Below are 57481 nucleotides of genomic sequence, written 5' to 3'. Positions count from 1 at the left end.
CGATCGTGCGAAACGAAAAACCCGGCGCTGGGCCGGGTCAGTGGGATGGAAGCAAGCTGAAATTGCCGTTGTGACACTTCACTAAAGCAACTTTCCTTGATGTCTGATCTTGTGCTCAAGCACCTCAGTGATCGTCTTGTCAGTCTTTACTGCGCCACCGGAGCTAATCGTTTGTTGCGTCTTCAGCCGGACCACGAGCTCGTCACCATTGCCGAACCGCTCCTCACCAGTTTTCACGCGGGCGATGAATTCCTTGTCCTCGATCAATGCGTTGAAGGTGGATTGGCCATCTGAGAACTTCCATTTGTTCCCATCCCTGAACGTTGGCGCCTCAATGATTAGGGCCATCACGTTCTCGAACTCGTAGGTGGGGTTGCTGGTCGTTTGCGTGTGGAAGTAGTCGGCTTCACTCGAATCAGCGCTTGTGACTTCCCTTCCGCGCGAATCTTCCAACGAAACGCGATTCACTCCGTCACTGGAAAGCGCCGTACCTACGAATCGTTCGACCGCGTCACCTGCCTTCTCATTGCTGATGATGTTGATCACGCAATCCTTAAAAACTCGCACTTCTCCAGTTGAATTCGTAACAGCAATCGACTCGTTGTCGACTCGAATTGCCTCCTTTGGCTCTTTGCCCTTCAGAAATTTCCAAGCCTCGAATGCAGATTTGAGGATTTGCAAGTAATCCTTCGGCGACACGGGGCCTGAGAATAGCGTGCTAAGGAAGCTTCCCATATCCAAAAGGAAGCTCACCTTGAATGAACTGTGCTCGAATGCTCTGACCTCGGTGCGGAGCTTTACATCTGGCCCACGGCGATTGTCAACGTAGTTGTCACGTCACCTCACGCAACCTGCTTTAGTTCTGCTGGCTCAATCCGTTCCGGATTGAGCCAGACTTCGTCTGCCAAACTCCAGTTCCGTGTCGGCCCGGACCAACGCTTGGGCGTTCTGGCCTTAGCCTCAGCATAGACTGCTTCACGGTGCGCCAGCACCGCCGCGGCTACGCCACCGTGGCGCTGCGCCGGTGTCACGAATTTCAGCCCACTATGCTTGTGCTCGTGGTTGTACCAACGCACAAATCGCTGCGTCCATGCACGCGCCTCGTCCACGCTGCCGAATGCTTGGCGCGGGTAGTCCGGCCGATACTTGCAGGTCCGGAACAGCGACTCGGCGTAGGGGTTGTCATTGCTCACGCGCGGCCGGCTGAACGAAGCGACCACCCCCAGGTTTTCCAGGGTGGCGAGCATCGTCGCGCCCTTCATTGGACTGCCGTTATCCGAGTGCAGAACCAGAGGACGTCCAGCCAGACCTTCGGCCAAACTGGCTCGCCGCATGAGCAACGCCGCCAACTCCGCCGACTCCGCCCGATGCACTTCATGACCGACGATCTTGCGGCTGAACACGTCCAGCATCATGTACCAGTAGTAATACTGGCCCTTGATTGCTGCCGGCATCCAGGTAATGTCCCAGCTCCACACCTGATTGGGTCCGGTGGCGCAATGGCTGGTCACCACCCGCGCCGAGGGCTTGCGCGCACGACCGCGGTGATGCTGCTGCGACGCGCTACGCAAGACACGATAGAAGCTCGACTCCGAGGCCACGTACTGGCCGCGGTCCGCCAGCGTCGGTACGATCTGGCTGGGCGGCAAACTGGCAAACTCCACGCTGTTGGCCACCGCAAGAATCTGCTGGCGTTCCGCCTTGCTTAGCTTGTTGGCTGGCGCTGGCCGCACAGTGGTGGTGCGAGCATCTGCGACCACCTCGTCGCCTTCTCGAACCCAGCGCTGGAAGGTGCGCAAGCTCAGACCCAACTCGTCGCAAGCCTGTGCCAGTCGGCAGCCAGAGCGTTCTGCCTCACGAATCAACGATATACACAATCGGCGATCTGGGACGTTGATCAGTCGTCCTCTTTTTCTCCCCAAATCGCCTGGGCTTTTTTTCTCAGGATGAGCAATGCGGCCGCCTCCGCCAGCGCCTTCTCCTTTCGCTGTAATTCCTTCTCAAGCTGCTGGATGCGCTTCTTGTCACCCTTGGACTGAAGTCGTTGTTCTCGCGCCTGTTCACCGGCGTTGGCATTGGCCGAGCGACAGGCCTCCCGCCAGGCAGCGATCTGCTCCGCGTAAAGACCCTTGCGGCGGCAATACTCCGCCAATTCCGCTTCATTGAGCGGCGCGGTTTCCAGTACCACCGCAAACTTGTCCTCCGAGGACCACGCCTCGGGGTTCTTTCCATCTCCCGGCACCGGGACTCCTTGCGCTTTCATCTGTCGACGCCAAGCATACAACGTCTGCTCCGCAACTCCCGTCTCCCTTGCCAACGCCGACACCAACGCGTTCTCGGGGGGCATCATGCGACGCAACAGCGCTTCCTTTCTCTCTGCTGAATAGGCTCTCATTCACTCTGACTCTACCGCCCCCAGACTGGGTCAATCGAAATCAGGTGACACGACAACAATTCTGACGCCGGGGGCCCATAGCATTCCTGCGCGGCCGCCTGCAAGAAGTCCGAGAAGGCAATGATGTTTGCTGCCGTCTCATAGGCGTCCATTCGGCCTGTATCGACTGCAGGGCCGTTGTACTTGAGATTTAGAGCATTTTTCATGCGCATGATTCTACATCCGCATTGCCCAAAAAAGGAAACAGAGCGCACGACGGCGACCTATGCTTGGCGGGCTAGCATGGGTCTCGTTCGATTATCGGGCTTGGCGTCTCCAACGTTTTCCACGCACGCCCCACGTGAGTCCAACCCGCGCCTCACATCAACGCTGGCGCTTACGCGTGTTTGATAGGTATCGCAACATTCAGCGTTGACACCCTGCCCGTCCCGTCCCAAGTCAGCGGCTCGGCATAGCGGGAGCAGTCTGCCGTTGGCGGGTCAAAGCACCGCCACCGAGTCGCGGAAATCTGCTTAGCTTCTCTTCAGTGTGGGTTTTGAAAGGCCCGACTCTGTATACCGTGCCCACGCTCTATCACCATGCCAGGGATACTCGCATCCAATCGGCATCGTGCATTGGTACAACTTGTTGAGGTGTTTGTGTTCGGGCCTGTCAGTTTTTTTGTGTGCAGGGCAGTTAAAGGCTCATCGTCATTTCGACCGGTGAGCCAGCATTATCTCAACGATGTGGATGGGTGAAGCGCTCCTCGTAGAGGATTGCAAACTGGTTCATGGCAGCCTTCCAGTCATGCGTTGAACTGCCCCACTTCCCGGTGATGTTGCGCAGGGCCAGCCACAGCAGCTTGGTCGCCGCTTCATCGCTGGGGAAGTGACCCCGCGTCTTGATGATCTTGCGCAGTTGGGCGTTGACGCTCTCGATCGCGTTGGTCGTGTAGATGATCTTGCGGATCGCCGGCGGGAACGTAAAGAACGGGATCACCTGGTCCCACGCGCGACGCCAGGACGCGGCGATCGGGGTGTACCGCTTGCCCCATTCCCCTTGCTCGAAGGCCGCCAGCTCGGCCAGCGCAGCCTCCACGGTGGGCGCGGTGTACACGGGCTTGAGCGCCGCAGCCACGGCCCGGCGCTCCTTCCAACTGGCGTATTCCAAACTGTTCCGGATCAGATGCACGATGCAGGTCTGCAGCGTGGTGTTCGGGAACACCGCGGCCAGGGCCTGTTCCATGCCCTTAAGACCATCGGTCACCGCGATCAGTATGTCCTGGGTGCCACGGGTCTTCAGGTCGTTGAACACCTTCATCCAGAACTTGGCACCTTCGGTGGTCTCGATCCACAGGCCCAGGATGTCGCGCGTGCCGTCCGGCAGCACGCCCAAGGCCAGGTAGACGGCCTTGTTGCGCACCACGCCGTCCTCACGCATCTTGACCCGCAGCGCGTCGAAGAACACGACCGGATACATCACCTCAAGCGGGCGGGCCTGCCAGGCAGTGACTTCGTCCATCACTGCATCGGTCACCGAGCTGATGAACTCGGGCGAGACCTCGGTGCCGTACTGTTCGGCCAGAAACGCCTGGATCTCGCGCACGGTCATGCCACGGGCGTACATGGCGATGATCTTGTCGTCGAACCCGGTGAAGCGCCGTTCGTGCTTGGGAATCAGGATCGGATCGAAGCTGCCATCGCGGTCGCGCGGGATGTCCACCCTCAGCGGGCCATCCTCGGTCAGGACGGTCTTGGCGCTCTTGCCGTTGCGCTGGTTGGCCGTGCCGGCCGGGCGCTCCGCGCCCGGCTGGTAGCCCAGGTGATGGCCGAGCTCGGCGCCCAAGGCGCGCTCGATCAGGGCCTTCTTGAACGCCATCGAGGCGTCCTGAACCGCCTCGGCGGTCATGGGGCCCTTCACGAAATGGGCGATCAGGTCCTCGGGAATGGCCGGCAGCTCACGGTCTGCGGCTTGGCTGGTTTTCGTCTTGCGTGGCATACATGCTCCTTATCGACATGTTATGCCCTAAACACAAAATTTCTGACAGGTCCTTGTGTTCCCTCTCAGAAACGTGAGCAACCTTCATCGTCTCGTCCACAATTTTCCGGACTTGAGCTATCGCTTCTGGCAATTTACGTGCCGTAACATGATTGAATAGGGCCCACATGATGCATGCAATTGGAATGGCATGCTCAAGGTGGTATCCCTTTCCCCCATCGAAAGCTTCGCCTCCGTCCCGCGTCGACGGAATTTCGCCATACTTGCCTGTCGCCAGCATTCGCCGGTGATAGGAGCGTAAGAGAAAACTTACCACCAATTGACAATCGTTTTGAGTCCCTCTCCACTCATCGCCATCTTTTCCAAGATTCCACAGAATGATTGTGTTGGCAATATGGCCCAACATGCCATCAAAGGTCAAACCTTGATAAACCTTCTCGTACTTGATTTCAATGCTCATTGGTCACCCCCGCTCACATGTCATCCGGGTCTCGATAGCGCGCCAGTCAAACGAAAAAAACTCCACGTTCTGTCCCGCATTGACTGTTCGCTTTAGCCATGAAGGCATCTCGCCGTACCCGTCCCAGCTGAGCCCCTCGGCATTGCGGTAGCAGACAGCCGGCGGAGGCGGTGTCGGCTCGAAGCACCTTGCGCATCTAGCTCTTCCATCGTCGGCCCATAGTCGGCCATCTGATCCTGGATCCAGCGGATCGCCGCCGCCCGCTCAGTGTTCGCGGTCATCACTGCTATTGGTACTGTCGTTACCGTCGTTGCCGTCATTCGGGTCGAGAGACACCTGTCGGCGCGCCCTACTCTTGCTTTTGTGGGTTCTGTGCCTCGTTCACCGCTGGCGACTGACCGCGGACCTTACCCCGCCACCTGCCCCCACCGTCCCGCTCGTGCAGCGCCACGCGCATTTCTGCCAGCAGCTGACGCGCGAGCGCCGCCTCGGCCTCGGCGCGCCGCTGCGCCGCCGCCAGCTCGGTACCCGCCTCCAGCTCGAGCATTTGCCGGCGTTGCGCCTGCTCGGCGGCCGCGAGCCGATCCGTGAGTGCGGTAGCCTGGGCTTCGAGCCGCGCACGCGTCTCCGCCTGAGGGATGGCCGAATCGCACATGCCGAAGTCGTGTGAGGAGGTGAGAACTACTGCCGCTGGACGAGCGCTAAACCGCAAAAGGCCGATTTCGCTGATCTTCTGCGACGCGATCTCATTCGAGATCGTCCAGGTCATAATCCCCATTTTTCATGTAAGCGACCGGTTCTCCATCCTGGCGCTCAAAATAGACGAGCGGCTCTTGGGAATACTGGACACCCGAGGTCCTTGAGAACTCGATGCTCCCGGAAACGTAGTCAACGCCGAATCTCGCCACCATCTCATCGTTTTCGAATTCAGAACGGCTGAACAGCACCAGATTCATGCCGCCTTGATTCTGGGCCGACGTAAATTTGATGCCATCGTATTTCTCTGGATGAACATTCGCCAGATACTCAGCCATAGCCTGGGTAATCAGGTAGTCTGCTTCGTGTCCCGGCACAATAGGCTGCGAAATCATGCGATGCAGCCGTCGAAGGAAAGCGTGCTTGAGCACCTCTTCCTCGTAGTCCGGCTGAAAATAGCTCAACGCGCCCGCAGCTACCGTTTCGAGTCGCGCCATATCCAGCACCTTCAATCGTCTCACCGGGGTCATTTTGATGACAGCAAGGTCACTCCCTATAGCTGGGCGAAGCTCCGCGCGGGCCGTATCCGGATCTAATGCGGTGTAGAGGACCACAACCCCTTCGGCATTCATTCTCCCCGCCTTCGCCATTTCCGCGGGCGGCGGGCCGACATGCTTCATCGGGTCGGCAGATGCATCCTTCATCATGGCCCTCGACGCACATACACGCGAGCGGTAGACCGCCGTATCCGTCGACAAAGAGACCGTCACCGGCTGCTTTGTTCCTTCCGCATAGGCGTACATCGTGCCGACCCCCGCGAACAGACGATCAAACAATAGGCGCACCGATGGGCTGAAGAACCGTTGACCGTGTTTGATCTCCTGAGTGGCGACTTCCCAAAATAACGCCATCTCGTGGGGTCGCATTCTGCGCGGAACGTAGGATGCAGTGCTATCCCACAAGACCTCATCCCCGTCTGGCGGCCAGGCGTCGTCGAGGTCGCAGATGGCCCTCACAAGTTCTTCCTGGAACACGAAATCTTGTTCTGTTACCTGTTGAATGATTGCGTCCAAGGATTCGCCATCCTGCTCATACCACTCACTATCGTCCTCACCGAAGTGCTTAATATCGCCTCCCTGAACAAAGTACTCGCGCAGGACGGGTTCAATGACTGCAGCTAAGGCTTCAACTGTGACGGCCTTTCGAGATCGTTGCCCGCACTCGGAGCATGTCAGCTGCTGGAAGTATTCCTCCAGTGCCTTCGCAAGGTGGGAATCTTCAATGCATTTGCGGCAAATTACAGAACTCATGAGAAGTCCAAGGGGAAGAGCCGGGCAACGAGCGGGGGGGCGGCGGCGGACCGGACGCGCCCGCCAACCTGTCGTTCAGTACAAGAGATCGATTAGGAAACGCTCGGGCTTTTTGCCAATCCACGCGGGAGCCCTACCGCGCCCCGACCAGGTCTGGCCCGTCTTGGGGTTGCGGTACCTCGGAGGCTGCGCGGCCTTCGTCTTGGTCGGAACAGCGCGGGCAGCGGGCTCAACACTGGGCTTGCCCGCAATGTCCTCAATGCTGAGGTCGTACTCCTGCATCAACTGCCGAATCTCCTCCACGACCTTTGGTACTTCCGTGGCTCGCAACTGCTCAAGTTGCGCATTGACAGATGCCAGTTGAGCGAGCAGTGAGGATTGGGACGCGCTTTGGGTTGCGGTAGGCGTTTTTTGCTCTTGTCGCGGCTTTCGGGTTTGCGGCTTCTGAGTCGGCGCTTCCGGGGCAGCCTCCACTCCAGGCAGTGTTATCTGCTTCGGCCCGCGCTTCCGGGTTGGGGTCTCTTGAGTCGTGACTTCCGGAGCGGCAACTTCGGCTAGGGTTTTCGGCTTCCGACCGCGCTTCGGGGCCCGTGTCTCTTCCGGCGCAGCTTCCGGAGCGGCAGTTTCGGTGAGCGCTTTCGGCTTCCGACCGCGCTTCGGGGCCCGCGTCTCTTCAGGCGCAGCTTCCGGAGCTGGGGCGTAAAGCGGTGCTACCGGGGCGGCCGATTCGGTCAGTTCGTCCTGGGCGGCAGCTTCCATCGGTTCGTCCGTGGCCAGGACTTCAACCGGAGCTTCGGCCACGGCGTCTGTGGTCGCTTCCGAGGGCATGGATTCCATGGGCGCTTGCGGCGCGTCGGATTCAGGCAACGCTGCCGAGGCGGCAGCTTCCCTCGATTCTCCCGGTGCCACGTCTTCCGTTGAAGCGTCCGGGGCTGCGTAAGACCGCCGGCGCCGATATGACACGGTCGCCGTCGGGCCGCTATCCCGGCTTGTCGACCAGAAGTCCAAGCGTTGGGCCTGAGTGTCAACGCTGCCACTACCGACGCCTGCACCACTGGCTTCACCCATGGCGGGATCCGCGTCGCGCATCGCCTCAGCGATGGGAAGCTCCATCTGACCAGGTCCGTTCGTCGCATTGCTCGCGACACGGGGTTCGACCTCTTGCTCTGGGGCCAATTTGTTCTCCTTCATCGAAGCCACTGCACGTGCAGACGCTTCCTAATCCCATGGACGGTGAGACCTTGTCTCTTGCGTGTCGTTCGCTTCTCGCCTGCGCCCAGCCTTCCTGACGAATTCTCGCCGATGCGAAAGGCCCAGTCCCGGGAAGCCGCGCTCCTGGTGGAGCCGGCGGCCGGGGTCGCGCGGTGGATCGCTTCATTTGCACCGGTCCTGCTCTCGTGCAACAGCTTGGCCCTCGTCACATCCGCCATTGGACAGAGGGCTGAATGCATCGGTGGACCTATCCAACCCGGTAAAACTCCTTGCTCTGCCCCGCATTGACCGCCCGCCGCAGCCAGTCGGGCATCTCGCCCTGCCCGTCCCAGCTCTGGCCCGCCGCGTTGCGGTAGCAGACCACGGGCGCTGGCGCGGGTGGGGGTGGGGGCGGCGGTGGCGGAGGAGGTGGCGGATCGAAGCACCCCGCCGCGGCCAGCTCCTCCATGTTCAGCCCGTAGTCGGCCATCTCGGCCTGGATCCAGCGGATCGCCGCCGCCCGCTCAGTCTTTGCTGTCATCGTGTTCGTTGTAGCTGCTATCGCTGCTGTCGCCGCCCTCTTCCGGGCGCGGGGCGCTCGCCCCCTGGACTTTGGCTGGCGGTTCGCTTGGTGTGTCGCTTGATGTGTCGCCGGCGGAAGGGGCCGGGCCGCCGGCCTTGCGCCGCCGTCGCTCAACGCTACCCCCCTCCCCCCGTTCGCGCGGCGCCAGCCGCAATTCTGCCAGCAGCTGGCGCGCCAGCGCCGCTTCGGCTTCGGCGCGCTCGGCCCGGCGCTGCGCCGCGGCCAGTGCCGCCTGCACCGTGGCCAGGTCGTCGGCCGCTTTCCGCGCCGCGGCGTCGGCAGCCGCAAGCCGCGTGGTGAGCTGCTCGGTGAGGGCCGCGACCTGGGTTTCGAGCCGGGCGCGGGCCTCGGCCTGCGCCACCGCCGCGTCGCGGGCTTCGGCGCGCGCCGCCGCCAGTTCGCCGCGCAACGCTTCGACCAACCGCTCGCTCTGCTGGCGCGCAGTGCGCTCCGCATCCAGTTCGCGCAAGGCGCGGCGCTCGCTGGCCTCGGCCCGTTCCTGCGCGATGACGACCTGGTCGCGGGCACGCTCCAGCTCCGTCGAGAATTGGGTACGCAGCTCCGCCAGCTGCCGGCGCGCCGCCTCGAGTTCCGCCCGCCCCGCCTCCAGCCGCGCCTGCGTGGCGGCGTGGGCCTGGCGCTCGGCGGCCAACGCCGTTTCGCCCGCCTCGATGGCCTGCCGCGCGGTGTCCAGCTGCGCGACCAGCGCCGCGGCTGCCTCCCGTGCGCGCGCGGTCTCGGCGTGCGCGGCATCGCGCTCGGCCTCGGCCGCGCTGGCGGCGGCGCGCGCCTCGGCGCGCAGCGTGGCCAGCTCGCCGGTGGCGGCCTCGTTGGCCGCCTGCCAGATGGTCTGCACCGCCCCGGCGGCGATGTCCTTCAACGCCTCCGGTAGGTCGGGATGGTCGATGGTGACGCGGGTGCGCCCGCGCAACTCCTGCCAGAACGCCTGCAGCACCTCGGCGGGCGTGCCCATGCTGCCCTTGCGCACCAGCTGATAGAGCTTGTTGGCGGTGGGCGTGATGCCGTAGCGGAAGAACAGCAGGCCGCAGACCTCGCGGTACAGCGCGCGGGTCTCGGGGAAACGGCCGCGCAGCGCGGCAATGTCGCCGGCGAGAGCGGCAGACCGCTCGAAGTCGGGCGCGGCATCGGTCAACTCAAGATCGGCGGTGGCCATCGGGGTAAAAGTGTCGTTGGATAAATAAATATTACTACGTAATACGCTAATTATCAAACTATCGGCGCATAACTTTAGACATAAGTCCGCTTATGTCTAGTAAATTCACCGGACTTCATCGGCAAACGGGGATCCGACCCTTCGACTGAAATTTGCTAGCATTGCATTCAATGCAAGCAAGGGGGATGGTGATGGCGACGCTGACCATTCGAAACGTGGATGACGAGTTGAAGGCCCGGCTGCGCATCGAAGCCGCCCAGCACGGCCACTCCATGGAGGAGGAGGTGCGCGAGATCTTGCGGCGCGCGCTCAGCAAGCCGCCTGCGCGCGGCGGCCTGGGCAGCCGGCTGCGCCAGCGCTTTGCCACGTTGGCCGATCCCGGATTGGAACTGCCCGCACGGGTCGAACGACCACGGTGCCCGGAGTTGCCGGAATGATCGTCTCGACACCAATGTCTTGTCGGACTTGATGCGGGCCGAGGCGGACCCAGCCGTCATCGACTGGCTCGACCGACAGGCACCAGAGTCCCTTTCCATTACTGCCGTGACCGTGGCTGAACTGCTGTACGGCATTGCTCGTCTGTCCGACGGACGCCGCAAGTCCAGGTTACGGGAAGCCGCGCTACAGATGCTCGACGAGGAATTCGCTGGCCGGGTGCTGCCCTTCGACGAGGAGGCCGCCGTGCACTACGCGGCTCTCGTCTCCCAGCGCGACCGAGCGGGGCGTCCGATCAGCATGGCCGACGCGCAAATTGCCGCCATCTGTCGGCACCACGCCGCCACCTTGGCCACGCGCAACCGCAAGGACTTTGAAGGGGTCGGCGTTGTGCTGGCCAATCCTTGGGGGGACTGATGCGGGTGGCGGGAAGCCGTCGGCAAGGGCAACAAGCCTCGCCTGGTGACCACCGACGAACTGGTCCGCTACCGGCGGAATCGGCCATGACGAGACGTTCACATCACGCCAGTGGATTACCGGTCACCCGTCTGGTGCGGACCATCAATTCCACGAATGGATTCTCGCTGCTTGGAACTTGGCCGCGGTCGAAGAATCATCAAAACACGCCTCCGCGTTTTCTCCCGAGGCAGATGAGTTCAAGTGCCCAGTGCGGCCATGTACGGGCTAACCGCTATGCGCCCTCGCCGGCCTTCGGCAAGCAAACGGAGTCTTCGTAGAGGCCTCCATTGCACTATTTAGCAGGTGGTCGGCGCGAACGCCAGCTAGCTGTTGAAGCAGGGCCAGCCGTGCTGATCAACGTATTCACGTTGGACAAGGCCGACGAACAAGCCTTGTTGGATGCATGGCAAGACGATGCCGAGTTCATGAAGCGGCAGCCCGGGTTCATCTCGACCCAACTGCACCGCGCGATCGGCGACAGCGCGACTTTTCTGAACTACGCAGTTTGGGAGTCGACCGCGCACTTTCGGGCTGCCTTCACACATCCGGAATTCCAGGCAAGGGTCTCGCACTATCCGGCCTCAGTCGTCGCGATGCCGCACCTGTTCCAAAAGATCGCCGTGCCAGGCATTTGCGTCGCCTGATACGAACCGAAGCTGGTCGCTGGAGGAGAGCACCATGACCAAGATCGCCCATCCGGTCGCCGGCGTAATCGCACTGTTCACGATCGCGACATTCTGGCTATCGACCGCCCTCACGGAGATGTTCGCGTCGCGGGCGACCGTCGTCGTGGTCAAGATGGCAATCCCGTGGGGCTTCTTGCTGCTGGTACCGGCCTTGGCAGCAGCGGGCGGTTCGGGCTTCGCCCTATCGAAAGGGCGATTGGGCCGGCTTGTGAATGCGAAGAAGCGGCGCATGCCTTTCATCGCTGCCAACGGACTTCTTATCCTGATTCCGTCTGCGATGTTCCTGGCTTCAAGGGCGAGAGCCAACGAATTTGATGCCGCCTTCTACGCTGTCCAGGTGCTGGAACTGGTCGCTGGACTTGTGAACATCACGCTGCTCAGCTTGAATTTGCGGGACGGACTCAAGCTGAAGGGGAGGCTGCGCTTGTTACTGCCGGAGCAAAGCCGTCCCCAATAACTTGCTTTGTTGCCGGTGACGTCGCCCGTTGGGTCCCGCAATTCGCCGGGATGCTGATGGCCTGCGTCAGGAAACGGACAAGATCCGAGTCACTGTCGTCTGCCCGGGTGTTGTCGAATCCGAATTGGCGAACTCGATCACCGATGACAATGCGCGCGCAGCCATGCAAACATTCCGCCGAATCGCCATTAAGCCTGAGGCGATTGCCCGGGCCATCGCGTACGCGGTGGAACAGCTTGCCGATGTCGACGTCAGCGAGATCATCGTGCGCCCCACGGCCAGCCCGTACTGAAGCCGATCCGCATGACGCGTGCCGGTACGGCACTGGAGCAACACCGGTGGAGAAGCTCGATCCGGCCGTTGGCAAGACCAAACGCTATCCACACCCGGGCGTGAGTCGGCAAAACGCTGACATCAGCAACGTGCCCTTCAGGACTAGTGGCGCGGACAGTCGCGGTCGACTACGCTCGCGATCATCGAGGCAGTCGCACCCGACAATGTCCAACCGAGATGCCCGTGGCCGGTGTTGTAAAACACGCGTGCATGCCGGCCACGGCCGACGCGCGGCATCATGTCAGGCATCATCGGGCGCAAGCCAGCCCACGGCACCACACGCGAAGTACCGATAGCGAAGTTACGGCGTGTCCAGGCGATCAAGGGTTCGATGCGGTCGGCGCGAATGTCGCGGTTGTAACCGTTAAATTCGGCCGTGCCGGCCACACGGAAACGCCCCGCTCCCAGGCGGCTTGTCACGATCTTCGCGCTCTCATCCAGCAGGCTGACCCACGGCGCACCTTGCACACTGGCTTCGTCGTCCAAATGCACGGTGATCGAATAGCCCTTGACCGGATACACATTGATGCGATCCCCCACCATTTGCGCGATATGGCGGCTCCCGACACCGGCGCAGACAACCAGCGCGTCGGCGACGAGTTCCGTCCCAACGTCAGCGCGCGTGGTCGAGAGCTTATCGTCCAGTGTTGTCTGCAACAGGAGGCGAACGCCTTGTTCGGTCATCTCGACGGCCTGCACGTCCACCCCATGCAGGAAGCACACATCGTATTTATGACAGGCCTGCGCGAGGCCGCGCGTGAACTTGTGAATATCGCCGGTGGCGTCTGACGCGGTGAAGTAGCCGCCGTAGTACTGGCCTTGCAGCGTTGGTTCGATCGTCTTGATTTCCTCCGGACTCACAGCATGACGCTCAAGTCCTCCGGCAACGAGGAGAGTGTTGGTCCTGCCTGCGGCCGCAAAGCTCGCTTTGTCGTGATAGATGTGCAGGATGCCGCGATGCTGCAGGTCAAAGTCGATCTGCTCACGCTCTGCCATCTCGAACAGATACTTGCGTGCCTCGATGGCCAACCGAGTGGTCTCGATCGTGTTGCGGCGGTAGCGGGGGATGCTCGCGACGAATTCTCCGAGCCACGAGTATTTATGCCACGATGGCTTGGGATTGAGCAACAGCGGGGCATCTTTCTGCAGCATCCATTTGATACCTTTGAGCAGCGTGCCAGAGCTGTTCCAGACTTCGGCATTGCTGGCGGAAAGCTGGCCACCATTGGCGAACGACGTTTCCATCGCCGGATACAATTGGCGGTCGACGACCGTGACCTGGTAGCCAAGTCTCGAGAGCGTATAAGCGGTAGTGACGCCGGAAATACCGGCGCCGACGATAACAATATGCGTCATGGCAGTCCCTGTGAAGTAAATTCGTGACCGGACGATCCGGCCGTTCACCCCATCTGTCTCGGGACCTGAGAGCTTAGGCGCCAACGGTGCCGGCGCCATCCCCTTCGGTGGGCATGCCTGGCATGCCACTCTCCAGATTTGCAGTAGACGTCACAGTCCTTTTGCCTGAGAGTTTCCGGGGTGGTTGCTCCGTCGGCGCTGGGCACGTGTCCTGCCCAGTCTCTCCTGCGTCGTATCGTGGCCATCAACAACTAATGGCCACTTTTGCGTGCTGCTTGTTCAGCATATCCGATTGGTGTCGGTCATGACTCCTGGTTTTTGACAAGTAATCTCACGCTCCTTGTATCGGTCGACACCACGTTGAAAGCTGTATCTGTCCATACTTCACCAACATGCCGACCGATCAGATCTAAGGCCGTAAATTATCGATTGGCCTTAGCCAGCTGTATCGAGCGTTTCCGTACTTCGCAATGCTTAGTGCGAAATGGCTGCTGCTGCGTTGGCGCCGGTTTCTCGCTGGGCCACCATTCTTGTCCAGATCGATTGAGCACGCGGATCCGGGAAGAGTACCGAAAAGAGGAACACCAACATGAAGCCAAATGGAACGGTGACGAGCGCCGGATTACGCAAGGGGAATAGGGGCACCTCGAGCCCAATCAAGCTTGTCCGACGATCGCGGAGCGCATCGATGGTCGATTGTGCGCTCGCGATGGCGGCGCGCGCCTTTGATAGTTCAGCCCCAAGCTCATCACGGCCGGCTCCGGTCGATGCCGCCATCTTTACCGTCAGGTTCTCGATCTTCCTGGCGGCGGTGGCTTGCGTTCGTTCAGCCTGCGCTCTCTCGAGCAAGGGATACTGCATATTGGGCGACACCAGCACAAGCAGGACTGCTGCAAGTGTCCCCCCGACGACGCCGACGCAAACACCGACAGTGCTACACCGACGCCAGTACAGGGTAAGCAACAACGCTGGGAGATTGGCGGAAGCCGCAACGGCATACGCCAGACTTGAAAGATGCGCAACGTTCTGGCCCTTTGCCTGAATGCTCAGAACAATTGCCACGACACCAACGATTGCGGCGGCGGCCTTGGCTGCGATCACTTGCTCTCGTTCGGATACCTCACCACGACGGATTGCCCCGACGTAGATGTCATGGGCAAGGGCGGAGGCTGCGGCAAGCGTAAGCCCTGCCACCACGGCGACAATCGTTGCAAAGGCGACAGCCGCCACCCACCCGAGGAAGAGATTGCCAGCGAATGAGTTTGCCCCACCCCCAAGGAACTGAGCTAGCAGAGGTGCTGCGAGCGTGCCCCCTTTATCTGCGGCAAGGATTGTGCTGGGTCCGACATAGTAGGCGGCAGAAAAGCCAATCACGATAATCATGAGATGGCAGACGCCAATCCACAACATGGCCCACAAGACAGAAGAGCGCGCAGTCCTGGCATCCTTCACCGTGAAGAATCGCATCAGGATGTGAGGCAAGGCGGCCGTCCCAAGCGTAAGCGCCAAGCCCAGCGATACCTGTTCGACAGGGTTCTTCAAATAGAGGCCAGGCTCGAAGAACTTCCGCGCCAGCGAGGTCCCGTCCACTGCATCATTCTGATTCTGGAAAACCGCAGTCAAATGGTGGGCAACTTTTTGACTCGAAAGAACTTCATTGAAAAGAGAATTGACGTCGAACCCGAATGGATAGAGCGCAAGAATCACAATCAACGCGCAAGAAAACAGAAGCAGAATCGCCTTGATGATCTGTACATACGTCGTCGCCCTCATCCCGCCAAACAAGACGTAGACCAGCATCAGCAGCCCAACCATCACGACGGAGGCCTCATACTGGAATCCGACCAGCGCCTTGATGAGGGTTGCGCCGCCTACTATCTGCGGAATCAGGTAGAAGATCGCCACCACGATACTTGATAGCGCCGCGACAATCTTGGAAGCGCGGTAATTGTTGCGATAGGCAAGGACATCACCCAGTGTATAGCGGCCGAGATTCCGACATGGCTCCGCAATCAACAGCAGTACGGGAATGAACGCAACGAAGAAACCGATCAAATACAGGATGCCATCGTAGCCATATAGGGAAATCAACCCGGAGACGCCCAGGAAGGCGGCGGCCGAGAGATAGTCTCCCGCAATGGCCAGGCCATTCGCCCGGCCGGAGATTCCCCCACCCGTATAGAAATCGCGGGCGCTGGCATTCCGACGTGCCGCATACCAGGTTGCGATAAGCGTTAAACCGATGACCAACGCAAATGTGGCGAAGGTAAGGCCGCGAAACCTTGGCTCAATCAGTTCAGATGCAGCGCGGACTGAATTTGGCAAGATCGTAAAAATCGCCATCACGATCCCAAATTTTAAAGTGGGCGATTTCAGAAAATTTCTCATTTCTTGCTCCCTGCGGCGGTATCCTTACCGGATCCTTCGATCAGCTTGTCGAATTTACGCATTCTCCAAACGTAGATGGCAGCAATGAGGCCAGCGACCGGATACTGGGAAATGGCCAATATCATGCCGACGTTAACCGCCCCTACGATTCGTATCGAGAGCACGTCGCTCCAATAGGCCGCACCTAGCAAAAGTGCAAAATAGTAAATCGCGAAGGCAAGCAGCAATACAACAATCGTAAAACTGCGTCCACGAGATACGACGACGAACTCTCTAGATTCCGTCAACCATTCGCAATCGATCGGTCCATCTGCTACTTGTTGATATGACATTTCATTGTTCCCTTTTTCTTTCCCAAGCCTCGATGATCCGCGCATAGATATTTACGGCAGCGATAATCGAACTCACGTTGCAATACTCGTCCGTCTTGTGCGCCATGGATGGTTCGCCGGGACCGAGAATCACGGTGGGGACGGCCCCAAAAATTTCCCTGAGGACGGGACCATCCGTAAAGAATGAGACTGCGCGTCCGCCGTTTTGAGAGCCGGTGATCTGACTGACCATTCTGCTGACGTGTGCGATCCACGGACTCCTCATCTCCTGTCGCAGAGCGGGCACGTCGAGCTTCGCTCTAAGCGCTACACGGTCGCCAAGGTAAGCGCCGAGTTCGTCGAGCAACTTGTCATGCGGCATCCCGCAAACCGTCCGTACATCGACCTCAAACAAGGCTTGGTCAGGCACCGAATTGACATTGAGACCGCCGGAGATCGTCCCTACGTTGAGCGTCGGGTGGCCAAGGAGGTCATCTTCCGGAGCATGGAAGTTGAATAGTCGAAGCTTGTGTATGGCATCGACAGCGTGATAAATCGCGTTGTCCCCGCGCTCCGGCATAGCGCCATGGGCCGTAATACCCTGCGCCTGGGCCCGAATCCACAAAGCCCCCTTGTGGCCGATCACGACCTCGTTGGCAGTTGGCTCACCCACCACCATGGCACCAACATTGAAAGCCGGCTGCGTAAGGGTCCGTAGAGCCTTGGCACCTTCACACCCCGTCTCCTCGCCGGCGGTCAAGACCAGGATAACCGCGGCATGCTGTCCGTTCGTTTCGCGATGCCGGAGTAAGGCGGCAATGAACGCCGCGATACCAGCCTTCATGTCTGACGACCCGCGACCATACAGCCTGTCGCCCTGAATCTCACCGGAAAGTGGCGACAGACTCCATGGCGCAGATCCAAACGGCACCGTGTCGAGATGCCCCGTGAAACACAGCTTTGGCCCTTCATTGGCTGAGCCAGTCCACGCCACCAGACTTTCTCTTCCGTCAGCTAGCGTATGGAACGTCGTCTGCAACCCTGCTTCCGCCAATAGTGCGCCGATCAGGCGAGCGAGCGCGCTTTCATTGCCGGGCGGATTCACAGTGTCGACCTTGACGAACTGCTGCGTGAGCGAAATGGCTAGCGATTCGGCAGACGCAATATCAATAAGTGGTGTGGACGGCATCATGCTCAAAGAATGGTTAGGCTAGATCCAAGGCTCGCTCAGCATATTGGCGGGCGCTCGCCAAGCGTTGCTCGGTGATTTGAGATGCTCGCGCACGGACGGTGCTCAGAATGTCGCTGGGCGCGGTCGCCGGGGACCCTGCGTCAAAGGGGGGTTGCGGGTCGTAGGCCATATAAAGTTGGAGTTCTTTCGCTAACCGCTCTCCACGGAGCAGTGAAGCCAAGACCAGGGAACCATCGATGCCCGATGTAACGCCACCCGCGCTGACATAGTTGCCGTCGATGACGACCCGTTCCTCGCTTGGCACGGCGCCATAGAGGGGCAGCACTTCCATCGCTGTCCAGTGCGTGGTCGCCCTGCGCCCATGCAACAAGCCAGCCGCGCCACAGAGCAGAGCGCCAGTACACACCGAGTAAACATATAGGGCGTGTTCAGCTTGCTGGCGGATAAAGGCGAGGACAGTCTCATCCGCCGCCGCTTCCTCCTGGCCATAGCCTCCCGGCACGAGCAGGACGTCAAGTTGCGGAGCCTCATCGAAGGAAGTATCTGCAACGAGCTGCATGCCTCGCATATCGCGAACAATTTCCTTGTTCTTCCACAGCGTGTGGAACGTGGAGTTCGGAATGCGCGACAAGGCCTCGAATGGGCCGGTGAAGTCACATTGATCCATGTTGGGGAAGATCAAACCGCCGATCTTCAGGTGCCGGTCCGCCGGAATCTTCTGCATCTCAATTTTCCTCTCGTGTGTTTGTACCGGTACAATAGTATGTTTGTACCGGGACAACTATAGGCGCTTTTTCGGGCTCGGCGCATCAGGGTTAACACGCTCCCATAGGGCTTGCGCTATGGTTCAGCCCGATGCCAAGGGGACGTATAATGAGTTCCTAAACTTTGGACCAGTACAAAAGCATGTTTGACCCAAGCCGATTTGCAGTCGGAGGAAGGAAGGCCGAAGACCTGTTTCGGACCATTGAGCGGGCCGTCTACGACAACAAACTTGCCGCAGGAGAGCAGCTGCCGACGGTGCGTGCCTTAGCCGAGTCGCTCGGTATCAACAAGAACACGGTGGCTACGGCCTACCGGATGCTGATTGAAAGTGGTGTCATCGTGACGGCAGGCAGACGCGGTACCGTGGTCGCGAAGCGGCATCTCGACGCACCAGTGCCCATTGCGCCGCCCTCCGTCACGGTCAGCGGTGTGGTTGCGGCACATGATGGCAATCCAGACCCGGCCTTCTTGCCCACGCGCGACGAGATTCTGAGTGCATTTGCAACCACCCCTTCTTCGCCACGGCTTTACGGAGAGCGGCGTAACGTTGCGGAACTGGTGGGTTGGGCGACTTCTTTTTTTGAGTCGGACTTCTCGACGGTTCACGGAATCTTTGTCTCAAGCGGCGCCTTGGACGCCATGGAGCGAGCGCTTCGTACCCACGTCAAACCTGGAGACAAGATCGCCGTTGAGACGCCCACCTATATGACGACGCTGGCCTTGGTGCGGTCGCTAGGCTTACGAGCTGTGCAGATGGAGATGGATGACGAGGGGATCCGGCCAGAAGCGTTGAGGAATGCACTGTCCTCTGATTGTCGCGCAGTGATTTTTTCCTCGCGCGCGCAAAACCCGACCGGCGCGGCAACGGGTTCCCGGCGTGCACGCGAGTTGCGGACCATTGCGCGTGGGCGTGACGAGGTGCTTTTCATTGACGACGACCATTCCAGTCTGCTGGAGCTGGCGCCATACGAGCCGTGGCACGCGGAGAGCGCTCGATGGCTCACGGTGCGCTCCTTCTCCAAGTTTCTGGGGCCGGATTTGCGCGTTTCAGTCACTTGCGGAGACCCTGTAACGCTTGCGAAGCTGGAGTACTCCCAAGCTACCAGCATGGGCTGGGTCAGTTCGCTGCTCCAACAGACAGCGCTCGCGCTGCTAAACGATCAGCGAGTGCAAGACCGAATCAGGCTCGCCGGGCAGGCTTATCGCGAGCGCTTCGTCACACTCAAGGAAGGCCTCCTGTCGATTGGGGTCGACGTCCCAGGCAAGGTCGGCCTCAACGCGTGGATTCCTTTGAAGGACGAGGCCACGGTGGCTCAATGGCTGTTGGCGAAGGGATGGATGGTACGCTCGGGTAGTGACTTCGTCGTCGAAGGGCAATCGGGCATCCGAGTCACCAGCGCTCGACTGACCACGCAGCAAATTGGATCGTTTCTTTCGGATTTTCGCGAACTGGTGATCGCGTCAAGCACAACATTCTCGGCCTAGCCAGCCAGCTGTCCCCAGCAATTTCCGCGGGTCAGACCTGGACATCGAGATGGCTGGCATACGAATGCCAAGCCTGATCCCGGGGCATGACGGCACTGGGCTTGCGACGAAAGATATCGGGGTATCTAATTGGCTGCAGCAAGTTCGGGAGGAGGCTCCCATGGTGCGCTGCGCAAATTGCCGGTTCGAGAATGCCGATGGAGCGAAATTCTGCGAGCAATGCGGCGTAAGGCTGGCGCGAATTTGCGTGCGTTGCGGCAAAGAATTAACTGCGACCGCACGCTTCTGCAATGCATGCGGCACGCCCGTCGGTGAGTTGCCGCAGGAATCATCCGCCGGCCCCATTCGTTACACCCCATCGCACCTCGCCGAGCGTATCCGGGCCGAGCAGGCAGCCCTCGAGGCCCGCGGCGATGCCGGCGGCGAACGCAAGACCATCACCGTCCTGTTCGCCGATATGGCCGGCTCGACTGCCCTGATCCACGACCGCGACCCGGAAGACGCTCACCGCCTGATCACACCGGTCATCGAACTGATGATGGAAGCCGTCCACTACTACGAGGGCTACGTGGCAAAGTCGTTGGGCGACGGAATTCTGGCGCTGTTCGGCGCGCCCATCGCCCATGAGGATCATCCCAAGCGCGCCTTGTACGCTGCGCTGCGGATGCAGGAGGCGATGCAGCGGCACAGTGACAAGCTTCGGCTGGAGCAAGGCGTTTCGCTGCAGATTCGGGTAGGCATTCACACGGGCGAGGTGGTCGTGCGCTCGATCCGCAAGGACGATTTGCACACCGATTATGACCCGGTGGGGCACACGATCCACATTGCCTCGCGGATGGAGACCATGGCGGCGCTCTCTTCTATCCTCGTGAGCGAATCCACCCACAAGCTCGCGCAGGGGTACTTCGAGTTCAAGGCGCTCGGAACTGCGCAGATCAAAGGCATCCCCAAGCCGCTCGCGGTCTATCAGTTGCTCGGCCTCGGTGCGCTGCGCACGCGCTTGCAAGTGGCAGCGCATCGCGGGCTGGCTCGCTTCGTGGGCCGCGAAGCCGAGCTGGAGGCGCTACACCGAGCGCTTGAGGTTTCCACGTCCGGACACGGGCAGATCGTCGCGGTGATGGGGGAAGCCGGAGTCGGCAAGTCGCGGCTGTTCCACGAGTTCAAGACGAGCTCGCCAAGCAGTTGCCTGGTGCTGGAGACCTTCTCGGTATCGCATGGCAAGGCCTTTGCCTATTTGCCGCTCATTGAACTCCTGCGGAACTATTTTCAGCTGACCGCCCAGGACGATGAGCGACGTTGCCGCGAAAAGATCGCGGGCAAGGTGATCACGCTGGATCGCAGCCTGGAAGACCGCCTGCCCTACCTGCTCCATCTGCTGGGCATCGGCGACGCCGACGCGACGCTGCTGGACATGGGAGCCAACGTTCGGCGCGAACGCACCTTCGATGCTGTCACGTGCCTGCTGGTGCACGAGAGCGGTAATCAGCCCGTGCAGGTCCTGTTCGAGGACCTCCAATGGCTGGATAGCGAGACGGAAGCGTTCCTTGCCTTCCTCATCGAGCGCGTAGGGGCCGCACGGATCCTCGTCCTCCTGAACTACCGGCCAGAGTATCGGCCCGCATGGAGAGGAAAGGACAATGCCATTGAATTGCGGCTCAATCCCCTCGGCCCAACCGAGGCGCAAGGCCTGCTCAGCGCACTGCTGGGCGATGCCACCGGACTCAAGCCGCTTAAGCATCTCATCCTGCAGAAGACCGACGGCAATCCCTTCTTCATGGAAGAGGTTGTCCAGACGCTAGTCGAGGAAAAGGCACTGCTCGGCGAGCCTGGTCATTACCGGATCGAGACGACCCCAGCCGCGCTACATATTCCGACCACGGTACAAGGCGTGTTGGCAGCACGCATAGACCGACTGCCATTGGCGCAAAAGGATTTGCTGCAGACCCTGGCCATCATCGGCAAGGAATTTTCTCTGAGCCTGGTCCGGAAAGTCTCTGGACAGTCTGATGAGCACCTCTACCCCTTGCTGAACGGCCTGCAGACTGGAGATTTTATTTACAGCCAGCCTGCCTTTCCGGAAGTGGAGTACGCATTCAAGCACGCCCTGACCCAGGAAGTGGCCGGCAACTCCTTGCTCTCGGAACAGCGCGGCGCACTGCATGAGCGCACAGGCCGGGCCATCGAGGCCCTCTTCCATCACCAGTTGAAAGACCACTACAGCGAGCTGGCACACCACTACAGTCACAGCGGCAACGTCCCCAAGGCGGTAGAGTATCTGTATTGTGCCGGGCGCCAGGCCGTCGACCGTTCGGCCAATCTTGATGCCATTAGTCACCTCAGCAAGGCTTTGGCACTAATTACCGGCCTACCTGACACGTCGGAGCGCGCCCACCTGGAACTGACACTTCGCATCACGCTTGGGCAGGCTCTGATTGCCGCGCGAGGTTACGCCGCTGCCGAAGTGGAGGCCAACTATACGCGGGCGCTGGCTTTGTGTGACAAAGGTGGCGATCAGTCGCAGCTCTTCCAGGTGAAGCTGGGATTGCGGATGTTTTTTTTCATCCGTGCACAGCACGAGACAGCCTATCAGCTGGGTGAGGCGCTGCTCGGCCTCGCCGAGAACACGCAGGATCCGGTGTGGCTCGGACAGGCACATATTGCACTGGGCGGATCCTCACTTTTCATGGGAGATTTCCGCGCCGCTCAGCAGCACCTGGAGCGAGGTATTGCCTACTATAGGCCTGAACAGCATCCCATCCATGCCGCGCTCTATGGGCAGGACCCTAGGGTCCGCGGCCTCAGCTTCCTGGCATGGGCCGAGTGGTATTTGGGCTTCCCGGCTCAGGCTAGCAAACATTGCCAGGAGGCGCTGGCATTGGCCCGGGAGGTCTCTCACCCTTTCAGCATGGCGCTCGCCCTGGTCTACGCAGCGCAGTTGCATCAATTCCGACATGAGGCGGCGCTGACCCGCGAGTACGCCGAAGCGGCCATTGCGCTTTCGGTCGAACAAGGTTTTCCGTTCTGGCTGGCATGGGGGACCGTCCTGCGGGGTTGGGCACTGGCCGACCAGGGAAGCGGCGAGGAAGGCATCGCTCAGATACTGCAGGGCGTCGCCGCTTATCAGGCCACCGGCGCCGAGATGGGACGGCCCACTCAACTGGCCCTGCTGGCCCAAACCTATGCGAACGCGGGCCAAGCCCAGGCGGGTCTGGACGTCCTGGCCGACACCTTTATCCTCGGAAGCATCACGAGGGAGCACCACTATGAAGCGGAGCTGCATCGGCTCAAGGGAGAACTGCTGCTCGAGCGTACCACCGTCCAGCCAGACCTGTCCGCCGACCGCGGATTAGCGGAAGCGTGCTTTCATCGGGCCATCATGCTTGCCCGCAAGCAAAGTGCAAAATCGCTTGAACTGCGCGCCGCGGTGAGCCTGGCGCGGCTATGGCAACTTCAGGGAAAGACGCAAGACGCGCGGCAGACGTTGGCGGGGGTCCAGGAGGCCGTTGTCGAAGGGTTCGACACCGCTGACTGGCAGCAGGCAAAAAATCTACTGGATACCCTAGGCGGAAGTCTGACTCGTTGACCGTGAAGAAGAGCGTGTAATAGTTCTGGACGCCGATCTCGTCCGGCGCCGTGACTTCTGGCGTGGACCACGGTTAATTGCTCCGAACGTCCAGTGCTGGCTCAGGACACATGTCCGAACCGATCGCGAAAATCGCTCGGACTGACTTGCTGAAAGCGTACGAACGTACGTCGCATGGTTTCTTCTGACCCAAAGCCGCAACGCGCCGCGATGCGTTTGATCGGCAGTTGCGTCTCGATGAGCATCTGTCGTGCAGCCTCGACGCGCAGTCGTTCCACGGCACGTAATGGCGTCAGTCCGGTGGACTCGCGATAGCGACGTAAAAAGGTGCGCTCACTCATGCCGGCTTCCTGCGCGAGGCGGCACAACGACAGATCGTCGGCCAGATGCTCCGCCACCCACTCATGCAACTTTGCGAAACGCTCGCCTGTTGCCTGCAGCGCCAGCGCGGCACTGAATTGCGCCTGGCCGCCGGGTCGTTTGACGAAAACCACAAGGTTGCGCGCAACGTCGAGCCCTATCGCACCACCGAGATCCGCTTCGACCAGCGCGAGCGAAAGGTCAATTCCCGCTGTGACTCCGGCGGACGTCCAGATGTTTCCGTCGCGCACAAAGATCGGATCGGAATCGACTTGCACCTGTGGATACTCGCGCGATAGCTGATCGCAATGCCGCCAGTGCGTGACTGCACGGCGTCCGTCGAGCAGGCCGGTGGCAGCCAGCAAAAACGCGCCGGTACATACCGATGCCACGCGCCGTGCGCCGGCGGCGCGAGTGGAAATCCAGTCGCGCAACGCATCGTCCTGCGCCGCCTTTGCGACGCCTCGGCCGCCGGCGATAATAAGCGTGTCAGGCGGCACGGGGTCGTTGATCAAGGGTTCGGTCACGAACGAAAGCCCCGACGTGCTCTTCACCCGGGTACCCGCGGGCGCGACAAGCCGAACTTCGTATGGCATCGCGTCACCGCTCTCTACGGCAAGTTCATTTGCCGCCGTGAAAACCTGCGCTGGCCCGGCGATGTCGAGTATCTGGACGTCCGGGAATGCCACAAGCTCGATGCGTCTCGGCAATGGCGAACGGTGTGGCGGGATTTGTGGGTTCATTGGCAACATCGCCAAACGTTAGCGCAATACATTACCCGTGTCGAGTTCGATCGTCGCCAGAAATCCGGCGATCGAGTCGGCACCAATTCGGAGGCCCCCGCGCTCGAACCGACTTCGCCCACTTTCCGCTAGCAAAGAGACTCATGCCGCACGAAGACACGCAACTCACCATCGGTTCGCTCGTATTCGATGGACTCGACCAAATCGATCTGACTGGCCCATTCGAAGTCCTATCGCGCCTGCCAGGCGCCACGCACCGGCTTTACGCGCGCACTGCCGAGCCCGTGCGTGACGTGCAGGGGTTGCGCCTGGTCCCGGACGCGACGCTGCATGACGCGCCACCGCTTGATATCCTGCACGTGCCGGGTGGCCCCGGGCAACAGGCGCTAATGCACGACCAAGTCGTGCTCGATTGGCTGCGGGCGCAGGCGGCAGGCGCGCGAAAGGTCTTCTCCGTTTGTACCGGCGCCCTGCTGCTTGGCGCTGCAGGATTGCTGCGCGACCGGCGCGCGACGACCCACTGGAACTCGTTTCATCTTCTGCCGCTGTTCGGTGCGACCCCTGTCGATGAACGAGTCGTCGTTGACGGCGACTGGATATTCGCCGCGGGTGTAACGTCCGGCATTGATGGTGCACTGCGACTCGCGGCCGAGATGTTTGGCGACGCCGTAGCACAACGCATCCAGCTCTATATGGCTTACGCGCCCGAACCACCTTTCAATAGTGGCACGCCGGAAACAGCGCCTGTCGATGTGCTCGCCGCCGCGCGCGCAGCATCGGCCGGCCTCACCGCCCAACGGGAAATCACCGCACGCGAGATCGCAATACAGCTCGGCATCGCCGTGCGCTGATGCCGATACCACACGTGCCCCATTCGTAGCCACTGGCAGGATTCCAGTTGGCTAAGATCGATCGAATCAAAATCAAAGGTGAATAATATGTCTACGACGATGACTGCTTCCACGCGCGTTGCGATGCTCGCCTACCCGAAGTTCACGGCGTTGGATCTGATCGGCCCGCATCAGATTCTTGCCAGTCTCCCCGGCGTACATGTCGACGTGGTAGGCAGGACCACCGAGCCCGTCGTGACCGACCGGCAGATCTGCATCACTCCGGCGAAGTCCTTTTCGGAGTGTGAAGCCGATTACGATATCGTCCTGGTTCCAGGCGGTATCAGCACGCATTTGATGGTCGAAGACGCCGAAACACTGGAATTCTTGGCGAGGATTGGCGAGAACGCGACCTATGTCACCAGCGTGTGTACTGGATCTGTGATCCTCGCCGCCGCTGGGTTGCTCAAGGGCTATCACGCTACTTCGCATTGGGCCTATCGCGAAATCCTCGCCGACTATGGAGCGATCCCAAGCAAGGCGCGGTTCGTAGTTGACCGAAATCGCGTGACAGGCGGCGGCGTTACCGCTGGCATCGATTTCGGGCTACAGCTCGCGGCGATTTTGCGAGGGAGTGACGTGGCCAAGATGATTCAGCTCGTCTTCGAGTATGACCCGAAGCCGCCATTCGACGCAGGGGATCCGGAAAGGGTCGCCCCGGAAGTTCTCGCAGCCGCAGTCACGCGACTCGAGCCGCTCATCGCCCCCGTTCGAGAAGCGGCCCGAAGGTATGCCGCTCGGACTGAGTAAATGCTGGTACCACGAATCGGCAGGGAAAGGGCTCGTTATCCAACTCTAACGGATCAGAATTTCAACACATCCCTGGTGTGGGCCATCAGGATTTACGGTATTCGGCTGAAGGGGACGACAGCTTGAACAGGGCGGCAGTACAAGGACAGTGAAAACAGGGGCCGGGGCCGATTCAGCATGACGTGCCGATGCATCAAGAATACGCGGCCACCAACGCTATTACCCTTTCTGCGTCTGCTTCAGTCTCAGGCGTATAGATCACCATATTCAGATCCGGCCGCCCGTCTACAGAAAATGCTGAATATTCGAGTGATAGTAAGCCGACCGTGGGGTGATTGATGGCTTTGAGCCCTTCCCCATGGTTGCAGACATCGTGTTCGCCCCACAGGGTGGCGAATTCGTGACTATCCACGCAGAGTTCTTCGACTAAGGTTCTGATCTCGATGGCAAGGGCTGCGCCGGCGCGGGCGGCATCGGCACGAAAAGTGGCGACGGCGAAGCGGGCGACGCTTTCCCAATCCGGTTGGCGGGCACGAACGGTCGGGTTGCAGAAGAGTAAGCGCAAGACGTTGCGCTGTTTGGGAGGCAGGGCGGCGTAGTCCACCAAGACGGCGGTGGCGGCATGGTTCCAGGCGATGATGTCGCGCGTGAAGGCGCGTACGACCAGAGCGGGACTGAAGGTAAGCGAATCCAATATGCGTTGCAGGGTTGGGGTAATGCCCTCGCTCGGCTGGTAGCGGGCCTCGGGAGGGCGCCCCTGAGCGAGCAGAAACAGGTGTTCGCGTTCAACGTCGGTGAGCAGCAAGGCGCGGGCAATGCGGTTGAGCACCTCGGAGGATGGCGCACCGCCTCGGCCTTGCTCGAGCCAGGTGTACCAGGTGACGCTGACGCTGGCGCGGTGGGCAACCTCTTCGCGGCGCAGGCCTGGGGTGCGACGACGAGCCGGCGAGATGCCAAAGGCGGCCGGGTCCAACTTGGCGCGGCGGTCGCGCAGGTAGGCGCCGAGCAGGTTCTCGCCGGTGGCCATCGTGATTATCCTGTTAGCCCATTTACCAGTATAAAGCCACTACTTTACCCCTATAAATCATAGAGCAAGAATGCACCTCATCTCTCAACGAGGAGGTACTTTCCATGCGTATTTTCGTGACCGGCGCAACGGGTTTCGTAGGGGCAGCCGTGGTCGATGAACTGCTGGCCGCGGGTCATCCGGTGATCGGGATGACAAGGTCGGAGGCTGGTGCGGCGTGGCTGCGTGATGTTGGTGCGACGGCGCACTTCGCCAATCTGGACGATATCGACAGCATCTTGCGCGGCGTGACGCAGGCCGACGCGATCATCCACACGGCGTTCAACCACGACTTTTCAAAGTTTGCCGAGCACAGTGCAAACGACCGCCGCGTGATCGAGGCGATGGGCGAAGCGGTGGGGGCATCGGGCAAGCCGGTGGTGATCACCTCCGGCACGGGCCTGTTGGCGCCTGGCGGTGTGACGACGGAGGATCAGGTGCCGGACATGAGTATGGCGCCGTTCCCGCGCGTAGCGACCGAAGTGGCGGCGACGGGTCTGATGGAGCGCGGAACGAACGTGTCGGTGGTCCGCCTGCCGCCCTCGGTGCACGGAGATGGTGACCACGGCTTTGTGCCGATGCTGATCGCCATAGCACGTGAGAAAGGCGTGTCGGCCTATGTTGGCGAGGGCTTGAACCATTGGCCGGCGGTGCACCGGCGGGATGCCGCCAAAGTCTTCCGGCTGGCTGCCGAGAGAGGCATCGCAGCCCGCTATCACGCGACCGCCGAAGAGGGCGTACCGTTGCGCGATATTGCCACCGTGATCGGTCGTCGTCTGGGTCTGCCGACAGTCAGCATCACGCCGGAGCAGGCAGCCGAGCACTTCGGATGGTTTGCTGGCTTCGCAGCGGTCGACAATCGGGCGTCGAGCCAGCATACGCGGCAGGTGCTGAACTGGGAGCCCAAACAGCCGAGCCTCATCGTGGACCTCGATCGACCGCGGTACTTCGCCCAATAAACGCAAATGGCCGGCCCGCACTTGGGCCGCCGACCGGAGGCTGACGACGGTCGTTGGGTTGGTCTGTTCGACGCGTCTTCCGCTACTTTTTGTGACGAGGGCGCACTGCGAGGAACGGCCGTCGTTTCCGCCGCCGCCGACCACCATTCTTACGCCTAGCTGGTATGTCGCGCGATTGGTGGAGTCTCGTAGCTTAATGGTGCCGAGAACTACCGTGCCTGCAGCTGAAAGAAGCTGCAGAGTCCTCTACGAGCCAAGAGGTTTACCAAGGCTAGACTTGCGACACGGAGAAATGATGAGCAAAGAAGGTTCCGCGACAGGCATTGTGAGCCTGTCAGATTTCTTGTGTGTTGAGGTCATGAGACGATATCGAAAGAAACGCCCTTATGACCGAAACAACAAGCATGACCAAGAAGAGCAGGAAATCGAGCGCGCCGAAGCTGTTTCCGGATGAGTTGATCGATCAACTGCTGGCTCAGGTACAGAACAAGGACGCCGAGTCGATTCTCGGTGAATCAGGCTTGGCCGGCCTGCTCAAGAAGCAGTTAGCCGAGCGTATGCTTGCCGCCGAACTGACGCACCATCTGGCCAGCGAGGCCAAGCAAGGCAAGAGCGGCAATCACCGCAACGGCAGCAGTGCAAAGACCGTCATCACGCCCAACGGCGAGCTGGAACTGGACATTCCGCGCGACCGGCAAGCCACCTTCGAGCCGCAACTGGTCGCCAAGTACCAACGCCGGCTGTCCGGCTTCGACGACCACGTAATCAGCATGTATGCACGCGGGATGAGCGTGCGTGAGATTCAGGGCCATTTGCAGGAACTGTATGGGCTGCAGGTCTCGCCTGACCTGATTTCCACCATCACCGACGAAGTGCTGGCCGAGGTCGAACAATGGCAGCAGCGCCCGCTGGAGGCGATGTACCCCATTGTCTACTTCGACGCGCTGCGCCTGAAGATCCGCGACGAAGGCACCGTCAGGAACAAGGCGGTGTACCTCGCGCTGGGCATCCGCGCCGATGGGCGCAAGGAAGTCCTCGGCCTGTGGATCGAGCAGACCGAAGGCGCCAAGTTCTGGCTCAAGGTCTTCAACGAACTGAAGAACCGCGGCCTGGAGGACATCCTGGTCGCCGTGGTCGATGGCCTGCGCGGCTTCCCCCAGGCCATCGAGGCCGTCTACCCGGCCGCGCAAATCCAGACCTGCATCGTCCACCTGATCCGCAACTCGCTCAACCTGGCGAGCTGGAAGGATCGCAAGGGCCTGGCGACCGCGCTCAAGCCGATTTACCAGGCTGCCACGGCCGACGCCGCCGCCGGCGCGCTGCAGGCGTTCGCCGCCAGCGATTGGGGCCGCAAATTCCCCACGGTGGCCGACATGTGGCGCCGCCAATGGGAACAGGTCATCCCGTTCTTCGTCTACCCGCCGGAAGTACGCAGGATCATCTACACCACTAACGCCATCGAAAGCATGCACATGCAGTTGCGCAAGATCGTCAAGAACCGAGGTCACTTTCCCAGCGACGAAGCCGCCAGCAAGCTGCTGTACCTGGCCTTGCGCAACATCGAGAAAGATTGGAAGATGCCGCCCATCACCTGGAAACAAGCGGCCAACCAGTTCGCCATTCTCTTCGGTGACCGCTTCTCCAACGCCCTACGCTGAGATTTATTTAACCGACCTCAGCACACAGAATTTCTGACACCACCGGCATTGTTCGCGGCGACAGGAATGCGAGCCCTATACATGGCAACGTCTCTGCTCTTGGTTCTGCCCATGAGCATCCCTGTCGTCGTCATCCACGCGTGTGACTCTTCACCCTCCAGTATGGATCTGCGCGCTTCGCGGGAGTGGGTAGTCCCGCGAAATCGTCTCCTGCAGGAATCTCGTAATGGCCTTGATGCGAGGCAAGTACTGCAAGTCTCGATGAACGGTCATCCAGATCGTCCTGCTCACCTTTACCTGCCCATCAAGAATCTTCACCAAGCCAAAGCGCTCTGCCTTGGCAAACGAAGGGAGCATCACAATGCCGGCTCCGGCCACCGCTGCAAACATTTGCGCAATCATGCTCGACGACTGAAACCCGACTTTGGGCCTCGTGATGGCCTCATCCAGCCACCTCACGGTGTCGAGCTGAATCAAATCATTGACGTATGTAGAGAACTGGTGGTCAGGCAAATCGGCTGGGCTTTCCGGAGTGCCATGTTTGGACAGGTAAACCGGAGATGCGTAGAGGTGCAGCGGGAACGCGCCGATGGGAATGACGTCCAAGGATTTGCCATCCGGAGGGAAGAAGCTCAGAAACACATCTGCCTCCCGCTGGTTCACATGCATCTGCTGAGTGGTCGTGACCAGTTCCACTGCGATCTTCTGGAATCGACCTGAGAATTTCACGAACTCGCCAGCCAGGTACAGAGAGGCGATCCCCTCCATGGTGCCGACTCGGACCGTTCCCGACGGCTCCTTATGGGAGCCGCCCAAGAATTCTCCAAGCGCCACCACATTGGATTCCATCGCTTCGACGTACTCGAGCAACGCCTGACCGCGAGCCGTAATGTGCAGCCCTTGGTTGTCGCGCTCGAAGACCGGTGCGTTGATCGCCTCCTCCAAGCGACTAATGTGTCGACTGATCGTCGACTGGTCGCACTTGATGCGGCGCGCGGCACCCCCAAGCGTCCCGGAACGAGCTACCTCGAGGAAGATTTTCAGGTCATTCCAGTTTGGATTGATTTGAGACATAGGCGTGAAAGTCACGGCAGGTTTTTTGCAAGCATACCTGCGAATTCAGGGAAAACCCTCTAGGCACTTTCCCTGTGCAATCCGCGCCAGATAAGGGCGAACGGTGCCTTGCAAATTTGCAAGGCACCGCGCAGAAGTTCGGCTTTTCACATCTCGCGACCCTCTCTAATCTTGGCCTGCAGCTGCCCCCCAGCCTGTCCGCGCCTCGCATCCGTAGTGTTGGATCACGAGGCACCCTCCCCAACCGTTGAGGTTCGTCATGTCCAAACAAACCGATTACCGCATGCTCTTCAACCATCCGGATTTTGGTGCGCTTGTCCGCCAGCGTCGGAGTGTTGTTGTCCGGCTATTCGTCATCAGCATGGCGTTCTTCTTCTCGTTGCCGCTGGTGTCGACGTTTGCACCGCAACTCCTTCTTATCAAGGTCACACCGTCCACTACGCTCGGCCTTTGGTACAACGTCGCGCAGTATTTCATCGGCGGCGCCATCGCATGGCGCTACGCGGTTCAACTTCGGCGTCTTGACGCAATGGCAGCGTCTCTCACTCGCGACGCCAAGCAGCCTCGGTCCACGGTCGGCGCCCTCGTTGCTCAACGCGCCATCGCCTGAGGGGCTGCCATGAGAAAACGAATCTTCTACGCTGTACCGTTTGCCGTTGCCAGTAGTGCCGCGCTAGCGGACAACCCCACGCTGGTGAGCGCCGACAACCGTGGGCTAACCTTCGGCGTCTTCGCCGTGCTTTTCCTGCTCACACTCGGAATTACATGGTTCGCCGCCCGACGCAATTCCACGGCCAGCGACTTCTACACCGCTGGCGGAGGCATCGGTCCGCGAATGAATGGGCTCGCTATTGCAGGCGACTATCTCTCTGCAGCGGCTTTCCTGGGCGTCTCCGGACTTATCGCCCTGTACGGCCTGGATGGCATCAGCTACGTGGTGGGCTTCTTTGTTTCGTTCATCCCGGTACTCATCCTCATTGCCGAGCCCTGCCGAAATCTCGGAAAATTCACCCTTGGCGACGTACTCGCGTTCCGCAACAACTTCCGAGCAACCAAGCTGGTGGTCGCCGTATCCAGCATCCTGGTCGCGCTTTTCTATATGGTGCCGCAGATTGTTGGGGGCGCCGTAATCGTACGTGCGCTAATTGGTATCCCCTACGAACTTTCGGTGATTGCGGTCGGGACCCTGATGCTGACGTACGTCCTGTTCGGCGGAATGCGCGCGACCACTTCGGTGCAGGTTCTCAAGGCAGTGCTTCTGATCACCTTCTGCCTAATTCTTGTCATCCTCTCCTGGATGCCCTACGGATTTAACATCGAATCCTTCTTCAACGGGGTTATCTCAAATGCCTCTATCCAACAATACGTTCAAGGGCTCCATGCGGGAACGTCAACGCTGAGCGTGGCCGATGCCGGTCAACGTTTGCTCGCGCCCGGCTTGTATCTGAAGAATCCCCTCGAGCAAGTTTCTCTTGGCATGGCGCTCGTGCTCGGAACAGCAGCGATGCCGCACATTTTGATGCGCTTCTTCACGGTACCCAACGCGAAGGCAGCACGGAAATCGGCGTTGTACGCGATGTTCGCCATTGGCTTGTGCCACCTTCTCATTGTCGTCATCGGGTTCTCCGCAGCACTAAACGTCGGACCCAAGGCCATTCTGGCGATGGACAAGGGGGGTAATCTTGCTGCCCCGATGCTGGCGCAGTTCTTGGGTGGTGGCCCCGACAGTCTGCTCGGCAACTTCATGCTGGCCATCGTCGCAGCTGTGTCATTCGCCACGATTGTGGCGGTGGTTGCAGGCTTAACATTGGCGGCCGCTTCGTCGCTTGCACACGACGTCTATGTGGGAGCGATCAAGAATGGGGCTGCGACCGAACGCGAGCAAGTCAGAGCTGCCCGGATAGCCACGCTACTCATGGCCGTCATCTCTGTGGTTGCCGGCATCGCTACCAAAGGCCAGAACGTCGCGCAGCTTGTTGGTTTGGGATACGCAGTCGCTGCATCCGCCAATCTTCCCGCCCTGATCTGCACGCTGTACTGGCGCCGCTGCAATACGGCGGGCGTCGTCGCCGGGGTGCTGGGTGGAACGATTCTCTCCATTGGCCTTGTGTTGATATCGCCCAACATGACCTATCCGCTTCTGCAGAAAGAGGCGGCTTTGAAGACCGTCGCAACGCTCTCTAAGCAAATCTCCGACACGCAGGACAGCGATGTCCGCCAAAAGCTGGCGGCACAGCGTGCGGTTGCACAATCCGCTGCGGACGGCATACCGGACGGTGCTCGCAGCATTGTAGGTTTGCACAAGCCGCTCATCGAACTGCGCAATCCCGGGATCATCTCCATCCCATTTGGCTTCCTTCTCGTCGTCCTGTTCTCCCTGCTTAGCCGCAGTCACTTGTCTGAATCGCGTTGGGCCGAGCTCTCCGTTCGGCGTGAAACTGGCATCGGCGCCGCCGAAGCCGTGGTGCATTAATCTCCTTGGAACGATCAATCATGACTCTCCCCATCGTCAAAGTCGCTGCCGTGCATGCAGCGCCCGTCTACATGAACGCCACCGCAACGGTTTCCAAGGCGATATCGTTCATCGAAGAAGCAGCTCGCCATGGCGCAGAACTTGTAGTGTTTCCCGAGTCCTTTATCCCAGGGTTTCCCGTTTGGGCGGCACTGTGGGCGCCGATCTACAACCACGACTGGTTCCGTCTCATGGTGTCCAACAGCATCCTGATTGACGGCCCGGAGATGGCGCAAATTCAGGCTACCGCCCGACGCAACGGCGTGTTCGTTTCCATGGGGTTTAGCGAGAGTACTGAGGCCAGCGTGGGTTGCATCTGGAACTCCAACGCCCTCATTGGGGACGACGGCACAATCCTGAATCACCATCGTAAGCTCGTCCCGACCTTCTATGAAAAAATGGTGTGGGCGCCTGGAGATGGCCACGGCCTTCGGGTGAACAATACACGTATTGGACGCATCGGCGCGCTGATTTGCGGCGAAAACACCAACCCTCTCGCCCGGTACGCTCTGGCCGCGCAGGGGGAGCAGATTCACATCTCTGCATGGCCCGCTATCTGGCCGACCCGCATGCCTGGTTCAGGTCAGAACTTCGACAATCTCGCAGCAAATCGCATCCGAGCAGGCGGCCACTCATTCGAAGCCAAGGCGTTTGGCATCCTCAACTCCGGCTTCATCGACAAGATCATGTTCGAGACGCTCGCAGCAAGTGGCGATCACCAGGCCATAGAAGTATTGGAGAACACACCTCGTGCAGCTACGCAATTCCTGGACCCAACTGGTGCAGTGATCGGAGACACGCTGCAAACGGAAGAAGGCATCGCCTACGCAACGTTCGACATCAACGCCTGCGTCGAACCCAAACAGTTCCACGACATCGTAGGTTATTACAATCGCTTCGACGTATTCAACGTCGAAATCGACCGTCGGCGCCTCACACCCGCAAGATTCACACCCGAGACGACGGTCGCTCGTCAGGGGCAACCGAGCGGTGAACGAGTCAATGTCGCCGAGACCCCGTTTGCCGATATGGTTTAACTGAACTACGGGAATCAGCGACCGGCGGACCGCGGGTCAAGCTGCGCCAGCGAGGGGATAACACCCCTCCCCGGTGAACCACCATCGCGTTACAGTGCCGCTTCCCTTCAGCCTCTTGAGCGGACGAACCTTAACCTTCACGGATGCCGGCATGGTCGCGAATCACTGCTCCTGGCCGACTTATACATCAACCATACATAGTTGAGCGGATGATCTGCTGACCGCCTTGCCAGCAAAGCGACTTCGGTACACTGGCGATGTATGCATCAGCCATCGCAATACATACAAACTCAGCAGGCCGATGGAAACACCGGCCTCTTCGTTCCCGTGCGCTGTTCTCCACCGCTGCCGGGCCTGGCCCAAACACACTGGGGCTTTGCGAGTCGGGGCTACGTAGTAGAGAACCTTGCCTGCTGCCCGATCGCCCAGATAAAGCCCGTCAGTTCCCGGGCAATAGCGGTGCAAACCTGTACCGGTAATTTGCCTCGCGCCGTCAGATGACGAAAGCGCTGACACAACCGTTTCTGAGCACTCCATGCCACCTCTTGTATTTGTGCTGTGGTGCGTTCCGCGCGACGCTGTAGGATCGCAGACTTGCGTGCCGGATGTCGATAGGTCCAAGCCGCTTCGATCAGCACCCGCCGCACATGGCTGTTGCCAGTCTTGGTGATGCCGCCTCGTCGTTCAGGCTTGCCGCTGGAATGCTCGCTTGGCACCAGCCCCAGATACGCCATCAATTGCGGCGCGTCGTCGAAGCGTCGCAGGTCGCCAAGCTCGGCCACTACGGTCACGGCAGCAATCAAGCTAATGCCGCGCAGGGCCATCAAAGCCTCCATGACAGGCCAGACGGGGCTGTCTTGCACCGCGCGTTCGATCTCTTGCTCCAGGCTTGCCACATGTTGGTTGCAAGCCCGAATGGTGTCGATGTATTCGTGCAGCACGATCTGCTGCACCGGGTGGGCGAACAGAGGTGGCGGCGGAAATTCGGACAGTCGGCTAAGTGGAAAAGCAGGGGCCTGAGCCGGCCATAATGGCGGGCATAAAGGACCCAGAAGATGACGAAACGAAGCAGACGGACCCACTCGGCGACCTTCAAGGCCAAGGTGGCCATGGCCGCGCTCAAGGGCGACAAGACGCTGGCGGAGCTGGCCCAGCAGTATGACGTGCACCCGAGCCAGATCACGGAGTGGAAGCAGCAGTTGGCGGAGCATGCCGTGGACGTGTTCGGCAGCAAAACCAAGACTGCGGCCGAGCCGCCGGTGGACGTGAAGGCGCTACATGCAAAGATCGGCCAGTTGACGCTGGAGAATGATTTTTTAGAAAGCGCGCTCAGCAAGGCGGGATTGCTGAGCGGAAAGCGATGATTGACCGCGAGCACCCGCTGCCGGTGAGCCGCCAGGTCAAGCTGGTAGGCATTGCTCGATCGAGCGCCTACTACCAGCCGCGCCCGGTCAGCGACGCGGATTTGAAGCTGATGCGCCGGATCGACGAACTGCATCTGGAGCATCCCTTCGCAGGCGCACGCATGCTGGCCCGCCTGTTGCGGCGAGAGGGCATCCAGGTCGGCCGCCGGCACGTGGGCACGCTGATGAAGCGAATGGGCATCGAGGCGCTGTATCGCCGGCCGAACACGAGCCGCAAGCACGCGGCGCACAAGATCTGGCCGTACCTGCTGCGCGAACGGAAGATCGACCGGGCCAACCAAGTGTGGGCGCTGGACACGACCTACATCCCGATGGCGCGCGGCTTTGTGTACCTGACGGCTGTGGTGGACTGGGCCAGCCGCCGGGTGCTGGCCTACCGGGTGGCGATCACGCTGGAGAGCTGTCATGCCGTCGAGGCAATCGAGGAAGCCTTTGCCAAGTACGGCGCGCCGGAGATCGTCAACACCGACCAGGGCAGCCAGTTCACCGCCACGGAGTTCACGGACGCCGTGCTCGACCGCGGCATCCAACTGTCGATGGACGGCAAGGGCAGTTGGCGCGACAACGTGTTCGTCGAACGCCTTTGGCGCAGCGTCAAATACGAGGAGGTCTACCTGAAAGCCTACGACTCGGTCAGCCATGCGCGCCGCTCTATCGCTAACTACCTGACCTGGTACAACCAAGGACGGCCCCATTCCAGTCTGGCGCACCAGACCCCGGATGAGGCATACTTCGCCGCGCTGCCAGCGATCAAATCGGCAGCCTGACTGCCCCAGCGCTTCCACTTAAAAATCCGGATTCCCTGTCCGAACAAACGGCGCCACCTCTTTCCGCGCGTCAGACTTCGACGGCAAAACAACGATCTACAAGACTTCACGTCGCACGCGGATAACGAGCCGGGTTCGTCTTCATGAATTCGTACCCTTGTCGAGCAGCGATTCAGTTTCCCGGGCGAACCAACCCGCGTTGTCGGTATCCCCCTGTCCGTAGCTGTGTGAGTTCCTGGCGCTCGGGGCTGGTTAGGCCTTTACGAGTATGCCTACGTCGCACTCGGCCTGGGCACCCCGGTTGTCAATGGTTTTAGCCGTGTGTTCGAATTCCTTGGCCAGATCTTCAGGGCGGCCACCGGCGTGGACCAGAGGTTAACCATTTGCTAACGGTAGCGTCCTCGCTGCAAGGATCAGAAGACCACTGCCTCCTTCGGCTGCCGATCGACTTGCAATGAGAAGACGTCTGGTCGCGCATAATGTCCAACAGGATCGAAGTCGAGTTTGCTCTTCGTCAGCATATCGCGGTCAAGTTCGGCCACCAGAATCGCGCACTCGTCGTAGACCGGTCCAGCCAGAACCTCGCCCAGCGGACCGACGATGACACTGGCGCCACGCATGACGACGTCTTCTGGCTTGTCGCCAATGATGCCCCGCCAATTCGCTCCGAATGCACCGCGCGTGATGACTTGCCCCGCACTGAGCACGTAGCAGCGGCCTTCCATCGCGATGTGCTGCATCGTCGGCAGCCAAGTAGCGCGGTCATCGGCCGTGGGAGCGCAGTAGATTTCCACGCCCTGCGCATACTGGCTCATCCGCATGGCGGGCATGTAGTTCTCCCAGCAGATCACAGCGCCTACTCGGCCAAGAGGAGTGGTCATCACATCAAGGGTCGATCCGTCGCCAAAACCCCATACAAGTCGCTCGGCACCGGTGGGCATGAGCTTGCGCCGCTTGCCGATCAGACCACGCTGCGGATCGATGAACACGACCGTGCAATACAGCGTCGCACCCAGACGCTCGATGATGCCGAGAACGACGAAGATCCCGTTTTCTCGGGCAGCCGCCTGTACAGTTTTCAGTTCGGGGCCGTCGAGTTCCACCGCGCCATCGACGTAGCGCAAGTATGCGTCACGCCCGGCCGGCAAACGGCGGCCAATCGGCGCATCAAACGTCAGCCCCTTGGGATACGTTCCGAGAAAGGCTTCAGGGAAGAGCACCAGTTCAGCGCCACGCGCGGCTGCTTGGCCGATCAATAGGCAGGTTTTTTCTGCGGTGGCTGCAGCATCGAAAGGTACGCTGCTATCCTGAACGACGGCGACTTTGACTTTGGACTTCATGAAAATTCTCCTTGAGTGATCACTGGGAGCGCTCAATGCACGTCGTAGTCTTTGGTCTCAGGCACGATGAAGATGCCGATCAGTGCCGTGGCGGCCGCAATTGCGACGGGATACCACAATCCAGCAAACATATTTCCCGTATAGATAACGAGTGCCGAAGCGGCAAACGGTAGAAAGCCGCCGAGGATGCCGACGCCTACGTGGTACGGCAGGGACAACGAAGTCGAACGGATCGACGCCGGGAACATCTCCACCATGAACGCGGCCATCGGCCCATAGACCATTCCCACCAGCGCGAGCAGCCACGCCACAATTGCTACCGCTCCGGCGAAGTTGACCGATTCGGAATTGACCTTGGGGTCAAAACCAGCGTTCGTCAGCGTCGCCTTAAATTGGACCTCGTCGAAGCCTTTCAGCATGGTCTGGCCGATGGTGGTTACGACCGCAGTGCCGACTTCCGTCTTTTCGAAGGCATAGCTCAGGCCGTTGCGACTGAAAAAGTTGCGCGCTTTGTCGCAGTCCGTGGCAGGTTTGGCAAACAGTGAGAACGTGCAATCGGAGCCACCACGGATGGTGATCGGAGTAGCGGCGGAAAATTGCGTAAGAGCGGGATTTGTGAACTTGGCCAAAGCGTGGAACGAAGGCATCAGCGTCAACGCGCCCAGCACCATCCCCGCGATCATGATCGGCTTGCGGCCTATCTTGTCTGACAGCGCGCCAAACAGCACAATCAGCGGCGTCCCCAGCACCAGGCCCACAGCGAAAATCATGTAGCTGGTTTTGTAGTCCACCTGCAATGCGCTTTGCATGAAAAACAGTGCATAGAACTGTGCCGTGTACCAGACGACCGTCATGCCAGTGGTGATGCCAAACAAAGTGATCAGCACACGTTTAAGGTTTGCCCAATTGCCGAAAGCTTCGCGGATCGGCTGCTTGGAAACCAGCCCTTCCGATTTCATCTTCTCGAATACCGGCGACTCCTCAAGCGTCATGCGAATCCACACCGACACTGCAAGCAAGACCACCGACGTCAGGAACGGGATGCGCCAACCCCACTGCTTGAATGCTTCCTCGCCCACAGCCATGCGGCAGCCGAGGATCACCAGCAGCGACAGCAAGAAGCCGAACGTGGCTGTGGTTTGCAACCAACTCGTTGCCCTGCCTCGTTGGCCGTGAGGCGCGTGCTCGGCAACGTAAGTGGCTGCGCCACCATATTCGCCGCCCACCGCCAGCCCCTGCGCTAGACGCATGGTGACCAATAGGATCGGAGCCCAGATGCCTACCTGAGCGTAGGTTGGCAATAAGCCAACCACGACCGTCGCAATACCCATGATGATCATCGTGATCAGGAATGACTTCTTTCGCCCGATGCGGTCGCCAAGGGAGCCAAACAGCAGCGCACCCAGCGGGCGCACGGCAAAACCTGCGCCAAAGGCCGCGAGACTGGCCAGAAACGCTGCGGTTTCATTGCCAGGCGGGAAAAACAGCGCGCTAAAAAACACTGCCAGCGCACCGTAGAGGTAGAAGTCGAACCACTCGAAAACAGTGCCCAGTGCTGCCGCGATCACCACTAGACGAGTTTTGGACCGGTCAGCATGCGTGGCCTGCGGAGCCGCGGAGGCAGAGACGAAATGGGAGCTAGTTTTCAAAATGTCTCCTTATGTCGAGTCGTTGGAATCTTGGTTTGCTGCATTACTACATTGCCTTGTGGACGCCAATTTTTATGCCGCTCACATGTTCTGTCTATGTAAACAAGTAGAACACCGTGTTCTAATAACCTGCACACCATTTGGACGGCACGCCATGCAAATCGCTACCTACCGCTACTTCCTTGCGGTCGCTGAAACCGGCTCGATCCGGCGGGGCGCCGAGCAGGCGCACATCAGCCCGTCCGCCATCAGCAGGCAAATACAGCTTCTTGAACATGCGTTTCAAGCGCCTCTGTTTGAGCGTAACCAGACGGGCATGGTGCTTACGGAAGAAGGCCGCATCGTGGCCGAGCAGATGCGCAGCAGCCTGCGCGACATGGAACTTGCGCGTGCGCGCATTGATGAACTGCATGGACTGGTACGCGGCTGTGTGAGCTTCGCTTCGATCGAAGGTGTAATGGCGGCCTGGCTGCTGCCTGCAATCTCGCAATTTCGCGCCGAACATCCAGGCATCACGTTTCAAGCGCAAGTCACCGGGTCCGAGCACGTGCTCCGGCTGGTCCAGGGCGGTGCGGTTGATTTCGGTGTTGCTCTGGCACCGGACGAGCACGAGCCAGACTTGCAGATCGTGCGCCGCTTTGTCACACGCTACGTGGTGGCCGTGGCACCAATCCATGAATTGGCGAAGCACAGGAGCATTACCTTGAGAACGCTGCTTTTGCTGCCACTGGCACTGCTCGATTCGCGCTTTGAGACACGGCGCTGGCTCAACCACGTAGCGATGCGCCAGCATCTGCCACTGCAGGCAGCCATCGATCTGGATCACATTGAGAGCATCAAGCGTGCTGTGCGGGGTGGCGCCGTAGCCACCGTACTCCCCGACTATGCGGTTTCGGCTGATGCAGCTAGCGGTGATTTGGTAATGATCGAGTTGGAAGGAGCCTCGGCTGCAAGGACAGCAACGGTGCTATGTACCCGTAAAGGTAGGGTGCAAACACGCGCAGCGCAGGCGGTCATCGACTTGCTCGCACGTTCCGCGCCAGCATGATCGGCCGAAGCACAAGAGCCTTCGCCGACAGGTCGCGACGACCTGAGCCAGATTGGGTATTCCAAGGCCTGCTCAGAGTCGAACCAGGCGGTGTGCGCATGGGGCGAGTCACTAGATGGAGGCCGTCGCGCGCTGGATCGACTTCGTCGTTGGTGAACACGAGTTGCACGTCTTCTTCGGGGAACTCGCGCAGGAAGCCAGGAACTATAGGATGAATCATGGACGCTGCGTAAGCCGTGAGCGCAGCAACACTGACGCGGCCCCGCGACTCGGCGTCCAGTTGGCCGGTCGCAACTACAGCACCCATGGCCGCGTTCACCATGTCTCGTCAATGCTGGCAAACTTCAAAGGCGTTCCAATCAACGCACGCCCAGTGTTTTCTTGAGGCGCTTGATCTGACGGCTGACCGTGGACGGCGTACGCCCGAGTTGGCGCGCGGCCACTGAAAAGTTGCCCGCTTCCACGACACGCGCGAAGGCCGCACGATCGACAGACGCGCCAAGTGTAGGTGGAGATTCATGTGTGGCGAATCCGCGCGGGCGGGCGGCGAAGTGTGCATCGGAGACATTGAGACGCTCCGGTGCTGGTCTTCTGCAGACGCCTCGTTCAGAACGCATATCGCCCCTCGGACAGCAGCGGTTAAAACAGACCCGTCTGCGCCGACCATCATTCAGCGACAATTGTCAGGAAGGGGTGACAGCCATCGGATAACTCCCGACAGTCACCCCCGGTCGACCCGCCATGACCGGCCTGGATCTCACTTTCCGCTTCCGATAGCGCATGGATCGGCATTCCCACCACAGATGATGATGACGATGCTCTCCCCAGGTTTTCGTTTATAGGCTCCAGACGTTACCGCCGCAAAAGCGACTGCGCCTCCGGGTTCCGCGACGATTCTGTACTCAGCCCACAGGAAAGCCTGAGCATCGCGAATTTGCTCGTCTGATACCAATACCGATTCGCTGACCCGTTCTTGCAAGATAGGGAACGCTATGTCACCAACACGCCGGCATCCCAGAGAGTCAGCAGCCAGCCCACCGGTCTCTACATCGACCGGATGCCCAGCGCTCAATGCCCTCTCCAACGTGGGGCACGATCTCGGCTCGACCGAAACGATCTTAATCCGAGGATCCAGGTATGACGCGATCCCTGCGGCGAAGCCTCCGCCACCAACAGCAACCATTACGGTATCAATCTTCTCGATTTGCTGTTCGAGTTCCAATCCAATCGTGCCTTGACCTGCGATGGTTAGGAGATGTTCGAACGCAGGTACTTGCATCGCACCAGTTTCGGCTGCTCGTGCCTCACTCGCTGCCAGTGCCTCCACATACGTGGAGCCGGCCACTACCGTCGTGGCACCCATGCTATCCAACATGGCGCGCTTGAGCGGTGTCGTTAGACTGGGTACGTATATTTCCGCTTTTGTGCCGAGCTTGCGGGCTGCATACGCGACAGCGATACCGTGATTGCCACCGGACGCGGCGATAACTCCTGCTGCTGGTAACGGTTCACCTAACAGCCTGTTGAAAGCCCCCCGTGGCTTGAAGGAGCCGGTCACTTGCAACGACTCGAGCTTCAGGAAAGTGTTTCCAGGAACACTGCCGTCTTGCGGCTCGACCTGAAGGATCGGTGTGACTCTCACGTAGGGTGAGATTCGAGAAGCCGCACGTTGGATATCGTCACGCGTGATCATGTTATGAATTCTCCTGTGCAAGGGGAACCGCCGAAGTCGCAGAAATCGTGACCGATTGGCGTGCTCGTTCGTCGACAGAGAGTTGAAAAATATCTGGACGCGCATAGTGACCGGTCACATCCAGATCGAATTTCCCGCGCAAGACATCATCTAGATTGACTTCGGCAGTGAGGATCGCCTCTTCGTCGAAGATCGGTCCAGCGATTATCTCCCCGAACGGGTTGATGATGCAGCTTCCGCCCGCCTGCAAGATCAATTCGGGATCGTCTCCGAGTTGGCACGGGTAAGTATCCGCAAAGTGGCGGCGTTTCAAAAATTGATTGCACGCAAGGACGTAGCACCTTCCTTCGACAGCGATATGTTGCATAGAGGCGATCCAGCTAGGTCTGGGATCCGCTGTCGGCGCACAATAGATTTGGATGCCCTTCGCATACATGGCTGCACGCATAAGAGGCATGTAGTTCTCCCAACAAATGACCGCACCAATGTTTCCAATGGGGGTCTGGAAGACTGGCATGGTTGAACCATCACCAAATCCCCATATCATCCGTTCCGCGCCGGTCGGCATCAGCTTGCGGTGCTTGCCCATGAACTTACCGAACGGATCAAAAAACAGGACACAGCAATACAGGGTGCCACCTTCTCGTTCGATGACACCGATGACCAGATAAACCGAATGCTTCCTTGCGATCTCGGAAAGTACAGTGACAGCTGGCCCGGGGACGTCAATCGCTGCCTCCCAATACTTGCGCCAGGCATCGCGCCCCTCGGCAGTCCGCCCGCCAACGTAAGAGCCGAATAGATGGCCTTTGGGATATCCGCCGAGAAATGCTTCCGGGAACACCACAAGCTGCGCGCCGCGCGTGACGGAAGACGCTACGAGTTCGTCGACTCTTGCGAGGGTTCCGGATACGTCGAAAGGAACGGGAGTCCCCTGCACCACCGCCGCAGTAAAGGGCGAAAAGTTACTGTTGGATTTCATATCTGGCCTTGTGTATCAATATCGGACAATGTAGAATCACTGTTAGACAACAGTATAGGCGCAACCAATCCGGTTGCAAGCGCTCAATTGGCATAACGAGGGTAAATCCGATGTCGGAAGCGGCAACAATTAGCAGCGTGAGTCATGCGATTCGCCTTGTCGAACTACTCGCGCGGGCGTCGACAGCCATGTCGGTGAGTGAGTTAGCGAGGTCGCTCGACTTGCCGCGTCCCACTGTCTATCGACTGCTGAGAACCCTTCAGTCCTTCAACTGGACGGTGCAAGATGGGACAAAGTACAGATTGAGCTATCGTTTGCCAGGACTGATCGCTACGCCTGATGACATCAGTGCGCTGGTAGACCGCATCAAACCGCGGCTGTCCCGGCTGGCTGCCGAAACAAACGAAACGGTGCACTTTGCGGTCGCCGAAGGCGACCAGGTTGTGTATTTGGCCAAGGTCGATTCGTCCCACCCTATTCGCATGTTCTCTTACGTGGGATGGCAAGGGCCGATGCATGCGACCGCTGTAGGGAAGGCGCTTCTTGCGTGGCCGACGCTATCCCCGGCGGTAGACAGAATCTGCGATGCAGGCCTGCACCGCTATACCGCGCGGACGATCGTCGATAAAAATTCGCTTCTGGCGGAGCTTGAACGGACACGCGCCCGCGGATATGCGGTTGATGACGAGGAACTCATTGAAGGATTGGTTTGCATCGCAGCCCCTGTATTTGAGGGCGATCATGTTGTAGGGGCTATTTCGGTGGCTGGACCAAGTAGTCGAATGCATGACGTTGAAGCGTATGCATCATTGCTTCTGGCCTGCGCTGCCGAGTGAGGTTGGGAGCCACGCTTCCCTGTTGGCTCTGGAGCCGCGCAGTCCGACGTGCTGGCCATAGCGTCGGCACACTGACTGCGGCATACGGTGGGCTCGCACATGAGCGACCAGCAGGTGGACCTGCGCCACGTGCGCGACAACCTTGGCCACGCGTCGATCGCCACCACCAGCATCTACCTGCATACCGAAGACGATGCGCGGCACGAGGCGACAGAGGACAAGCACCGCATTGGCTGGACTCACAAGGGCATAGGGCGGCCGCCCGCGACTCCTCCGATGACAGCAAGCAGCAGGAAATCCTATTTATACTTTCACGAAAGTGAAATTTTGCCCAAGTGTTCTTGCTCGCCTGACCGCGGCGAGACGTCACCGGACGCCGCCTCCTCGCTTACCGGCCACATAGCTTGTAGATTTTCTAGTGTCGGCGGTTAGTTGCGTTTTCTCGCCATGGCGCGAGGTTATTGCGGCTGTTGAAGAACAAGGTTCGTGCGAGCCAGGCTCAACATTCATGCGAGCTGTTGCAGATCGCTTCTATGGGGAATAGTTTGTCAAGTGGCGACAAGCTTTCTACAAAGATTCAGATCATAAAGAGTCCTCGAGGTCGGGCTGCGTGGGCTCGACTAACGTAAGGGGGAGACGGCTGGTGCGCACGTGAGACATCGACGTCTCACCAACTTCTATCCGCCGGTAGTACCGGCCTCATCCTTTATGCGCGTGGCGCCGGATAGTGCAATCCGGGAGATGTGCCCCATCTAATTATCGGCCGCGCTCAGCAGGCCAGCGATCTGCGCGGGCACAACTCATCTCACCCTCGATTGTTTTGCGACATCGCAACTGATGTCATGCCAGTTTGAACTGGGCCCCGTCGGGAATGATGCCTTCCGTTAGGTAACGCCATAGTGCAATCACGAGGCGCCTGGCGAGCGCGACGATGGCAATGCGGCGGGCACGGCGGTTGGGCCCGGTACCTTGGGTGCGTTCGTTGAACCATCGTGTAAGCGCACTGCCAGGCTGGTATCGGAGCCAGCCCCAAGCCATCTCGATAAGCTGAACCCGTACCCGTCGATTGCCTTGCTTGCTAATACCCTGATCGACCCGGCTCTGGCCGCTGTCGTAGGGCTGGGGCACGAGTCCTACGCACGCGCCGAGCTGTCGGCGGTTGCGGAACTGCCGCCAGAACAGTTCGAGCATAAGACGCGATGCACCAATGTCACCCACTCCCCTCAAGCGCTTGAGCCAGGTGATTCGCTCACGTACCGGCTCGGGTAGGCGGTCATGAAGAGTACGCTGGAGATCCTTGAGTTGCTGCTCGGCGAGTTCCAGGCGATGCGATTCACGCAGCAACCGTTCGCGCAGTTCGTCTGGCAACGGCGAGCCGTCGTGGCAGGTCAGTTCGCCGCGAGCGAGCCGCTTGGCGAATGCACGGTGGTCAACCTCGTCCCAACAGCCAACGGTAACAAGCAGTTTGCGCATGCGGTCGCGGTGCTGCATGACTTCCTTCTGCAGTTGTCCGCGATCGCGAATCAGATGACGCGACGCTTCATCCTGCAGAGAGGGCGCACGCACCACCCGCATACGGTCTCGCTCGCCATGTAGCCATGCACGTAGATTGGTGACGAGCTTGATTGCATCGAGGCGGTCCGTCTTCGCACGCCGCTTGTGGCGCTCCACCGGGATGCTCGCGGCATCGACCATATAACAGTCGATGCCGCGCGAGCGCAGCGACCGAAGGATCCAGAATCCGTCCTGTCCAGCTTCGTAGCTCACGACCACACGCACATGCGAAGGCAGCGACCACTTGCGCTTTTGCTGCTCGATCAGATCAAGCACGGCCTGCAGTCGAGAAGCGGCTTGTAGAGCACCGACCGAGTGAACCGCGGGTTGCTCCCTGAATCCGTCGTGAAGTGCAACCTTCCATTGTGCGGCCGACAGTTCGAGAGATACCGCCAGGATGGCGTCTTCAGCATGTAGTTCGGTAGCGTGATCGGCGTTCATGATGCCCTCCATTGAGCGAGCTCGTGCCCCATCAATCCTACTGCTAGCCGTCTTGGCGATTCTTCCCCTACATAGGATCTAATTCTGCGAATGGTGAGCATTAATACTGCGACCGTGGCGTGCCAAAGGGGGGGCTTCCTACCGGTTCGCGATCCCGCGCGTACCGCTTCCCTACCCAACGGATCACTGCACTGAGATTTTTGAGCTGATGTAATCTGAACGATGAGATGACCTGGAAGCGGTGAACGTGAATTTCACAGGCCATTGCCACCGGATTCAGCCACTCACGTTTCCAGCGAGGCGCAAAGACATCGAAGGGATTCAGAGCGAGGCACTCGAAGCAGAACGGGAGGCCGCTGCGTTCGGACACCCATGCTGCTGGCGTTTGGATCGCCACTAGTCTGTCGATGTTAACGTGTGTCAAAGCTGCGAGACGGGCAAGCACCAGTTCATCAACCGGCGGAAACAGCAGCCATCCACAGCGGGGCAAGTATGGGAATGCCCCAAGGTGCCCACTCGCCCATAACTGGGGGACGCTGATTCGATACGTTGCTGCCAAGCGCCCCAGCCAGCCGCCAAAGGCCTCGTCGTCAAACGGACGTGGCGCCACCGGCCAAGGTCTCACACGCTCAGCACAGGAGACCTCTCGCTGCATTCTCGATGTGGCCAACTTCGATCACCTCTCTGCCGTCGCGAATGGCGAGTTCAGTCGCGACATTGAGCACCCGCGATACCTCCCCGGTTAGCCCGCCGCTCGCCGCCAGGATCGCCCGAACCATCTCTTGCCGCGCTAGGTTCGACGGCCGTCGAAGGGGCAGAATTCGTTCAAAGGCAGCAAGGAGGCATCGGAAGGCCTCTGATTCGTTCCACCTGGGAATTTCGAAGCGTGTGAACCGGCTCACCATCTGCGGATCCGTTTGCAACGCAATCACGGCGTCTTGGGTGCCAACGAGGACGATGGAGATTCTCAAATCATTCGCCAGAAACTTCAGCAGATTCAAGGATGCCCGCTGTTCCCGGTAGCTTCCTGCCAGCAAGTGATGGACCTCATCAACAATCAGCATCCGCGGCGCTACCTTCCGAAGAAGCTCTCGGGTCAGCTTCTCGAGCGCGGAAAGCCGGGCTGTAGCATTGAAAGGCGCCCCCAGCTCGAAAAGCAGTGACGCATAGAATCGCTGCTGATCAGGTGTCGGCGGCATCTGCATGGCGACAATCTTGCACATCTCAACGCCCTTCTGCTCGTCATACTCGGGCGGATGATGACGCTGAAACTTGGAGATGATCTGCGTCTTTCCGATATTGGAGTCTCCGTGCAGTAACAGGCATGGCATACGCTCGCGCTCAGGTGTCTGGATGAGTCGTTCAAGAATCTCCAGCGCCTGCGTGGCACGCGGGTAGTCGATCCATCGGTTACGGGCTAGTCCTCGAATCCGGACATTGTCATCGCATTGTGCCAGCGGTCTGGCAGTAGGCAGCAGATGTGTGAGTAGCGCGCCCATTACGGATCACCATTGCTCTACATCGTACGCTATGGCTGGCTTGCTGTAGTCGACGGACGCCTCAGTGGGTCTCACCGATGCGCTTTCGCCTTGCCGAACTTGAGAGTTCTCTTGCCGAGCGTTCCTTGGCACCGGATCCTTCAAGGCATTGCGTCGACGGCTTGCACCCAACGACTGTGTTCTTGCGCGCGCAACGATGCGGCGCTGTTCATCAATGGCCATGAACAGCATGGCCTCGCTGACGTATTCCTGTCCTTGGGCGCGCAGATGCCGTAATGCGCTGCGTTGCTCCCATAACGAAACGCGATCGCGGCGCAAGTCGGCAAAGGTCGCCTCGAGGTACCGTTTGCCATCAACGCTGACAAAAATTTTGGAGAGATCTTCGGGGTGAAACCGTGTAATGACCTTCTGCTTGGTTGCCCGCCACGCAGTAAAGATTGGATGCCAGTACCGAATGTAGAATAGCGTGAGGCCATCCGCCTGGACCGTTCTATGTGTCATCGGCAGGAACTGGATCAGGAACCGCAAAGCTTCGGACGCCGTATCGGGAAGCAACTTCGGAGGCGTCTCGCCGCCAAGTGTGGCCCACATGGAGTAGGGAGTGGCTCCACGCAACCCCCGGTGCGCATTATGGTGATAGCGCTGCGCGATCTCCAGGACCAGCCATTTCTCAAATTCTCGGATCGTCAGGGATGCCTCTCGTTCAGGCGGCCTGGCTTTGCGCCCCTTCGGGGACGAGCCAGTCGATCCCGGCAAGCTGTGGACGCGCTCCATGAGGGTCCGATTCAATCGTTCGATATGTCCGCCAAAGTATGGGCGTCCGGCGGGACGATACATCAATTCCACCCCGTACTGGCTACACCCGGAGCGCAGCGCCCTGCTTTTGAACTCGGCCGCGTTGTCGAGGTGAAGCACTTTCGGGATACCGTGCATCGGCCAATCGGCACTGACCTCGAGACTGGCAAGCCAGCTCAATTTGGGTAGAACGACGCGCGTCAATAGAAGAGCAACCGTGGCCGCATTCGGGCGGTCCATTCCCACATACACTCCCACGACACATCGTGTGGCAACGTCAACAGCAAGGCTAAGCCATGGCCTACCGATTGGGCGCCGATATAGCTCATCCACCACGATCACATCGGCGAGCGTGTGATCGACCTGAACGATGTCCATCGGGTAACGCGCGACGAGACTGCCAGGCGGAATTGCTGCCGCCGGTAACGCCGCCTGCAGAAGCGCCTCTTCCTTCCGATAAGCGGCCCAACGCCGTGAAACGGTTGACCTGGCTGGTGCGGTAACGCCAGCCGCGGCACAGCGTTTGCGGATTTCAATGGTCAGCTCAAACAGCGGGTGCGCCAGATAGCGCTGCTGCGGCAGCCAAGTGGATAGTACATCGTTCACGATGTTTTCGACTTGCGCCGGCAGTCGCCCCTTTCCGGATCTCGGACCGCGGTCATAGGGGCTCAGCGCGCTCGCGACTGGATCAGCAAGAAATCGTTGCCGAAGACGATAGACGGTGGACCGATGCATCCTGAGCAATTTGCCAGCGTAATCTGCTTGCTTGCGCGAGAGCGGTCCCCTTCCAAGGGGACGCAGAACTCGCGCAATCGCAAATTCGCGCTCCGTAGGTTGAGTCATGGAGATACGCAGAAACTAACATTCAACCCACAGTAGTCGAATTACCAGTCCGCAGAGCCACAGTCGCGGAATTTGTCGTCCAACGCCGAAAGGCCGTTGCCTCTGCGCAACGGCACCAATCGTTCTTCCACCGACAGTTTTCCAATGAAAATCAATGCGTTAACCCAGTGTGATTGCTCGCAGATGTGTGGGCGCGGATCGCGGAATTAACGATCTGCAACAGTTGTCGCGCTCGAAGATATCGCCGAACAAGTGGGTCTTCAGGTATTCGTCGATGGCAGGAGCGAACTCAAACAGCGCGCCCCTGACCGGGGCGCCAGACAACTTGGTCTGGTTGGCCGTCCCTGCAGTCAGTAACGCATCGCCCTTGGGCACGGCACGGCTCGGGTCTGAGCCGGGAACGTCGTGGACGCCCCGCTGCTTGCGCGCGTCAAGCACCTTCATCAACTCAGCCAGTGCATTGATGCTGCGCGGGAAGCCGGCGTAGGCGTAGAGCTGCACCAGGATTTCCTTTGCCTCACTCACCGTCAAACCCGAGTCAAGCCCCCGATTTAATGCCGCGTTCAGCTTTGCGATGTCGCCTGCAGCACCGAATGCAGCAATAGGGACGATGGCTTGCTGCCGCACCGTAAGCGTTTCAGATGCGCTTGACGCGCGACTTTGGGGCGAATTCATAGCTGGACCCTCCTGCGCATTAGAGACTACGGGTATCAGCGTAGTGGCCATGCTGAAGCCCACGGCGACCGCAAGCCCTGCGCTCCTGCGGCGCATTTTTTGCGGTTCAGCGCGCGTGATATTGCTCATCGGTGACTTTCTCCATCCACGTGACATTTTTCCCATCCACGGTGCCGGTAACAGCCAGGTGCGTCAGCTTGTTGGCGGTGGAAATGCCTCGCGTTCGCGCGGGATCGGCACATACTCGGGGTCGGGCTCAGCCAGCTCCAACACAAGGATCGGCAAGACCATGGCCTATACTTCCTGTCGTACTCTCCGACGTACCCTGACTCTCACACTGCTCTGGGCCTCCGCTTGCCATTGGGCGGCCCACCGCCTTGAAATGGTAGGTCTGCTTGGCGGACTGACATTTTCCCCTGCGCATCGCTTCCGGATTTCGACGCAGAGTTCGAGAAGCGGATGTGCGAGATGACGCTGTCGCGGCAGCCAATCGGTAAGCACCTCACTCACGATTTTCTCGACCGTGGCTGGTAGGCGCAGTTCTCCGGCCTTGGGACCGGGATTATGCGGTATCCACGCGCTCGCCGCAGGATTCGCAAGAAATAGCCGGCGCAAGCGATAGATCGTAGACCTATGGACTCCTAGCAATTCGCCAGCCTTCTTAGCTTGCTGACGCGAGAGGGGCCCCCTCCCCAGCGGATGTAAGACCCTCACAATCGCCCGTTCGCGCTCCGTTGCATTCGTGTCCGTCATGTCCAATACCGTGGTCTTACCCGCCGAGACGATTTTTGAAGAGCTGGTCAAACACTTAACTGAAAGGAATCATCATGCGTCACCGTCATGGTCTGCGGAAACTGAACCGCACCTCGTCGCACCGTCTCGCGATGCTGCGCAACATGTCCAACTCGCTGTTCCAGCACGAGCTGATCAAGACCACCGTGCCCAATGCCAAGGAACTGCGCAAGGTTGTCGAGCCGCTGATCACGCTGGCCAAGAAGGCACCGTTGCCAACCGCCGCCTGGCTTTCGCGCGCCTGCGCGACCGCGACATGATCACCAAGCTGTTCACTCGGAGCGGAGGTTGGACTCTCGCATTGCTTACCGCCTCTGCCTTCCGATGGGCGGCCCAGCGTCGCGAAATGGTAGCTCTGCTTGGCGGACAAACACTCGCCCCCGCGCATCGCTACCGGATCTCGACGCAGAGCTCAAGAAGCGGATGCCCGAGATAAGGCTGTCGCGGCAGCCAATCGGTAAGCACCTCACTCACGATTCTCTCAACCGTCGCTGCCAAAAGAAGATCTCCCACCTTGGGGCCCGAGCTATGCGGTATCAACGCGCCCGCTACAGGATTCGTGAGGAAGCGCCGCCGCAAGCGATACACAGAAGAACAATGGAGCCCAAGCAATTCCCCAACCTTCGTAGCTCGCTCACGCGAGAGAGGACCAATCCCCAGCCGACGTAAGATCCTCGCAATCGCCCGTTCTCGCTCCGTGACAGTTCTCACCGCCATGTTCAAGTCCGCGGGCTTACGCACCCGAGGCGATCGATTGAGCGGAGCTACCGGCTTGGCGGAATCAGTAGACGGGCGCGGTATCCACACTTTCGCTGGAGCCGGCTCGGTTAGGCCCGGCACAAGGATCGGCAAGACCATGTTCTATACCTCCGGTTGGACGGTCTGCTGCGCGGCGACGTACCCGGACTCCCGCACGGCTCGCTCCCAATGCGCCGAATCTAGTTCTGCCGTAGCCTTCTCGTTACAGAGCACCTGATGCAAACCAAGCCTGTCGGCCCGGTTGGCGAAGTCAAGCACGCCGCGCAGAGCACCGTAGATAGTCTCCGGACGCCTGGCGCCAAGGGTCACACGCTCGGAAGGCTGCGTCACCAGCAGGCGTACAACCTTGGTGCGTTCGCTGCTGAAGCCTCTGGGATCGAAAGTGTGCCGCGTGTTCAACGTGTCACGCGTCAGGTAGCAGATCTGTCCAATATCGGAACGGTTGCGAATGCCTTCCCACTTAAGCAGCGCGCGCTCGGGGTGCTGCAGCGTCGTGCCCACCGCGAGCGGCATGCGAACTTCCTCGTACAGGCGGCTCATACTGCCACCGCCGTGTCTAGGGCGCGCGTGACCAGCGTCGACAGGTGTGTGCCCCAACTGTCCTGCACAGCGTCGAACAGCTTGCGGTTCTCGCGGTAGCTGAGGTAGCCCTCGGTGGTGGACAGTCGTGTGTGCCACATCAGCTGCCGCAACTGATCGAGCGCCCGCGTGTACCTGGTCTCATTCGCGGTCATCGCGTCGACCATGTTCAGCCCGCAGGTTGAACGCAGGTCGTGGAAGCTGAACTCGTACCTGAGGTTGCCAAGCCGCGCGCGCATCATGGGCAATAGTTCGTCCTTGATGAACTGGCGCACGGCCTGTCCAGTCTTGACGTGACGGCGCACCTGAGGGCCAGTGCTGACCGGGCCGCGCGATGCGCGATCCTCGTAGAGCGGCGCACCGCGATGGCTCAGAAAGAGCGGCTGGTCGCGGTCATCGCCGCCGCCTGCCAGTTGGCGACGCTTGCGCGCACGATCGCTGTGCATGTAGACGTACAGCCGCTCGTAGAAACCGCGCGGCAGATGCAACACGCCCTTGACACCGCCCTTCGTGTCGATGCCCGTACCCGGCCCGCAGGCGAGACGGATGTCGTCGCCGAGAAACTCGCCCGGCTGGTCTTGACCTCGATCACGCCGCTGAATCCCTTCTGGTCCTTGAACTCAATGAAACGATCAGATTCGACCCACGGCGCGTTCGCGGGGTTGAAGCCTGCTTCGGTTATGAGCCAGCGATAGAAGCGAGCTACACCGTCTCGCTGGCCTCCACCGCGCCACAACGCGGCGGAAACACCACTCGCCATCCTTGCATACCGCCTCCAGCAACCTCGATCGCAACTGCATCAGGCGTTGGACTCGATCTTGACGGTCTTGCCGAGTTCGCGCCATTTGCCTATTTCGACTTCAAGATAGTGTCTGAAATCCTCCGGCGACCCCTTGACCGGGTTGCAATACAGCTTCTTAATCTGATTGGCCACGGCAGGAGTCTCCCCGATCTTGTTGAGTGCCTGATTCAGCTTCGCGATCAGGTTGGGATCCATGCGGGCCGGCCCGATCAAGCCGTAAAACGTGAAATCGATGCCCTTCAGCTCCGCAACACCGGTTTCGGCCAGGGACGGCACATTGGGCAATGACGGCAGCCGCTGCGATCCGGTGACTGCGATTGCCTTAAGCCGCCCCGATGTAGCGAAGGGAATCGCAAACTGCGCAAGCGTGAGCCCGACATGTACGCTGCCTGCCGTGACTTCACGGGCAACCTCCTGGTCGGATTTATAGGGAATATGGGTCAGGTCTATGCCGGTAACCTTCTTGACATACTCGATCTGCAAGTGATTTGCCGAGCCCACCCCAGCTGAGCCGTAATTCAGCTTGCCGGGATTCGCCTTCGCGTAGGCAATCAGTTCTCGCATCGATGACACCGGTACTGACGGATGGACGAAAAACACGCCAGGGGCCGTTGCGATCATGCCGATCAGGCTGAAATCCTTCAGCGGGTCATAGGGCAGGTCTTTGCGAACTCCGGGGCCCTGGCCAAGCGCGCTACCGCCTGCCAACGTCAAGGTCAAGCCGTCCGGCTGCGCGGCAAGCATCGGACGAATGGCAAGCAGTTGCGAAGCACCTGGCTTGTTGTCGACAATCACGGGCGCACCCAGCAGTTCTGTCAAGTGTGCGGCGTATAGCCTGGCGACGTTGTCCGCCCCGCTGCCAGCGCTGAATCCAACAAGAATTCGAATGGGGCGCGCACTGGAAGGCTGGGCGAAGAGCGGCCGCGCGAGCAAAGCGCCGGCCCCTAGCGCAAGTAGCGCCCGCCGCGAGATCGTGGGTTGCATTTTGTCTCCTGTTCTCTTTTTCAGAGAAAAATATCTTTGTATTTCGGACTCACTCATTTCACTTTGCGAAAGCTTTTGGAGTGAATCCTTGGGCAATACAAGGGTCATCAATTTACCCGACCTTCTCAGGCGCACGAATTCCCTGCGCTGCTCTCCGCAGGCCGCGCGGCCTGCTTTCGCCTACTGAGTCAAGTTGCTGCGCGGCGGCCAAAACCATATCCGCACACTTTTCGCCAATCATCATGCAAGGCACGCTCGTGTTCCCCGAAATGATGGTCGGCATCACCGAGGCATCGGCGATCCGAAGCCCCTTGATACCATGCACGCGAAGCTGTTCGTCGACAACCGCCATCGCATCCCTGCCCATCTTGCACGTGCCGACCATGTGTTGCGTGATCTGGCCAGTATTCCGGATGAACTCCAGGAGTTCCTCATCGGTTTGCACCTGCGGCCCCGGCGACATCTCTTCAGCAACCATATCCCGCAACGGCGAGGCCGCGGCGATCTTGCGAGCGCAGCGAACGGCCGCTATGGCCGTGCTGCGATCATAGTCGGTATCAAGGAAGCGGTACCGGATCATGGGCGGTGCAGCCGGGTCTTTTGACCGGATGTGAATACTGCCGGTGCTTTCCGTGCGTTGCACGTGCGTGTACATCATGAAGCCTTCCACATCCGACATGCGGCGTCCCCTGCCCGTCTTGACATCGATGATGTATGGGCTGACCACCATCATGACGTCCGGCTCGTTGAGTTCCGCACGGGAGCGCGCGAATACGCGCATCGAACCGTGGCCCTGGGCGATCAGTCCCTTGCGGAAGAATACCCAGCGAAGGATTTCAACGCCTAGACGCCATCCATGCCCCTTCCTTGCGAGTGAGACGCCGCGTTCGGCAAACCGCCACTTCATGATGGCAGCATAGTGGTCCCGCAGGTTCTCGCCGACGCCCTTCAGTTCATGTACGACGGGGATGCCATGCTTCCTGATCACTTCCGGATTACCGATACCCGACAATTCCAGGAGCTTGGGGGTATTGGCCGTTCCCGTGCAGAGAATAACTTCACGCGTGGCTCGGGCTTCCTGGACTGTGCCGTTGCAGCGGAACCGAACGCCTGCACAACGCTTCGCTTCCATGATCAAGGCGGTAGCCTCAGCCCCCGTAGCGACAGTCAGATTCGGCCTTCCTCTGGCCGGGGCAAGATACTGGGTTGCCGTGCTGTGACGCTCGCCGCGGTAGCCCGTCAGCTGTGCCATTGCTACGCCCTCCTGAGAGGCACCGCTGTAGTCGCTGTTGTAGGGAATACCTACGGCCTGGGCCGATCGAATGAACAGGTCATAGAACGAGGACAGCTTCTTGCTTTGAATAACCTTGACTGGCCCTGTGCGACCGCGGTATTCGTCTGAACCAATCTCTGTGCTCTCGATTCTCTTGAGGTAAGGCAGAACCTCCTTGAAGCTCCAACCCTTGCAGCCAAGCTGGCTCCACGTATCGTAGTCCAGCTTCTGACCACGGTTGTAAACCATGGCGTTGATTGAACTGCTTCCGCCCAGCATCTTTCCACGGGGGCACGCAATGCGACGGCCGCCATGCGTGGGGTCAGGCTCGGACTCGTAACGCCAGTCGACCAGGGGGTTGTCAACCAGGAATACAACCCCAAGAGGAGGCCGTGCCCAAATGTATTTGCCGCCTTTTACGCCCGCCTCGAGACAGAGGACCGTGTACTTGCCATTTTCACTGAGTCGACTGGCTACCACGCCACCGGCGGAACCGGAGCCGACCACAATGAAGTCATAAGTATTTGCCTGCATAGATCTGCTGCTTCGATATCATGAGTCAATGAGGATTTCGCTGCGAGGCCTGCGCAACAGCTTTAATCGCCATTGATGCAGACACTCTTCTCGTACAGGAAACCTTCAACGTGTTGGGCGCCGCCTTTAATGCCATACCCGCTTTGCTTGTAGCCACTGAAGCCGACGGCCGGATCGGCCAGCCCATAACAATTGACCCACACCTTTCCGGCCTTGATGCCATGAATCATCCGGGTCATCGTGCCGACATTGGTCGTCCACACGGCGCCTCCCAGGCCGTACTCAGTATCGTTACCCAGTCGCAGCGCTTCCTCGGTGGTGTCGAACGGAATTACCGACGCCACGGGCCCGAAAATCTCTTCACGGGCGATCCTCATGTCATTGCTGACATCATCGAAAACAGTTGGGGCGACAAAGTAGCCTTCGGCCAGTTCGCCTGCAAGCCGGTTTCCGCCTGCGGCCATCCTGGCGCCCTCGTCGGCTCCGATGGCCATGTAGGTCATCACACGGTCGAGCTGACGTTTAGAAACAAGCGGGCCAAGTTGAACACCGGGCTCAAACGGATCGCCAACCTTGATTGTTTTCGTGAAGTCTACGAGGCGCGAAACAAACTCTTCATGGATGCTTCGTTGGACGAAGATCCTTGTTCCTGCGGAGCAGATCTGTCCCGAGTTATTAAAAACCCCCATCGCCGCTCCGGGGACCGCCTTGTCGAGATTGGCATCCGCAAACACAATATCCGGCGACTTACCCCCCAGCTCCAACTGGATTCGCTTCATGTTTCCAGCTGAAGCTTTAATGATCTCACGACCTGTGACGGTGGAACCGGTGAATGCAATGCGATCGACACCCATATGCGCGGCGAGAGCGGCGCCAGCCTCGTAGCCATACCCCGTCACGACGTTGATCACGCCTTCTGGAACACCCGCTTCGCAAAGCAATTCGGCCGTTCGTAGGGTCGTTAGCGAAGCGTCTTCCGCAGGCTTGATGACGGCAGTGCAACCGGTAGCCAAAGCGCCGCCCATGATCCACCACATGCTGATCAAGGGTGCGTTCCACGGCGTAATGCCACCGATCACGCCGACAGGTGCCTTTAGCGTCAGCGTGGTGTAGTTACCGGACAGAGAGTTCGGAATGGTCGAGCCGGACCAGCTCATCGCTTGGCTGGCGAAGTACATGATGGTCTTGAGCAGGCCATCCTTCATGGCCTTCGTGCGCGACAGGGGTGCGCCCATATCCAGCGTGTCGAGGACGGCCAGCTCTTCGAAGTTCTCGTCGATGACATCGCACACCCGCAGCATCAGCGCATAGCGCTCATGCGGAGTGAACCGGCTCCACGGCCCCTCAAATGCGCGACGTGCGGCGGCGACCGCCACATCGATGTCCTGCTGTCCGCCACGCGCAACGGTCGCTAGCACTTTGCCGGTGGCGGGGTTAAAGGTCTGGATGGTTTCACCGTTCGCTGACAGTTGCCATTTGCCGTCAATGAAATGCAACTTGTCTGGGTTGGACAAGAATGCCGGCCGGATTGTGGATGGGGTGTCAGTCAAGAATGTCTCCTTCGATGGCGGGGAATGGCATCGTGGCCCGGATACCTGCAGCGGCTTTGTCTGCGGGGCCTGCACGACAAACGAGTTCGTGCATGGATCTTAAGGAGCCGGGCTGCGAAGGAGGAAATATTGTTTTGTTGCCTCCCCCATCGCGCCGGCTTATGGGGACAAGCGGCCCGGTGGATGGGTGGTGCACGGCTGTGGCGGGGAAGACCGCGAGCCGCGGGCAACCCCAGCCTCAGGCTTGGGGCGCCGGAAGGATCCGCGCTCCTTGCCATATGCCGCTTTGGATCAACCTGTGCGCGACATGCGCCAGCTCGGTGTGCACAATCGACGCACTTGCCGACAGCTTGTGCGCGGGCAGCGAATACACATAG

At 59.7% G+C, this 57481-nt stretch carries 49 protein-coding genes, 7 pseudogenes and 1 riboswitch (1 of these 57 running past the window's edge); of the genes and pseudogenes, 20 read left to right on the top strand and 36 right to left on the bottom strand.

The genetic code is table 11. The features are described 5' to 3' along the window. Nucleotides 1-81 precede the first annotated feature (81 nt). The 10 genes and pseudogenes from CNE_RS33185 to CNE_RS33140 all read right to left on the bottom strand — a co-directional run bounded on the left by CNE_RS33185 (nt 82) and on the right by CNE_RS33140 (nt 9786). Complete coding sequence (locus CNE_RS33185) at nt 82-681, bottom strand: hypothetical protein (RefSeq protein WP_148271758.1); 600 nt, start codon at nt 679-681, stop codon at nt 82-84. Nucleotides 682-842: 161 nt separating this feature from the next. Beyond that, a protein-coding gene (locus CNE_RS33180; RefSeq protein ID WP_238553202.1) for an IS3 family transposase occupies nt 843-2395 on the bottom strand; the annotation gives its coding sequence in 2 pieces (ribosomal slippage) (nt 843-1933 and nt 1933-2395; 1554 coding nt in all). Between the two features lie 717 nt (nt 2396-3112). Further along, nucleotides 3113-4372, bottom strand: coding sequence for an IS256 family transposase (locus tag CNE_RS33170; protein WP_013952233.1), 1260 nt, complete (start codon nt 4370-4372; stop codon nt 3113-3115). Further along, a complete protein-coding gene (locus CNE_RS41300) occupies nt 4332-4832 on the bottom strand; it encodes a hypothetical protein (protein WP_148271757.1) in 501 nt (166 codons plus the stop codon). Before CNE_RS41300 ends, CNE_RS33170 begins: the two co-directional genes overlap by 41 nt. A 3-nt stretch (nt 4833-4835) precedes the next feature. Then, nucleotides 4836-5113 (bottom strand): annotated as a pseudogene (locus CNE_RS42440) (H-NS histone family protein). 68 nt (nt 5114-5181) lie between these two features. Further along, a complete protein-coding gene (locus CNE_RS33165; RefSeq protein ID WP_041229037.1) occupies nt 5182-5601 on the bottom strand; it encodes a hypothetical protein in 420 nt (139 codons plus the stop codon). Then, nucleotides 5579-6838 carry an RES family NAD+ phosphorylase gene (locus CNE_RS33160; RefSeq protein WP_013959122.1) on the bottom strand — a complete coding sequence of 420 codons (1260 nt, stop codon included), beginning with the start codon at nt 6836-6838 and terminating at the stop codon, nt 5579-5581. Before CNE_RS33160 ends, CNE_RS33165 begins: the two co-directional genes overlap by 23 nt. Nucleotides 6839-6913: 75 nt before the next feature. Continuing rightward, complete coding sequence (locus tag CNE_RS33155) at nt 6914-8029, bottom strand: H-NS family nucleoid-associated regulatory protein (protein ID WP_041229036.1); 1116 nt, start codon at nt 8027-8029, stop codon at nt 6914-6916. Nucleotides 8030-8297: 268 nt separating this feature from the next. Beyond that, nucleotides 8298-8570: an H-NS histone family protein gene (locus CNE_RS33145; RefSeq protein ID WP_041229034.1), complete on the bottom strand. Its 273-nt coding sequence runs from the start codon at nt 8568-8570 to the stop codon at nt 8298-8300. Further along, nucleotides 8554-9786, bottom strand: a complete 1233-nt coding sequence (locus tag CNE_RS33140) for a DNA-binding protein (protein ID WP_013959119.1) — start codon at nt 9784-9786, stop codon at nt 8554-8556. The genes CNE_RS33145 and CNE_RS33140 overlap by 17 nt, the downstream gene beginning before the upstream one ends. A 191-nt stretch (nt 9787-9977) precedes the next feature. Here CNE_RS33140 and CNE_RS33135 point away from each other — a divergent pair, with 191 nt between their 5' ends. The 5 genes and pseudogenes from CNE_RS33135 to CNE_RS39935 all read left to right on the top strand — a co-directional run. Continuing rightward, nucleotides 9978-10223, top strand: coding sequence for a FitA-like ribbon-helix-helix domain-containing protein (locus CNE_RS33135; protein ID WP_041229250.1), 246 nt, complete (start codon nt 9978-9980; stop codon nt 10221-10223). A 4-nt stretch (nt 10224-10227) separates the two neighbouring features. Continuing rightward, nucleotides 10228-10638 (top strand): annotated as a pseudogene (locus tag CNE_RS33130) (PIN domain-containing protein); the annotation flags it as partial. Nucleotides 10639-10967: 329 nt separating this feature from the next. Next, the gene (locus CNE_RS33125; RefSeq protein ID WP_013959116.1) at nt 10968-11324 is read left to right on the top strand and encodes an antibiotic biosynthesis monooxygenase family protein; all 357 of its coding nucleotides are present in this window, start codon (nt 10968-10970) and stop codon (nt 11322-11324) included. Nucleotides 11325-11358: 34 nt separating this feature from the next. Continuing rightward, a complete protein-coding gene (locus tag CNE_RS33120) occupies nt 11359-11823 on the top strand; it encodes a hypothetical protein (RefSeq protein WP_013959115.1) in 465 nt (154 codons plus the stop codon). Nucleotides 11824-11860: 37 nt separating this feature from the next. Beyond that, a pseudogene (locus CNE_RS39935) lies at nt 11861-12115 on the top strand (short-chain dehydrogenase); the annotation flags it as partial. A 143-nt stretch (nt 12116-12258) separates the two neighbouring features. Here CNE_RS39935 and CNE_RS33115 read toward each other — a convergent pair. The 5 genes from CNE_RS33115 to CNE_RS33095 form a co-directional block, all read right to left on the bottom strand. Next, complete coding sequence (locus CNE_RS33115) at nt 12259-13611, bottom strand: D-amino acid dehydrogenase (RefSeq protein WP_148271756.1); 1353 nt, start codon at nt 13609-13611, stop codon at nt 12259-12261. Nucleotides 13612-13655: 44 nt separating this feature from the next. Beyond that, nucleotides 13656-13750: riboswitch (glycine riboswitch) on the bottom strand. Nucleotides 13751-13986: 236 nt separating this feature from the next. Beyond that, the gene (locus CNE_RS33110; protein ID WP_013959112.1) at nt 13987-15900 is read right to left on the bottom strand and encodes a solute symporter family protein; all 1914 of its coding nucleotides are present in this window, start codon (nt 15898-15900) and stop codon (nt 13987-13989) included. After that, a complete protein-coding gene (locus CNE_RS33105; RefSeq protein ID WP_158310038.1) occupies nt 15897-16232 on the bottom strand; it encodes a DUF485 domain-containing protein in 336 nt (111 codons plus the stop codon). The genes CNE_RS33110 and CNE_RS33105 overlap by 4 nt, the downstream gene beginning before the upstream one ends. A 1-nt stretch (nt 16233) precedes the next feature. Continuing rightward, nucleotides 16234-17403, bottom strand: a complete 1170-nt coding sequence (locus CNE_RS33100; RefSeq protein WP_013959110.1) for a M20 family metallopeptidase — start codon at nt 17401-17403, stop codon at nt 16234-16236. Nucleotides 17404-17416: 13 nt separating this feature from the next. Continuing rightward, nucleotides 17417-18127 carry a DJ-1/PfpI family protein gene (locus CNE_RS33095; RefSeq protein WP_013959109.1) on the bottom strand — a complete coding sequence of 237 codons (711 nt, stop codon included), beginning with the start codon at nt 18125-18127 and terminating at the stop codon, nt 17417-17419. 182 nt (nt 18128-18309) lie between these two features. Here CNE_RS33095 and CNE_RS33090 point away from each other — a divergent pair, with 182 nt between their 5' ends. Beyond that, nucleotides 18310-19653, top strand: a complete 1344-nt coding sequence (locus CNE_RS33090; RefSeq protein ID WP_013959108.1) for an aminotransferase class I/II-fold pyridoxal phosphate-dependent enzyme — start codon at nt 18310-18312, stop codon at nt 19651-19653. A gap of 160 nt (nt 19654-19813) precedes the next feature. Further along, entirely contained in the window at nt 19814-23236 is a 3423-nt protein-coding gene (locus CNE_RS33085; protein ID WP_013959107.1) for an adenylate/guanylate cyclase domain-containing protein, read from the top strand. Nucleotides 23237-23337: 101 nt separating this feature from the next. Here the strand turns inward: CNE_RS33085 and CNE_RS33080 are convergent, their stop codons facing one another. Further along, nucleotides 23338-24348, bottom strand: coding sequence for a GlxA family transcriptional regulator (locus CNE_RS33080; protein WP_013959106.1), 1011 nt, complete (start codon nt 24346-24348; stop codon nt 23338-23340). A 134-nt stretch (nt 24349-24482) separates the two neighbouring features. Between CNE_RS33080 and CNE_RS33075 the strand changes: the two genes are divergently transcribed. Next, nucleotides 24483-25190, top strand: a complete 708-nt coding sequence (locus tag CNE_RS33075; RefSeq protein WP_041229033.1) for a DJ-1/PfpI family protein — start codon at nt 24483-24485, stop codon at nt 25188-25190. Nucleotides 25191-25277: 87 nt separating this feature from the next. Continuing rightward, nucleotides 25278-25979, top strand: a complete 702-nt coding sequence (locus CNE_RS33070; RefSeq protein ID WP_013959104.1) for a DJ-1/PfpI family protein — start codon at nt 25278-25280, stop codon at nt 25977-25979. Nucleotides 25980-26172: 193 nt separating this feature from the next. On the opposite strand, the gene CNE_RS33065 is transcribed toward CNE_RS33070, so the two are convergent. Further along, nucleotides 26173-27006, bottom strand: coding sequence for a helix-turn-helix transcriptional regulator (locus CNE_RS33065; RefSeq protein ID WP_013959103.1), 834 nt, complete (start codon nt 27004-27006; stop codon nt 26173-26175). A gap of 104 nt (nt 27007-27110) precedes the next feature. Here CNE_RS33065 and CNE_RS33060 point away from each other — a divergent pair, with 104 nt between their 5' ends. Next, nucleotides 27111-28004: an SDR family oxidoreductase gene (locus CNE_RS33060; RefSeq protein ID WP_013959102.1), complete on the top strand. Its 894-nt coding sequence runs from the start codon at nt 27111-27113 to the stop codon at nt 28002-28004. A 404-nt stretch (nt 28005-28408) separates the two neighbouring features. Next, on the top strand, nt 28409-29662 hold the full coding sequence (locus tag CNE_RS33055; RefSeq protein ID WP_148271755.1) for an IS256 family transposase: 1254 nt from the start codon (nt 28409-28411) through the stop codon (nt 29660-29662). Nucleotides 29663-29812: 150 nt separating this feature from the next. Here the strand turns inward: CNE_RS33055 and CNE_RS33050 are convergent, their stop codons facing one another. Further along, nucleotides 29813-30751, bottom strand: a complete 939-nt coding sequence (locus CNE_RS33050; RefSeq protein ID WP_238553216.1) for a LysR family transcriptional regulator — start codon at nt 30749-30751, stop codon at nt 29813-29815. A 244-nt stretch (nt 30752-30995) separates the two neighbouring features. Here CNE_RS33050 and CNE_RS33045 point away from each other — a divergent pair, with 244 nt between their 5' ends. Genes CNE_RS33045 through CNE_RS33035 form a run of 3 tightly spaced genes read left to right on the top strand, consistent with a single transcriptional unit; the run spans nt 30996 to nt 34285 of the window. Continuing rightward, nucleotides 30996-31346: a DUF485 domain-containing protein gene (locus CNE_RS33045; protein WP_041229032.1), complete on the top strand. Its 351-nt coding sequence runs from the start codon at nt 30996-30998 to the stop codon at nt 31344-31346. A 9-nt stretch (nt 31347-31355) separates the two neighbouring features. Further along, nucleotides 31356-33209 carry a solute symporter family protein gene (locus CNE_RS33040; RefSeq protein WP_013959098.1) on the top strand — a complete coding sequence of 618 codons (1854 nt, stop codon included), beginning with the start codon at nt 31356-31358 and terminating at the stop codon, nt 33207-33209. Between the two features lie 20 nt (nt 33210-33229). Next, on the top strand, nt 33230-34285 hold the full coding sequence (locus tag CNE_RS33035; protein ID WP_013959097.1) for a carbon-nitrogen hydrolase family protein: 1056 nt from the start codon (nt 33230-33232) through the stop codon (nt 34283-34285). 389 nt (nt 34286-34674) lie between these two features. On the opposite strand, the gene CNE_RS33030 is transcribed toward CNE_RS33035, so the two are convergent. Further along, on the bottom strand, nt 34675-35367 hold the full coding sequence (locus tag CNE_RS33030; protein ID WP_238553215.1) for a transposase: 693 nt from the start codon (nt 35365-35367) through the stop codon (nt 34675-34677). Between CNE_RS33030 and CNE_RS33020 the strand changes: the two genes are divergently transcribed. Continuing rightward, nucleotides 35341-36476 (top strand): IS3 family transposase gene (locus tag CNE_RS33020; protein WP_404997158.1). Its coding sequence is split into 2 segments (ribosomal slippage): nt 35341-35605 and nt 35605-36476, totalling 1137 coding nucleotides; the frame shifts between segments, so codons are not numbered across the junction. The two genes, CNE_RS33030 and CNE_RS33020, sit on opposite strands and share 27 nt — an antisense overlap. 413 nt (nt 36477-36889) lie before the next feature. Here CNE_RS33020 and CNE_RS33015 read toward each other — a convergent pair. Both CNE_RS33015 and CNE_RS33010 read right to left on the bottom strand, forming a co-directional pair. After that, complete coding sequence (locus CNE_RS33015; RefSeq protein WP_013959093.1) at nt 36890-37816, bottom strand: carbon-nitrogen hydrolase family protein; 927 nt, start codon at nt 37814-37816, stop codon at nt 36890-36892. Between the two features lie 32 nt (nt 37817-37848). Continuing rightward, a complete protein-coding gene (locus tag CNE_RS33010) occupies nt 37849-39465 on the bottom strand; it encodes an MFS transporter (RefSeq protein WP_013959092.1) in 1617 nt (538 codons plus the stop codon). Between the two features lie 154 nt (nt 39466-39619). On the opposite strand from CNE_RS33010, the gene CNE_RS33005 reads away from it, so the two are divergent. Then, complete coding sequence (locus CNE_RS33005) at nt 39620-40513, top strand: LysR family transcriptional regulator (protein ID WP_041229031.1); 894 nt, start codon at nt 39620-39622, stop codon at nt 40511-40513. Between the two features lie 115 nt (nt 40514-40628). Then, on the top strand, nt 40629-40898 hold the full coding sequence (locus CNE_RS42435; protein WP_013959090.1) for a hypothetical protein: 270 nt from the start codon (nt 40629-40631) through the stop codon (nt 40896-40898). On the opposite strand, the gene CNE_RS42430 is transcribed toward CNE_RS42435, so the two are convergent. The 3 genes from CNE_RS42430 to CNE_RS32990 all read right to left on the bottom strand — a co-directional run bounded on the left by CNE_RS42430 (nt 40873) and on the right by CNE_RS32990 (nt 43188). Beyond that, the gene (locus CNE_RS42430) at nt 40873-41130 is read right to left on the bottom strand and encodes a helix-turn-helix domain-containing protein (RefSeq protein ID WP_013959089.1); all 258 of its coding nucleotides are present in this window, start codon (nt 41128-41130) and stop codon (nt 40873-40875) included. The genes CNE_RS42435 and CNE_RS42430 overlap by 26 nt on opposite strands. A 140-nt stretch (nt 41131-41270) precedes the next feature. Then, entirely contained in the window at nt 41271-42206 is a 936-nt protein-coding gene (locus CNE_RS32995) for a threonine/serine dehydratase (RefSeq protein ID WP_041229030.1), read from the bottom strand. Between the two features lies 1 nt (nt 42207). Next, nucleotides 42208-43188 (bottom strand): nitrilase-related carbon-nitrogen hydrolase, encoded by a 981-nt coding sequence (locus tag CNE_RS32990; RefSeq protein ID WP_013959088.1) that lies wholly within the window; start codon nt 43186-43188, stop codon nt 42208-42210. A 110-nt stretch (nt 43189-43298) separates the two neighbouring features. Between CNE_RS32990 and CNE_RS32985 the strand changes: the two genes are divergently transcribed. Beyond that, nucleotides 43299-44024, top strand: coding sequence for an IclR family transcriptional regulator (locus tag CNE_RS32985; protein WP_041229029.1), 726 nt, complete (start codon nt 43299-43301; stop codon nt 44022-44024). Nucleotides 44025-44060: 36 nt separating this feature from the next. Continuing rightward, nucleotides 44061-44261: pseudogene (locus CNE_RS41295) on the top strand (tyrosine-type recombinase/integrase); the annotation flags it as partial. A gap of 603 nt (nt 44262-44864) precedes the next feature. Here CNE_RS41295 and CNE_RS32980 read toward each other — a convergent pair. From CNE_RS32980 to CNE_RS42425, 6 genes and pseudogenes are all read right to left on the bottom strand, one after another. Continuing rightward, entirely contained in the window at nt 44865-46019 is a 1155-nt protein-coding gene (locus CNE_RS32980) for an IS110 family RNA-guided transposase (RefSeq protein ID WP_013958800.1), read from the bottom strand. Nucleotides 46020-46119: 100 nt separating this feature from the next. Then, complete coding sequence (locus CNE_RS39920; RefSeq protein ID WP_238553214.1) at nt 46120-46674, bottom strand: TniQ family protein; 555 nt, start codon at nt 46672-46674, stop codon at nt 46120-46122. After that, the gene (locus tag CNE_RS32975; RefSeq protein WP_013959085.1) at nt 46649-47518 is read right to left on the bottom strand and encodes a TniB family NTP-binding protein; all 870 of its coding nucleotides are present in this window, start codon (nt 47516-47518) and stop codon (nt 46649-46651) included. Before CNE_RS32975 ends, CNE_RS39920 begins: the two co-directional genes overlap by 26 nt. Nucleotides 47519-47524: 6 nt before the next feature. Continuing rightward, nucleotides 47525-48919, bottom strand: coding sequence for a Mu transposase C-terminal domain-containing protein (locus CNE_RS32970; protein ID WP_238553213.1), 1395 nt, complete (start codon nt 48917-48919; stop codon nt 47525-47527). A 459-nt stretch (nt 48920-49378) separates the two neighbouring features. Continuing rightward, a pseudogene (locus CNE_RS32965) lies at nt 49379-49831 on the bottom strand (carboxymuconolactone decarboxylase family protein); the annotation flags it as partial. A gap of 106 nt (nt 49832-49937) precedes the next feature. After that, nucleotides 49938-50027: pseudogene (locus CNE_RS42425) on the bottom strand ((R)-mandelonitrile lyase); the annotation flags it as partial. Between the two features lie 631 nt (nt 50028-50658). Between CNE_RS42425 and rplQ the strand changes: the two are divergent. Next, nucleotides 50659-50897: pseudogene (gene rplQ, locus CNE_RS32960) on the top strand (50S ribosomal protein L17); the annotation flags it as partial. 587 nt (nt 50898-51484) lie between these two features. Here the strand turns inward: rplQ and CNE_RS32955 are convergent. From CNE_RS32955 to CNE_RS32930, 6 genes are all read right to left on the bottom strand, one after another. Beyond that, nucleotides 51485-51922, bottom strand: a complete 438-nt coding sequence (locus CNE_RS32955) for a hypothetical protein (RefSeq protein ID WP_013959080.1) — start codon at nt 51920-51922, stop codon at nt 51485-51487. Next, nucleotides 51919-52452 (bottom strand): integrase, encoded by a 534-nt coding sequence (locus CNE_RS32950; RefSeq protein ID WP_238553212.1) that lies wholly within the window; start codon nt 52450-52452, stop codon nt 51919-51921. The genes CNE_RS32955 and CNE_RS32950 overlap by 4 nt, the downstream gene beginning before the upstream one ends. A gap of 308 nt (nt 52453-52760) precedes the next feature. Then, nucleotides 52761-53747, bottom strand: a complete 987-nt coding sequence (locus tag CNE_RS32945; RefSeq protein WP_158310037.1) for a Bug family tripartite tricarboxylate transporter substrate binding protein — start codon at nt 53745-53747, stop codon at nt 52761-52763. 112 nt (nt 53748-53859) lie between these two features. After that, nucleotides 53860-55554, bottom strand: coding sequence for a GMC family oxidoreductase (locus tag CNE_RS32940; RefSeq protein WP_013959077.1), 1695 nt, complete (start codon nt 55552-55554; stop codon nt 53860-53862). A gap of 62 nt (nt 55555-55616) precedes the next feature. Then, nucleotides 55617-57104 (bottom strand): aldehyde dehydrogenase family protein, encoded by a 1488-nt coding sequence (locus tag CNE_RS32935; RefSeq protein ID WP_013959076.1) that lies wholly within the window; start codon nt 57102-57104, stop codon nt 55617-55619. Between the two features lie 238 nt (nt 57105-57342). Continuing rightward, on the bottom strand, nt 57343-57481 hold the end of the coding sequence (locus CNE_RS32930) for a LysR substrate-binding domain-containing protein (protein ID WP_013959075.1). It continues 809 nt past the right edge of the window; 139 of the gene's 948 nt are visible here — the last part of the coding sequence; its start codon lies beyond the right edge, outside the window; the stop codon is at nt 57343-57345.

The sequence above is a fragment of the Cupriavidus necator N-1 genome, assembly GCF_000219215.1.
Classification (GTDB): Bacteria; Pseudomonadota; Gammaproteobacteria; order Burkholderiales; family Burkholderiaceae; genus Cupriavidus; species Cupriavidus necator.
The sequence above is the reverse complement of the archived record's forward strand: the minus strand, read 5'-3'. Positions and strand labels throughout refer to the sequence as shown.

What these genes read in the sequence shown, in the direction of transcription:
- CNE_RS33170 (WP_013952233.1), bottom strand. Translation starts at nt 4,372, where the DNA reads ATGCCACGCAAGACGAAAACCAGCCAAGCCGCAGACCGTGAGCTGCCG.
- CNE_RS41300 (WP_148271757.1), bottom strand. Translation starts at nt 4,832, where the DNA reads ATGAGCATTGAAATCAAGTACGAGAAGGTTTATCAAGGTTTGACCTTT.
- CNE_RS33165 (WP_041229037.1), bottom strand. Translation starts at nt 5,601, where the DNA reads ATGACCTGGACGATCTCGAATGAGATCGCGTCGCAGAAGATCAGCGAA.
- CNE_RS33160 (WP_013959122.1), bottom strand. Translation starts at nt 6,838, where the DNA reads ATGAGTTCTGTAATTTGCCGCAAATGCATTGAAGATTCCCACCTTGCG.
- CNE_RS33155 (WP_041229036.1), bottom strand. Translation starts at nt 8,029, where the DNA reads ATGAAGGAGAACAAATTGGCCCCAGAGCAAGAGGTCGAACCCCGTGTC.
- CNE_RS33145 (WP_041229034.1), bottom strand. Translation starts at nt 8,570, where the DNA reads ATGACAGCAAAGACTGAGCGGGCGGCGGCGATCCGCTGGATCCAGGCC.
- CNE_RS33140 (WP_013959119.1), bottom strand. Translation starts at nt 9,786, where the DNA reads ATGGCCACCGCCGATCTTGAGTTGACCGATGCCGCGCCCGACTTCGAG.
- CNE_RS33135 (WP_041229250.1), top strand. Translation starts at nt 9,978, where the DNA reads ATGGCGACGCTGACCATTCGAAACGTGGATGACGAGTTGAAGGCCCGG.
- CNE_RS33120 (WP_013959115.1), top strand. Translation starts at nt 11,359, where the DNA reads ATGACCAAGATCGCCCATCCGGTCGCCGGCGTAATCGCACTGTTCACG.
- CNE_RS33115 (WP_148271756.1), bottom strand. Translation starts at nt 13,611, where the DNA reads ATGGCGCCGGCACCGTTGGCGCCTAAGCTCTCAGGTCCCGAGACAGAT.
- CNE_RS33110 (WP_013959112.1), bottom strand. Translation starts at nt 15,900, where the DNA reads ATGAGAAATTTTCTGAAATCGCCCACTTTAAAATTTGGGATCGTGATG.
- CNE_RS33105 (WP_158310038.1), bottom strand. Translation starts at nt 16,232, where the DNA reads ATGTCATATCAACAAGTAGCAGATGGACCGATCGATTGCGAATGGTTG.
- CNE_RS33100 (WP_013959110.1), bottom strand. Translation starts at nt 17,403, where the DNA reads ATGATGCCGTCCACACCACTTATTGATATTGCGTCTGCCGAATCGCTA.
- CNE_RS33095 (WP_013959109.1), bottom strand. Translation starts at nt 18,127, where the DNA reads ATGCAGAAGATTCCGGCGGACCGGCACCTGAAGATCGGCGGTTTGATC.
- CNE_RS33090 (WP_013959108.1), top strand. Translation starts at nt 18,310, where the DNA reads ATGTTTGACCCAAGCCGATTTGCAGTCGGAGGAAGGAAGGCCGAAGAC.
- CNE_RS33085 (WP_013959107.1), top strand. Translation starts at nt 19,814, where the DNA reads ATGGTGCGCTGCGCAAATTGCCGGTTCGAGAATGCCGATGGAGCGAAA.
- CNE_RS33080 (WP_013959106.1), bottom strand. Translation starts at nt 24,348, where the DNA reads ATGTTGCCAATGAACCCACAAATCCCGCCACACCGTTCGCCATTGCCG.
- CNE_RS33075 (WP_041229033.1), top strand. Translation starts at nt 24,483, where the DNA reads ATGCCGCACGAAGACACGCAACTCACCATCGGTTCGCTCGTATTCGAT.
- CNE_RS33070 (WP_013959104.1), top strand. Translation starts at nt 25,278, where the DNA reads ATGTCTACGACGATGACTGCTTCCACGCGCGTTGCGATGCTCGCCTAC.
- CNE_RS33065 (WP_013959103.1), bottom strand. Translation starts at nt 27,006, where the DNA reads ATGGCCACCGGCGAGAACCTGCTCGGCGCCTACCTGCGCGACCGCCGC.
- CNE_RS33060 (WP_013959102.1), top strand. Translation starts at nt 27,111, where the DNA reads ATGCGTATTTTCGTGACCGGCGCAACGGGTTTCGTAGGGGCAGCCGTG.
- CNE_RS33055 (WP_148271755.1), top strand. Translation starts at nt 28,409, where the DNA reads ATGACCAAGAAGAGCAGGAAATCGAGCGCGCCGAAGCTGTTTCCGGAT.
- CNE_RS33045 (WP_041229032.1), top strand. Translation starts at nt 30,996, where the DNA reads ATGTCCAAACAAACCGATTACCGCATGCTCTTCAACCATCCGGATTTT.
- CNE_RS33040 (WP_013959098.1), top strand. Translation starts at nt 31,356, where the DNA reads ATGAGAAAACGAATCTTCTACGCTGTACCGTTTGCCGTTGCCAGTAGT.
- CNE_RS33035 (WP_013959097.1), top strand. Translation starts at nt 33,230, where the DNA reads ATGACTCTCCCCATCGTCAAAGTCGCTGCCGTGCATGCAGCGCCCGTC.
- CNE_RS33015 (WP_013959093.1), bottom strand. Translation starts at nt 37,816, where the DNA reads ATGAAGTCCAAAGTCAAAGTCGCCGTCGTTCAGGATAGCAGCGTACCT.
- CNE_RS33005 (WP_041229031.1), top strand. Translation starts at nt 39,620, where the DNA reads ATGCAAATCGCTACCTACCGCTACTTCCTTGCGGTCGCTGAAACCGGC.
- CNE_RS42435 (WP_013959090.1), top strand. Translation starts at nt 40,629, where the DNA reads ATGGAGGCCGTCGCGCGCTGGATCGACTTCGTCGTTGGTGAACACGAG.
- CNE_RS42430 (WP_013959089.1), bottom strand. Translation starts at nt 41,130, where the DNA reads ATGCGTTCTGAACGAGGCGTCTGCAGAAGACCAGCACCGGAGCGTCTC.
- CNE_RS32995 (WP_041229030.1), bottom strand. Translation starts at nt 42,206, where the DNA reads ATGATCACGCGTGACGATATCCAACGTGCGGCTTCTCGAATCTCACCC.
- CNE_RS32990 (WP_013959088.1), bottom strand. Translation starts at nt 43,188, where the DNA reads ATGAAATCCAACAGTAACTTTTCGCCCTTTACTGCGGCGGTGGTGCAG.
- CNE_RS32985 (WP_041229029.1), top strand. Translation starts at nt 43,299, where the DNA reads ATGTCGGAAGCGGCAACAATTAGCAGCGTGAGTCATGCGATTCGCCTT.
- CNE_RS32980 (WP_013958800.1), bottom strand. Translation starts at nt 46,019, where the DNA reads ATGAACGCCGATCACGCTACCGAACTACATGCTGAAGACGCCATCCTG.
- CNE_RS39920 (WP_238553214.1), bottom strand. Translation starts at nt 46,674, where the DNA reads ATGCAGCGAGAGGTCTCCTGTGCTGAGCGTGTGAGACCTTGGCCGGTG.
- CNE_RS32975 (WP_013959085.1), bottom strand. Translation starts at nt 47,518, where the DNA reads ATGGGCGCGCTACTCACACATCTGCTGCCTACTGCCAGACCGCTGGCA.
- CNE_RS32955 (WP_013959080.1), bottom strand. Translation starts at nt 51,922, where the DNA reads ATGAGCCGCCTGTACGAGGAAGTTCGCATGCCGCTCGCGGTGGGCACG.
- CNE_RS32945 (WP_158310037.1), bottom strand. Translation starts at nt 53,747, where the DNA reads ATGCAACCCACGATCTCGCGGCGGGCGCTACTTGCGCTAGGGGCCGGC.
- CNE_RS32940 (WP_013959077.1), bottom strand. Translation starts at nt 55,554, where the DNA reads ATGCAGGCAAATACTTATGACTTCATTGTGGTCGGCTCCGGTTCCGCC.